49 protein-coding genes, 1 tRNA gene and 4 pseudogenes (1 of these 54 running past the window's edge) are annotated in these 57,671 nt (G+C 42.5%); 32 read left to right on the top strand and 22 right to left on the bottom strand.

Annotated features, from left to right (window positions below; all coding sequences use genetic code 11):
* The 3 genes from HXY43_RS11085 to HXY43_RS11075 form a co-directional block, all read left to right on the top strand.
* A protein-coding gene (locus HXY43_RS11085; RefSeq protein WP_290883238.1) for an adenylate/guanylate cyclase domain-containing protein crosses the window boundary here: on the top strand, positions 1-2,500 show its 3' portion. It extends 83 nt beyond the left edge of the window; only the last 2,500 of its 2,583 coding nucleotides appear in the window; the start codon falls outside the window, past its left edge; it ends in the stop codon at positions 2,498-2,500.
* A 323-nt stretch (positions 2,501-2,823) separates the two neighbouring features.
* Positions 2,824-2,988: a hypothetical protein gene (locus HXY43_RS11080; RefSeq protein ID WP_290883237.1), complete on the top strand. Its 165-nt coding sequence runs from the start codon at positions 2,824-2,826 to the stop codon at positions 2,986-2,988.
* A 275-nt stretch (positions 2,989-3,263) separates the two neighbouring features.
* Positions 3,264-4,412 carry a substrate-binding domain-containing protein gene (locus tag HXY43_RS11075; protein WP_290883236.1) on the top strand — a complete coding sequence of 383 codons (1,149 nt, stop codon included), beginning with the start codon at positions 3,264-3,266 and terminating at the stop codon, positions 4,410-4,412.
* 85 nt (positions 4,413-4,497) lie between these two features.
* Here the strand turns inward: HXY43_RS11075 and HXY43_RS11070 are convergent.
* Positions 4,498-4,832: pseudogene (locus tag HXY43_RS11070) on the bottom strand (DUF2808 domain-containing protein); the annotation flags it as partial.
* A gap of 28 nt (positions 4,833-4,860) precedes the next feature.
* Positions 4,861-5,100, bottom strand: coding sequence for a hypothetical protein (locus tag HXY43_RS11065; RefSeq protein ID WP_290883235.1), 240 nt, complete (start codon positions 5,098-5,100; stop codon positions 4,861-4,863).
* A gap of 240 nt (positions 5,101-5,340) precedes the next feature.
* Here HXY43_RS11065 and HXY43_RS11060 point away from each other — a divergent pair, with 240 nt between their 5' ends.
* Positions 5,341-5,463, top strand: a complete 123-nt coding sequence (locus HXY43_RS11060) for a hypothetical protein (RefSeq protein ID WP_290883234.1) — start codon at positions 5,341-5,343, stop codon at positions 5,461-5,463.
* Positions 5,464-5,495: 32 nt separating this feature from the next.
* Complete coding sequence (locus HXY43_RS11055) at positions 5,496-5,696, top strand: hypothetical protein (RefSeq protein ID WP_290883233.1); 201 nt, start codon at positions 5,496-5,498, stop codon at positions 5,694-5,696.
* A 150-nt stretch (positions 5,697-5,846) separates the two neighbouring features.
* On the opposite strand, the gene HXY43_RS11050 is transcribed toward HXY43_RS11055, so the two are convergent.
* A complete protein-coding gene (locus tag HXY43_RS11050; RefSeq protein WP_290883232.1) occupies positions 5,847-6,953 on the bottom strand; it encodes an alpha/beta fold hydrolase in 1,107 nt (368 codons plus the stop codon).
* Between the two features lie 157 nt (positions 6,954-7,110).
* Here HXY43_RS11050 and HXY43_RS11045 point away from each other — a divergent pair, with 157 nt between their 5' ends.
* The 9 genes and pseudogenes from HXY43_RS11045 to HXY43_RS11005 all read left to right on the top strand — a co-directional run bounded on the left by HXY43_RS11045 (position 7,111) and on the right by HXY43_RS11005 (position 15,698).
* Positions 7,111-7,854 (top strand): response regulator transcription factor, encoded by a 744-nt coding sequence (locus HXY43_RS11045; protein ID WP_026732244.1) that lies wholly within the window; start codon positions 7,111-7,113, stop codon positions 7,852-7,854.
* Positions 7,855-8,017: 163 nt separating this feature from the next.
* A pseudogene (locus tag HXY43_RS11040) lies at positions 8,018-8,669 on the top strand (transaldolase family protein); the annotation flags it as partial.
* 43 nt (positions 8,670-8,712) lie between these two features.
* Positions 8,713-9,351 carry a histidine phosphatase family protein gene (locus HXY43_RS11035; protein WP_290883231.1) on the top strand — a complete coding sequence of 213 codons (639 nt, stop codon included), beginning with the start codon at positions 8,713-8,715 and terminating at the stop codon, positions 9,349-9,351.
* A 135-nt stretch (positions 9,352-9,486) separates the two neighbouring features.
* Entirely contained in the window at positions 9,487-10,728 is a 1,242-nt protein-coding gene (locus HXY43_RS11030) for an acetate/propionate family kinase (protein WP_290883230.1), read from the top strand.
* A 304-nt stretch (positions 10,729-11,032) separates the two neighbouring features.
* Positions 11,033-11,551 carry a hypothetical protein gene (locus tag HXY43_RS11025; protein ID WP_290883229.1) on the top strand — a complete coding sequence of 173 codons (519 nt, stop codon included), beginning with the start codon at positions 11,033-11,035 and terminating at the stop codon, positions 11,549-11,551.
* A 41-nt stretch (positions 11,552-11,592) separates the two neighbouring features.
* On the top strand, positions 11,593-11,775 hold the full coding sequence (locus tag HXY43_RS11020; RefSeq protein ID WP_290883228.1) for a hypothetical protein: 183 nt from the start codon (positions 11,593-11,595) through the stop codon (positions 11,773-11,775).
* Between the two features lie 339 nt (positions 11,776-12,114).
* Complete coding sequence (locus HXY43_RS11015; protein ID WP_290883227.1) at positions 12,115-13,623, top strand: AAA-like domain-containing protein; 1,509 nt, start codon at positions 12,115-12,117, stop codon at positions 13,621-13,623.
* 424 nt (positions 13,624-14,047) lie between these two features.
* Entirely contained in the window at positions 14,048-15,181 is a 1,134-nt protein-coding gene (locus HXY43_RS11010) for an AAA-like domain-containing protein (protein ID WP_290883225.1), read from the top strand.
* 241 nt (positions 15,182-15,422) lie between these two features.
* Positions 15,423-15,698, top strand: coding sequence for a SemiSWEET family sugar transporter (locus HXY43_RS11005; protein ID WP_072032372.1), 276 nt, complete (start codon positions 15,423-15,425; stop codon positions 15,696-15,698).
* Here HXY43_RS11005 and HXY43_RS11000 read toward each other — a convergent pair.
* Positions 15,660-15,869, bottom strand: a complete 210-nt coding sequence (locus HXY43_RS11000) for a hypothetical protein (RefSeq protein WP_290883250.1) — start codon at positions 15,867-15,869, stop codon at positions 15,660-15,662. The genes HXY43_RS11005 and HXY43_RS11000 overlap by 39 nt on opposite strands.
* 446 nt (positions 15,870-16,315) lie before the next feature.
* Here HXY43_RS11000 and HXY43_RS10995 point away from each other — a divergent pair, with 446 nt between their 5' ends.
* Positions 16,316-17,419 (top strand): hypothetical protein, encoded by a 1,104-nt coding sequence (locus HXY43_RS10995; RefSeq protein ID WP_290883224.1) that lies wholly within the window; start codon positions 16,316-16,318, stop codon positions 17,417-17,419.
* A 637-nt stretch (positions 17,420-18,056) separates the two neighbouring features.
* Here the strand turns inward: HXY43_RS10995 and HXY43_RS10990 are convergent.
* Positions 18,057-18,761, bottom strand: coding sequence for a nucleoside phosphorylase (locus tag HXY43_RS10990; RefSeq protein ID WP_290883222.1), 705 nt, complete (start codon positions 18,759-18,761; stop codon positions 18,057-18,059).
* A gap of 86 nt (positions 18,762-18,847) precedes the next feature.
* Here HXY43_RS10990 and HXY43_RS10985 point away from each other — a divergent pair, with 86 nt between their 5' ends.
* Together HXY43_RS10985 and hpnA are read left to right on the top strand one after the other, a co-directional pair.
* The gene (locus tag HXY43_RS10985) at positions 18,848-21,571 is read left to right on the top strand and encodes an efflux RND transporter permease subunit (RefSeq protein ID WP_290883249.1); all 2,724 of its coding nucleotides are present in this window, start codon (positions 18,848-18,850) and stop codon (positions 21,569-21,571) included.
* A complete protein-coding gene (gene hpnA, locus HXY43_RS10980; protein ID WP_290883220.1) occupies positions 21,571-22,560 on the top strand; it encodes a hopanoid-associated sugar epimerase in 990 nt (329 codons plus the stop codon). The genes HXY43_RS10985 and hpnA overlap by 1 nt, the downstream gene beginning before the upstream one ends.
* Before the next feature lie 80 nt (positions 22,561-22,640).
* Here hpnA and HXY43_RS10975 read toward each other — a convergent pair whose 3' ends face one another.
* Entirely contained in the window at positions 22,641-23,108 is a 468-nt protein-coding gene (locus HXY43_RS10975) for a DUF1830 domain-containing protein (RefSeq protein WP_290883218.1), read from the bottom strand.
* A gap of 5 nt (positions 23,109-23,113) precedes the next feature.
* Here HXY43_RS10975 and HXY43_RS10970 point away from each other — a divergent pair.
* Positions 23,114-23,779 (top strand): annotated as a pseudogene (locus HXY43_RS10970) (sensor histidine kinase); the annotation flags it as partial.
* Between the two features lie 181 nt (positions 23,780-23,960).
* On the opposite strand, the gene HXY43_RS10965 reads toward HXY43_RS10970, so the two are convergent.
* From HXY43_RS10965 to HXY43_RS10955, 3 genes are all read right to left on the bottom strand, one after another.
* Positions 23,961-24,452: a hypothetical protein gene (locus HXY43_RS10965; protein WP_026732223.1), complete on the bottom strand. Its 492-nt coding sequence runs from the start codon at positions 24,450-24,452 to the stop codon at positions 23,961-23,963.
* 156 nt (positions 24,453-24,608) lie between these two features.
* A complete protein-coding gene (locus HXY43_RS10960; protein ID WP_290883215.1) occupies positions 24,609-26,780 on the bottom strand; it encodes a pentapeptide repeat-containing protein in 2,172 nt (723 codons plus the stop codon).
* 55 nt (positions 26,781-26,835) lie between these two features.
* Positions 26,836-27,180 (bottom strand): hypothetical protein, encoded by a 345-nt coding sequence (locus HXY43_RS10955; protein WP_026732221.1) that lies wholly within the window; start codon positions 27,178-27,180, stop codon positions 26,836-26,838.
* A 226-nt stretch (positions 27,181-27,406) separates the two neighbouring features.
* Between HXY43_RS10955 and HXY43_RS10950 the strand changes: the two genes are divergently transcribed.
* Together HXY43_RS10950 and HXY43_RS10945 are read left to right on the top strand one after the other, a co-directional pair.
* Positions 27,407-27,979 (top strand): hypothetical protein, encoded by a 573-nt coding sequence (locus HXY43_RS10950; RefSeq protein ID WP_290883213.1) that lies wholly within the window; start codon positions 27,407-27,409, stop codon positions 27,977-27,979.
* 150 nt (positions 27,980-28,129) lie between these two features.
* A complete protein-coding gene (locus HXY43_RS10945) occupies positions 28,130-28,897 on the top strand; it encodes an ATP-binding cassette domain-containing protein (protein ID WP_290883211.1) in 768 nt (255 codons plus the stop codon).
* Between the two features lie 148 nt (positions 28,898-29,045).
* On the opposite strand, the gene HXY43_RS10940 is transcribed toward HXY43_RS10945, so the two are convergent.
* Positions 29,046-29,813 carry a response regulator transcription factor gene (locus tag HXY43_RS10940; RefSeq protein WP_290883209.1) on the bottom strand — a complete coding sequence of 256 codons (768 nt, stop codon included), beginning with the start codon at positions 29,811-29,813 and terminating at the stop codon, positions 29,046-29,048.
* Between the two features lie 558 nt (positions 29,814-30,371).
* On the opposite strand from HXY43_RS10940, the gene HXY43_RS10935 reads away from it, so the two are divergent.
* On the top strand, positions 30,372-30,623 hold the full coding sequence (locus HXY43_RS10935) for a DUF6761 family protein (protein WP_026732217.1): 252 nt from the start codon (positions 30,372-30,374) through the stop codon (positions 30,621-30,623).
* Between the two features lie 303 nt (positions 30,624-30,926).
* Here HXY43_RS10935 and grxD read toward each other — a convergent pair whose 3' ends face one another.
* From grxD to HXY43_RS10920, 3 genes are all read right to left on the bottom strand, one after another.
* Positions 30,927-31,250, bottom strand: coding sequence for a Grx4 family monothiol glutaredoxin (gene grxD / locus HXY43_RS10930; protein WP_026732216.1), 324 nt, complete (start codon positions 31,248-31,250; stop codon positions 30,927-30,929).
* Positions 31,251-31,337: 87 nt separating this feature from the next.
* Positions 31,338-31,592, bottom strand: a complete 255-nt coding sequence (locus HXY43_RS10925) for a BolA family protein (protein WP_290883207.1) — start codon at positions 31,590-31,592, stop codon at positions 31,338-31,340.
* Between the two features lie 428 nt (positions 31,593-32,020).
* Positions 32,021-32,626 (bottom strand): hypothetical protein, encoded by a 606-nt coding sequence (locus HXY43_RS10920; protein WP_290883206.1) that lies wholly within the window; start codon positions 32,624-32,626, stop codon positions 32,021-32,023.
* Between the two features lie 169 nt (positions 32,627-32,795).
* Between HXY43_RS10920 and HXY43_RS10915 the strand changes: the two genes are divergently transcribed.
* Complete coding sequence (locus tag HXY43_RS10915) at positions 32,796-34,898, top strand: S8 family serine peptidase (protein WP_290883204.1); 2,103 nt, start codon at positions 32,796-32,798, stop codon at positions 34,896-34,898.
* A 64-nt stretch (positions 34,899-34,962) separates the two neighbouring features.
* On the opposite strand, the gene HXY43_RS10910 is transcribed toward HXY43_RS10915, so the two are convergent.
* Both HXY43_RS10910 and tadA read right to left on the bottom strand, forming a co-directional pair.
* Positions 34,963-35,733, bottom strand: coding sequence for a 1-acyl-sn-glycerol-3-phosphate acyltransferase (locus HXY43_RS10910; RefSeq protein WP_290883203.1), 771 nt, complete (start codon positions 35,731-35,733; stop codon positions 34,963-34,965).
* A 118-nt stretch (positions 35,734-35,851) separates the two neighbouring features.
* The gene (gene tadA, locus HXY43_RS10905) at positions 35,852-36,337 is read right to left on the bottom strand and encodes a tRNA adenosine(34) deaminase TadA (RefSeq protein ID WP_290883201.1); all 486 of its coding nucleotides are present in this window, start codon (positions 36,335-36,337) and stop codon (positions 35,852-35,854) included.
* Between the two features lie 344 nt (positions 36,338-36,681).
* On the opposite strand from tadA, the gene HXY43_RS10900 reads away from it, so the two are divergent.
* Entirely contained in the window at positions 36,682-39,540 is a 2,859-nt protein-coding gene (locus HXY43_RS10900) for an ATP-binding protein (protein WP_290883199.1), read from the top strand.
* Positions 39,541-39,738: 198 nt separating this feature from the next.
* Here HXY43_RS10900 and rsmH read toward each other — a convergent pair whose 3' ends face one another.
* Positions 39,739-40,641 (bottom strand): 16S rRNA (cytosine(1402)-N(4))-methyltransferase RsmH, encoded by a 903-nt coding sequence (gene rsmH, locus HXY43_RS10895; RefSeq protein ID WP_290883197.1) that lies wholly within the window; start codon positions 40,639-40,641, stop codon positions 39,739-39,741.
* A 532-nt stretch (positions 40,642-41,173) separates the two neighbouring features.
* Here rsmH and HXY43_RS10890 point away from each other — a divergent pair.
* The gene (locus HXY43_RS10890; RefSeq protein ID WP_290883196.1) at positions 41,174-42,358 is read left to right on the top strand and encodes an NAD(P)H-quinone oxidoreductase subunit H; all 1,185 of its coding nucleotides are present in this window, start codon (positions 41,174-41,176) and stop codon (positions 42,356-42,358) included.
* 516 nt (positions 42,359-42,874) lie between these two features.
* On the opposite strand, the gene HXY43_RS10885 is transcribed toward HXY43_RS10890, so the two are convergent.
* Complete coding sequence (locus HXY43_RS10885) at positions 42,875-45,403, bottom strand: mannose-1-phosphate guanyltransferase (RefSeq protein WP_290883195.1); 2,529 nt, start codon at positions 45,401-45,403, stop codon at positions 42,875-42,877.
* 412 nt (positions 45,404-45,815) lie between these two features.
* On the opposite strand from HXY43_RS10885, the gene HXY43_RS10880 reads away from it, so the two are divergent.
* A complete protein-coding gene (locus tag HXY43_RS10880) occupies positions 45,816-46,007 on the top strand; it encodes a hypothetical protein (RefSeq protein ID WP_026732205.1) in 192 nt (63 codons plus the stop codon).
* A 34-nt stretch (positions 46,008-46,041) separates the two neighbouring features.
* The gene (locus HXY43_RS10875) at positions 46,042-46,836 is read left to right on the top strand and encodes a cobalt-precorrin-6A reductase (RefSeq protein WP_290883192.1); all 795 of its coding nucleotides are present in this window, start codon (positions 46,042-46,044) and stop codon (positions 46,834-46,836) included.
* A 16-nt stretch (positions 46,837-46,852) separates the two neighbouring features.
* On the opposite strand, the gene HXY43_RS10870 is transcribed toward HXY43_RS10875, so the two are convergent.
* The 4 genes from HXY43_RS10870 to HXY43_RS10855 form a co-directional block, all read right to left on the bottom strand.
* The gene (locus tag HXY43_RS10870) at positions 46,853-47,269 is read right to left on the bottom strand and encodes a hypothetical protein (RefSeq protein WP_290883191.1); all 417 of its coding nucleotides are present in this window, start codon (positions 47,267-47,269) and stop codon (positions 46,853-46,855) included.
* Between the two features lie 317 nt (positions 47,270-47,586).
* A complete protein-coding gene (locus tag HXY43_RS10865) occupies positions 47,587-47,856 on the bottom strand; it encodes a YciI family protein (RefSeq protein ID WP_290883189.1) in 270 nt (89 codons plus the stop codon).
* A 133-nt stretch (positions 47,857-47,989) separates the two neighbouring features.
* Positions 47,990-50,425, bottom strand: coding sequence for a phenylalanine--tRNA ligase subunit beta (gene pheT / locus HXY43_RS10860; RefSeq protein WP_290883187.1), 2,436 nt, complete (start codon positions 50,423-50,425; stop codon positions 47,990-47,992).
* 313 nt (positions 50,426-50,738) lie between these two features.
* Positions 50,739-52,877: a WD40 repeat domain-containing protein gene (locus HXY43_RS10855; RefSeq protein ID WP_367161478.1), complete on the bottom strand. Its 2,139-nt coding sequence runs from the start codon at positions 52,875-52,877 to the stop codon at positions 50,739-50,741.
* A gap of 124 nt (positions 52,878-53,001) precedes the next feature.
* Between HXY43_RS10855 and HXY43_RS10850 the strand changes: the two genes are divergently transcribed.
* The 6 genes and pseudogenes from HXY43_RS10850 to HXY43_RS10825 all read left to right on the top strand — a co-directional run bounded on the left by HXY43_RS10850 (position 53,002) and on the right by HXY43_RS10825 (position 56,219).
* On the top strand, positions 53,002-53,157 hold the full coding sequence (locus HXY43_RS10850) for a hypothetical protein (protein ID WP_155960385.1): 156 nt from the start codon (positions 53,002-53,004) through the stop codon (positions 53,155-53,157).
* 147 nt (positions 53,158-53,304) lie between these two features.
* On the top strand, positions 53,305-54,402 hold the full coding sequence (locus tag HXY43_RS10845; RefSeq protein WP_290883185.1) for a tocopherol cyclase family protein: 1,098 nt from the start codon (positions 53,305-53,307) through the stop codon (positions 54,400-54,402).
* Positions 54,403-54,437: 35 nt separating this feature from the next.
* A tRNA-Arg gene (locus HXY43_RS10840) sits at positions 54,438-54,511 on the top strand.
* A 292-nt stretch (positions 54,512-54,803) separates the two neighbouring features.
* Positions 54,804-55,310, top strand: coding sequence for a YdcF family protein (locus HXY43_RS10835; protein ID WP_290883247.1), 507 nt, complete (start codon positions 54,804-54,806; stop codon positions 55,308-55,310).
* 80 nt (positions 55,311-55,390) lie between these two features.
* Positions 55,391-55,561, top strand: a pseudogene (locus HXY43_RS10830) (ATP-binding protein); the annotation flags it as partial.
* 448 nt (positions 55,562-56,009) lie between these two features.
* Entirely contained in the window at positions 56,010-56,219 is a 210-nt protein-coding gene (locus tag HXY43_RS10825) for a Nif11-like leader peptide family natural product precursor (protein WP_290883184.1), read from the top strand.
* 54 nt (positions 56,220-56,273) lie between these two features.
* Here HXY43_RS10825 and HXY43_RS10820 read toward each other — a convergent pair whose 3' ends face one another.
* Positions 56,274-57,446 carry a CapA family protein gene (locus HXY43_RS10820; protein ID WP_290883182.1) on the bottom strand — a complete coding sequence of 391 codons (1,173 nt, stop codon included), beginning with the start codon at positions 57,444-57,446 and terminating at the stop codon, positions 56,274-56,276.
* Positions 57,447-57,671: the final 225 nt, after the last annotated feature.

The raw sequence follows: 57,671 nt of genomic DNA, 5'->3' as shown, positions 1-57,671 counted from the left end.
GAGTGCTCCTGTGGGTACTCTTGCCAAAAGGCAAGGAACTATTTCTTCTTTTCTTGCTCCCCTCACCCAGGATACTTTTAAACAAGTCGTCAAAGAAGTAGAACAAAAATTGCAGATTGTCAATCAAACTCTGTCGATGTTGGATTCACAAGGGTTTGAAACAATCTTGCAAGAGATGTTACAATCTATAACTTTAAAAACAGGGGAATTACTGGGGGCAGATCGAACAACAATATTTTTATTAGATGAAGAAAAAAAAGAATTATGGTCAATTGTGGCTGAGGGAGAGGGCGATCGCTCTCTAGAAATCCGCATCCCATCTGATAAGGGCATTGCTGGTGAAGTTGCTACCCACAGACAGGTCATAAATATCCCCTTTGATTTTTACAACGATTCTCGCTCTCGTTTTGCCCAAGAACAAGAAAAAAGAACTGGCTACCGTACATATACAATGCTGGCTTTGCCACTGTTGAACGAACAAGGGCAATTAGTAGCAGTTGTGCAATTGTTGAATAAATTAAAATACCAAAACAATTTCCAAGCGCCACTATCAGAACGAATTGACATCAGAGGCTTTACTAGTGCTGATGAACAGCTATTTCAAGAATTTGCCCCCTCAATCCGGTTAATTTTAGAATCATCGCGCTCTTTTTATGTCGCAACCCAAAAACAAAGAGCCGCAGCAGCGCTGATGAAGGCGATCAAATCCCTGTCTCAAAGCAGTCTTGACTTGGAAGACACCCTCAAGCGGGTGATGGATGAAGCAAAAGAATTGATGAATGCCGATCGCAGTACTCTATGGCTAATAGATCGCGATCGCCATGAACTATGGACAAAAATCACCCAAAATAATGGTTCAACCAAGGAGTTACGTGTTCCAGTCGGCAAAGGTTTTGCTGGCATAGTTGCAGCATCCGGCAAAACGCTGAATATTCCCTTCGACCTGTATAACCATCCTGACTCGGACACAGCCAAGCAAATAGACCAGCAAACCAACTATCGTACCTGTAGCTTACTGTGTATGCCAGTGTTTAATGTCGATCGCGAATTGATCGGCGTTACCCAACTAGTCAATAAAAAGAAATCTGGTGATTTTCCTCCCTATAACCCCGCTTATTGGCCTCAAGCCCCTGAATGCTTCCAAGCAAGTTTTGACCGCAATGATGAAGAGTTCATGGAAGCTTTTAATATTCAAGCGGGCGTCGCCCTGCAAAACGCTAAGTTGTTTGCCACAGTCAAGCAACAGGAACAAATGCAGCGTGACATTCTTCGCAGTCTCTCTAATGGCGTGATTTCCACCGATCAAACCGGTCACATCATCGCCGCCAATGAAAGCGCCAAGCGCTTGTTGGGTATCGAAACAGAAGACAGACTCGAAGGTAAGTTAATTACAGATATCATCTCTATCAAGGAAGGTGACTTTAGAAAGTGGTGTCAGGGTGCTTTAAATGCAGCGGAAGTGAAATATCGCGAACAGTACTATCCCGATCGCACATTGCTGTCTGATGGAGAAGTGCAGCACAGCGTAAATTTATCGATTAACACCATTGCTGATGCTACCGATCATCGACAAGTGCGTGGGGCGCTAGTAGTTATGGATGACATCAGTGATGAAAAGCGCCTCAAAAGTACGATGTACCGCTACATGACCCAAGAATTAGCAGAAGAATTGCTGAAATTAGATGACGCTAAATTGGGAGGCGATCGCAAAGAAGTTTCAATTTTATTCTCTGATATTCGTGGCTATACCACTTTGACAGAAAGCCTAGAAGCAGAAGAAGTGGTAAGTATGCTCAATGAATATTTTGAATCAATGGTAGAAGCAGTGTTTAAGTTTAAAGGCACCCTAGATAAATACATTGGAGACGCCATCATGGCTGTGTATGGCTCCCCCCTACCTTTGCAAGAACACGCTTGGATGGCGGTGCAAACATCTCTAGAAATGCGTCACCGTTTACAAGAATTTAATGCCCGCCGTCACGCACGTAACAAACCGCGCATTAATATCGGTATTGGTATTAATTCTGATGTGGTGATCAGTGGAAATATAGGCTCTAGCAAGCGGATGGAATTCACGGCCATTGGCGATGGGGTTAACCTTGGTTCCCGTTTGGAAAGCGTCAGCAAACAGTATGGTAGCGACATTATTCTTAGTGATAAAACATACCAGCAATGCCAAGATTATGTGTGGGCTAGAGAACTAGATTACATTCGCGTTAAAGGTAGAAATGAACCTGTAGCTATATATGAACTGGTTGGTTTGCGTTCCGACAATATAAATAGTCAAAAGTTGCAGTTGATTGAACATTATCACAAAGGACGTTATTTTTATTTGAACCGCCAGTTTACTTTTGCTAGAGGCGAGTTCGCTAAAGTTTTAGATATTGACAACAACGATCAAGCTGCAATCATGCACCTCAAGCGTTGCCATTACTGGCTGCAAAAACCCCCATCAGATGCAGATTGGGATGAAGGTGTGTGGACACATAAGGAGAAATAAGAGGGGTAATGGGTAATGGGTAATGGGTAATGGGTAATTGGTAATTGGTGAAAATTATGAATGATGAATGCTGAAAATTTCATAATTCATAATTCATAATTCATAATTTTTATGCACCATGCCTCTTGCCCTCTGCCTTATTTTACTAGCGGAAATACACTTTTTATTAATGTTAAAAAGTTACATCAATAGGAATCCGGTTTGATGATTGAAAAAATCTAAGTACACGTATCCCCGTAGCTTATAAAATTTACCGTGCTGGCACTAACCAATTATACCCAAGCGAACAGCTACCGACCGTACAGGCTTTGGCTGGAGAAGTAGTGAGCGCAGACGATTTGGAAATTTATCGAGAAGGAAAAGCGATCGCTCTAGAGATGAGGGTTATTCCTGTATTTGATGACACCGGTGAAGTAGCTTATGCGAAGGACGCGATCGCATTGTTTGTATTTAGTCCGAAATTGAAGCAAATTTTCGTGAAGTACTAGAATACAACCAATAAAGTTGTTTTCCGATCGGAACTTGCATTCTGAAACTGCTGCTTTATTAAGTTCTAAGGTTAAAACAAGATTATTAAGTAATTAAATTTAATAATTATTTAATTTTATCCCTATTTTGTCACTTACCTTTAGAGAACATATACAAAGAAGGATTTTTTAACAAGGTATAGCCTTAGGCTTCAACCAAACAATAAATCCTATAAACCCTGATGCTTCAAGGTTTTGTTTTTTATCTCATCAGAGTAATATCAGAGGGATGAGGTATGATGAACAGTGCATCCAAAAATGTTTGCCATAATTGTGGAACCCTCAACCCCCGAACTAACAACAAGTGTAGCTACTGCGGTCACAGATTGCGGCGACGCGGCGGCATTTTTCCTGTAGTTTGGGTGAAGTTTGCGTGGGTTACATTGGTGGTTTTTGGTGGAGCCTATTTTATTTTTAAGCCCGAACCAAAAGCAGTATCTTCCAATAATCAAAATACATCTAGCAACACTCCTTTTCCTTCACCCACTCATGTTAAAGGTGTGACTGCAACTACCTACCACGCCATAGCCGATGTGCCTAACGTGCCAGAAGGAACATTCAACTACGGTGGATCTACAACCTTTGCTCCGTTGCGGAATATAGCTGTGCTTGTGGATATCCAACTAGCTCATCCTAAATTTCAGTTGCGCTATACCGAACCACAAACAGGAAAGCCTGGATCTGGTAAGGGTGTTGAAATGCTACTTGAAGGTCAGCTAAGTTTTTCCCTGTCTTCACGCCCTTTAAAAAACGAGGAGTTTGAAAAAGCACAAAAGCGAAATTTTATACTTGAACAAGTGCCTGTTGCTATTGATGGAATTGCCTTGTATGTCCATCCTGAATTGATTGCTCAGGGTTTGAAAGGTATCACCTTAGAGCAGGCGCGGCATATATTCACCGGAAAAATTAGGAACTGGAAGGAAGTAGGCGGTCCCAATGTCGCGATCGTTCCTTTCAGCCGTAACCTTAAGGATGGCGGTACGGTAGATTTCTTTTATGAACACGTTTTAGCAAAACAATCATTTGCTGCGTCTGTAAACGAGGTACGAGACACTACTGATTCTATCCGTAAAGTTGCTAGTACTCCTGGTGGTATTGGTTATGCAACAGCATCAGAAGTAATCAGTCAACACAAAATTCATGTTCTCCCTTTAGCTAAGGAAGCTAATTCGGTTTTTGTGTCTCCTTGTGCTAGTCTCATCTGCACAGCCACCAATGAAACTGCTTTTGCAGATGGCTCTTACCCTATAACCAGACGGCTGTTTGTAGTCATCAAACGAGATGGTAGACTTGACGAACAGGCGGGTGTTGCCTATGCAAATATGCTGTTGAGCGATGAGGGACAAAAATTTGTAGAACAGGCTGGGTTTGTGCCAATCCGCTAATTCCAAATAAAAAAATATCCGATCACTTGTAGACAAGGAGGACAAGGGGTTGGATAATTTATTTTTTAACGATAATTATAACAAATTAACGCCAGAAAAATGAGTCTATACTGGGGCTGTAAAATTGCAATCGCCCATAACCAAGAAATTGCCCATGAGCTTTTTTGCCCACCGGAAAAGCTTTGACTCCAAACAGATAAACACCGCTAACTATCGGGTTCTGCTTGGGTTCGAGAGCAACTGTGATAATTCTACCTGGTGATACTGGCGGGTCAAACGTCAGCGATACTGTTTTAGTTTTGCGATCGCTGCTCACATCTTTTAATTTCAGCTTTTGCCCTTTATCCTTACGCGTCCCTTCAAAAGCAACCGTATCTTCTAGTCAAACCGAATATAGTCTACTCCTTGGTACTAAGACACAAAGAATGACGGGCGTCTACATCTGTTGCTAGTCGGTTGCTAACGGTGGCTGAAGTACTTGTTTTGCCAAAGCTGGACAGTAATATCCAGCAATTTCTTTAGCGATCGCATCTGGCCGCGCTACTTGATCTAAATTGCAAAATAAAATCACGGTAATCTTGTCATCAATAAAGCGGATAATGTTGCTTGCGAATCCTAGAATCGAACCATTATGACCGACTACTCGGCGATCGCCGTAATTAATTACCCACCATCCCAAACCCACCACTTAATGGCGATCGCCCTGGATAATCCCTCGGTATTGTTTTCGTAACTTTTTTTGTTCAATTCAATACCACTTAAGCCGATTCGTTAGGATGTCATGTATGGGCGGCAAAAATCTTTTTACAGAAGCAACTAAACTCAGAATCAGTTTTTGAGTATAAGAGCAAATTATTCAATTAAGCCATTTTTGTCAGTCAGTTAAGAAAATCCAGATTGATGGGAATTTGGAAAAGCGCTTGTAATTATGCCAGTTCAATCAGAGAGAATAGATTATCAAGTTGTTCATGCGATCGCCGGACGGATTCGCATTAAAATTCCTCGTCTGCAAAGAGATCCCAAATATGCCGATTCTCAGGAGTCGGTGTAGGTTGTGTCTCGTTAGGAGTTGGCGTTGCTTCTGTGACGATCGGTGTAGGTTGTGTCTCGTTAGGAGTTGGTGTTGATTCTGTAACGATCGTTGTGGATTGTGTCTCGTTGGGAGTTGGTGTTGGTTGTGTGGCGATTGGTGTGGGTGACGATGTAGGTAATGAGATGTTACTGGGGATAGTGCAACTATTAAGAAGTGCTGTTGCACTCGAAGCAAGTAATGGGAGGAGGTAGATACTCCCTTTGACTGGTTGTGCCATGATGATTGCTTTGATTTTTCGATAGGTACACCGTTCGGGTGTGCCTAGTATCTATAGTTATATATTTATGTAATTTGGTAATTATGCTGTAGACAGAATTGTTTAACTATGATGGCAATCAAAGTCAAAGTGGGATTTCTTCAATCCACTGCAAAACTCGATTCCATGCCCACCAAACATCGGGGTCTTTTGCTTGCTGCTGACATTCTTTACTACTTATATAACCCACATGACCGCCGTAACGAGTAAGTAACAAATCCATCATTGGGTTATTAGCACAGGCAGCTTGTAAATCAGGTACGATCACCGGATCAAAAAGCGGATCGTCTTCAGCATAAATAATCAAAGTCGGTTTTTGCAGATTCGGCAGTAAAGGTAAAGCGCTGCTGGCGTCGTAATAAGCTTCTGGTGAAGAAAAACCTAAACGTTCAATCACTAGTTCTTCGTCAAAGCCCCAAATACTATTTGCTCGTTCAATTGCTGCTGGGTCAATACTACCAGGATGGGCATCATGAATTCGCCATGCCAGTTTTTTCAGTTGACGGGCGATCGCTTTCTCTATATATCTACCAAAAGGATGCTTGACTAAATAAGCAAGCGATCGCCGAGAATCCAAACTAGGACAAATTACCGCCGCACCGCCGATGTCGTCTGCTTCTAAGCCTAAAGTGGTGAATTGGTCATCGGGCATTGAGCATTGGAAATTACCATTGCTCTTTGCCCCTTGCCCCTTGCCCAAATCCTGTACCGCCTTCACTCCCCACAACGCCAACTGTCCCCCTAAAGAGTACCCTGTAAACCAAAATTTTCCCGGACACCCCATTGCTTTAGCAGCTGCTGCAATGCAGAGAAAATCTTCGCCTTCGTACAATCCATCGCTAGTCAATGTTGGCGATAACTGGGCTGTCTTGCCGTGGCCGCGCCAATCAAATAACACAACTGCATATCCTTGAGCGTAGGCTTTACGTCCCAGCAGTCTCAGAAGCCATTGATTTTCTAAATCACCTGTAATGCCGTAAGTACCCACAATCGTACCGCGAGCGCTTTTAGGAATGGCTACCCAACCAAAAATTGGCACGCCTTGCCCACCGATAAAAATTTGTTCTTGATAAGGCGGTTCTGAGTATTTAGTAGTTTTTTCCCAGTTACGCCCAGCCCAAAGCCCTGTGTAGACAGTCATTGTCACACCATTTTGCAAAAAGCGCGGTGGATTGTATGGCCAGTAACACATCGCATCTAGAATTTAGTCTAACTTGAACTTGTTTTTCAAATCTTTCATTTTTAATCTTTATGTTAGATTTAGAATATTTTTTATAATCGATTAAGCAATCTTTGTATCTACCAAAGGTTCTTATTTATCCTTAATAAGTAGTAATAAATTTTTAATAATGCCGAGGATTCTAGTCATAGACGATGACCCAGCAATTTCAGAATTAGTTGCCGTCAACTTAGAAATGGCTGGCTACGATGTCAGCCAAGCGGAAGATGGCATCAAAGGACAGGCACTAGCTTTACAGCTACAGCCAGACTTGATCATGCTCGATCTGATGTTGCCCAGAGTAGATGGATTTACAGTTTGTCAGCGCTTGCGGCGAGATGAACGCACAGCCGAGATTCCCGTATTGATGTTGACTGCTCTCTCGCAAACTCAAGATAAAGTCGAAGGCTTCAATGCAGGCGCAGATGATTACCTGACTAAACCATTTGAAGTTGAGGAAATGCTAGCACGAGTGCGGGCGCTATTGCGACGTACTGACCGCATTCCTCAAGCTGCCAAACACAGTGAAATTCTCAATTACGGGCCCTTAACTCTGGTTCCGGAACGATTTGAGGCGATATGGTTTGGTCAGACGGTGAAACTAACTCACTTGGAATTTGAGCTACTTCACTGTTTGTTGCAGCGACACGGTCAAACCGTTTCCCCCAGTGAAATTCTTAGGGAAGTCTGGGGATACGATCCAGATGATGATATTGAAACCATTCGAGTTCACATCCGCCACTTGCGAACAAAACTAGAGCCAGATCCCCGTCATCCCCGTTACATCAAGACGGTATATGGTGCCGGATACTGCTTAGAGTTACCCAGTACGCCCCAATCAAGTGAGAGTGTCTCCGTATCGCAAGTTGAGTAAAATAGCGTAAATGCTGTTAAATTAGCTGATAAAATTGGCACTCTAAGCTGTGATAACTTAGAGAGTGCCAACAGGGTTTTGCATGTTTTAAATCTAGTCCTGAAAAAACATGCTGCTAGTAGGGTGCCTTAACGGTAACACCATAACGCATAGCTGTAGATCCCAAGCGATCGCCTGTGCTGAAGCTGGTGTAACATTAGTCTCTATGCTGCTGGGACGAACTGTGAACTGGTTCAAGAAAGAAACAGGACGTAAATGTTACCCAGCAGCGAAAGATCCGGGTGTTTTATCGGTCAGACAAGTTTACAACTACTATAAAAAATTTGGCTATCAAACCCAAATTATGGTAAGAGGCTTTTGTAGTATTGATCAAATCGCAGAGTTGGCTGGCTGCGATATGCTCGCAATTTCACCTGTTCTTCTTCAAAAATTGCAATTAATCAAAGCAGAATTGCCTCGCAAGCTCGATCCAGCCCTTGCTGCCAAAGCACATATTAGAAAAATACACCTCGACAAACAGACTTTTTACCAGATCCACCAGGCAGATCGCATGGCATACCAAAAACTAGAAGAAAACATTGTTGGTAGGTCGAAGGCGGTAATTGCTCTAGAAAAACTTCTAGCAGAGCGATTGGAATACTTGATGAGTACCTCGAAGAATAGCTGCGTACCTGAAAATCTTTTTCGAGTATGTGACTTGAACGGTAATGGTTTTATTACCCGCACAGAGTGGGGCGGAACTGATGCAGTATTTTTATGCTCTAGATGCGAACAACGAAGCAATCATAACTCCTGAAGAAATAGCGGGGGATTGATAGCTGCATTCTGCTTGTCACAAGTTAAATTTGGAGAGATTTTATGGCTCTAAAACTCTATTTACTGCGGCATGGAGAAACGATTTACAGCCAGACAGGAGGATACTGCGGAGAACTAGATCCTGAACTTACACTAGAAGGGACGCTAATGGCCAAGGCATTCGCCGAAGCATATAGCTCTATACCCTGGACAGCGATTTATGCCAGTCCCAAGAAAAGAACCATTGCTACAGCAAAGCCTTTATGTGATGCCATCGGCATGGAAATGCAACTCCGGGATGGGCTGAAAGAAATCAATTATGGTCAGTGGGAAGGTCAAAATGTCGATTTTGTCAAGCAGCACTACCTAGAAGATTATCTGCATTGGCTGGCAGAACCCGCTTGGAACCCACCCACTGGTGGAGAAACAGCAGTTCAAATAGCCAGCCGCGCCTCGTTAGTGATTGCAGAAATCCGAGAAAAATATCCGGAGGGTAATGTTTTAGTGGTTTCCCACAAAGCAACCATCAGGATTATACTTTGCAACCTACTGGGCATCGATTTGGGACGCTACCGCGATCGCATTGACATGCCCGCCACTTCCATCAGCATTGTGAAGTTTGACATCCACGGGCCCTTGCTGCAAGTATTAGGCGATCGCAACTACATGACAGAAGAATTACGCTTGCGTCCAGGTACTTAGTAGATCGGGAGATGGGGAGGTGGAGAGATGGGGGGATGGGGAGAGTGGGGGAGTTTGGGAAGTAAGAAATAATGAAATCACCACCAACCACTAACCACTAACCACTAACTAATGACCAATGACAAATGATTAATTATGAAAATTTTAGTGATGAATGCTGGGTCAAGCAGCCAAAAAAGTTGCTTGTATGAGATAGTTGGCGAGCAATTACCAGAGCATTCCCCAAAGCCGCTTTGGGAAGCCAATGTAGACTGGACTCACTATCAAGGATTTGCCGAACTCAAAGTTAAAACCGCTCACAACGCAGTTCTCAAAGAAAAAATCAAAGCTGATTCTCATGCATCTGCAACCGAGCATGTGCTAAATACTCTGCTAGAGGGAAATACGCAGGTAATTAAGGAAACCAAGGAAATTGATGTAGTTGGCCATCGGGTGGTGCATGGCGGTCAGGAATACTACCAAGCAACTGTGGTTACAGAAGAGGTGAAAGCAGCCATCGATCGCTTATCGACTTTCGCCCCGATTCACAACCCAGCCAACTTAGAGGGAATAGAAGCAACTGAGAAAGTATTCCCTGAAGCTTTGCAAGTAGCAGTATTCGATACAGGCTTCCACAGCCAAATTCCTTTACCTGCTGCTGTTTACCCCGGCCCCTATGAATGGTACGAGCAGGGTATTCGTCGCTACGGATTCCACGGTATTAACCATCAATACTGCGCTCAACGTGCAGCGCAATTGCTAGGTCGAAATTTAAATTCTTTGCGTCTGATCACCTGTCACTTGGGTAATGGCTGCTCTTTAGCAGCAATCCGAGCAGGAAAAAGCATCGACACAACAATGGGATTTACGCCTTTAGAGGGGTTGATGATGGGGACTCGCTCAGGTTCCGTTGACCCTGGTATCCTGATTTACCTACTACGAAAAGGAATCGATGCCGATCAATTAGATGAAATTCTCAATCGTGGTTCTGGGTTGAAAGGGATTTCTGGCTTGTCCGCAGATATGCGTTCCATCCAAAGCGCCATAACTGAGGGAAATTCCCGCGCTCAGTTGGCTTTTGATATGTTTATCCACAGACTGCGATCGCACATCGGTTCTATGCTGGCTGTACTAGGAGGATTAGACGCTCTTATATTTACTGCTGGGATCGGAGAAAATCACGCGCTAACACGAACGGCTGCTTGTGAAGCGTTTGCATTTTTGGGACTAAAACTTGACGAAGCGAAAAATCAGGCTTCACCAAAAGATCAAGACATTGCAACGGCAGATTCTGCTATTCGCGTCCTAGTCATCCCAGCAGAAGAAGATTGGGCGATCGCCAAAGAATCCTGGCATTTGTTGCGTACGCACAACGCTACGCGCCAGGGAAAAGGTTAAAGCTTCACTGAGGAAAAGGAGAAAGGTTCAAGGGAAAAGGAAGGATTATTTCCTTTCTTTACTTTATCTTTTTACCTTTGACCTTCTTGATTTTCCCCTTACCCCTTCCCCTCTTGAACCAAAAAATGAACATAACTATAAGCACAATGAGGCTAATGGTGAAGACAACCGCGACGGAACCAACGACAACAACAGTTGGAACTGCGGAGTCGAGGGAGAAACAGACGATCCGGCAATAGAGGCGTTACGTCTGCGACAGATCAAGAACTTTTTTACAATTCTTCTGTGTTCCCAGGGAACACCAATGCTGCTCATGGGGGATGAAAACCGACGGACGCAACGAGGGAACAACAACGCTTACTGTCAGGATAATGAACTGAGTTGGGTTGACTGGAGTAAAGTTGAAAAACACTCAGATTTACTGCACTTTGTCAAGGCACTGATTCAATTTACCCAGTCGTTGCAAATATTCGAGCAAGAACGTGTCCTCAGCGTCACCTATGGCAGTCATGAACCACATCTGGTTTGGCATGGTGTGCAATTGGGACAACCAGATTGGTCGAACAATTCCCATAGCCTAGCATTCAGCTTGCGCCATCCAGAACGGGGTGAGCATTTGCATATTATTCTCAATGCCTATTGGGAACCGCTCCAATTTGAACTACCACTTCTCGGTAGTCAAGAACGCTGGTATCGAATTGTGGACACTGCTTTGCCCTCTCCTGATGATTTTTGCGAACCGAAGGTTGCATCAGTGGTAGAAAGTGATGCGTATCGAGCAGAGGGGCGATCGTCTGTTGTGCTGATGGCGATACAAAAATAGATAGAATTAGTGCCATCACATCAATGGTTGGCGTTGCATAAATGCGGGATGAATTGGCGGTTGAAACCATTGAAAATTCGTCCCAAATTGGGCGAAATCATCCCATGATTCAGCAACGCCCAATGGTTGTGTATGTTTGTTTGCAACGATCGCGATCGCCTGCATATATTTACTACCCTAACTGCATGACTGAAAAGAACGCTTGCAATCTTACTTCTTTTTAGGAGTATCTTTTCACTAAAATTTATCTGGCGATCGCCATCGTATTTTTAATTAATTTTATCGTCTTAATCGCTACAAAAGGTAATTGAATATTGCATTTAAATAGCTTAACTGACTGACTTATAGCGGTTTCCGACCTGGTGAGGTACGTTTTCAAAACTACTAACCTTGGTAAAAAAGATTTAGGTGTACCTCAGTTGCTTAATAAACGCTATGATATATTGTTTATTTTTAAAAAAGCGTTGCAACCCTCAGTTCCAGTTACAATAAGGTGTACGTATTCCTAATTGCCTAGATTTGCATATATCAATTGAAGTAGATAAACATCTATCTACAGGTATATGGAACATCAAAAATCAAAACGCATTCGTGGTGTAATTTTAACTGCCGCAGGTCTTAAACGATTGCAAGCAGCGATTGAATCAGCAGAAATACAGGAGAAAAATGGAGAACGTTTTACTCAAGAAGAACTCAGCGAGCGGATGAAAGTTTCTACCAAAACTATCAGCCGATTGTGGTCTCTTACTACTGGACTAGATCAACGTACTCTGAAATTTTGTTTTGGTGCCTTTAACCTCAATTTAAGAAAAGAGGATTACACATGCTCAGATAAAAGTAATGATTTAAACAAATCATTTGAATATATCCATGCGTTAGAAAACCAAGAAACTGTAGATATTTACTCATCCGAAGATTACATTGTTGAATCAGAACGACAAACACAAAAGTTAATCAAAAATTCAACTTGCTACCAACCTCTAGCAGCAGTTTTGAAATATCCCAGTGGACCAGTGCCATTGGACTCAATTTATTACATTCCTCGTCCCCCTATTGAAGAATTGGCTTATCGAGAAATTACCCAACCAGGATGTGTCATTCATATAAAAGCACCTAAAGAAATGGGAAAAACATCTCTCATGTTTAGGGTTTTGGCACGCTCAAAAGCTTTGGGTTATCGGATTGTGAGTTTGGATATCAATCAAGTTGATGTTGCTATTCTCAGCAACCTTGACAAATTCTTGCGGTGGTTATGCAAGAGTGCCTCTGTACAATTGAATCTGGAGCCGAATCTAGACGAATACTGGGATCGGGAAACTGGCAGCAAGGTGAGCTGTAGCTTATACTTCAAAAATTACCTACTGGAGTCTGTAGAAACTCCTGTTGTTCTGGCATTAAATGAAGTAAATCGGATTTTTAAATGCCCTGAATTAGCTCAAGAATTTTTATCCCTGCTGCGTTCTTGGCATGAGGAAGCTCAACAAGAGGAGACTTGGCAAAAACTACGCTTAGTCGTCACTTATTCTACAGAATCTTATATTCCCTTAAATCTCTATCAATCACCTTGCAATATAGGATTACCACTGCAATTACCAGAGTTTACCCATTCCCAAGTAGAGGAATTGGCAGAACGTCATGGACTTAATTGGCGACAGAACAATGAAGCTGAGCAACTAATGGCAATGGTTGGAGGACATCCGGCTTTGATACGGATTGCTCTTTATTACCTTTGCCGTCAAGAAGTGACGTTATCAGAACTGTTACAACAAGCGGCTACAGAAGTGGGTATTTATCGCACTCATTTGCGACGACTATTAGCAAATCTGCAAGAAAACCCGATTTTAACAGAAGCTCTTGAAGTTCTGCTCTCATCAGAAAGCAGTATATTCCTAGAACCAGTTGTTGCTCATCAATTAGAGAGCATGGGATTGGTGAAGTTTCACATGGATGGAATAACTATTAGTCGAGAATTGTATCGCATTTACTTTAGTAAGCATTTATATAACGGCAGACTCAGAGCTATCCATTCGTGTAATTCCACCTACAAAACTTTCATCTCTAGTTCGTCTTAGTTGCTTATTCTAAAAATAGGAATTAGGGGCTAGGCAACATACGTTTTCATCATGAATATTGGATCGTGTAATCATATAGGGGTGTGTTTTAGAAATGAGCTATAAACAAAGAGATAACGCGACTAGCTTGACTTTTGTTATAGAGATTTGCGAAAATAAAAACGATTATCACTTTTGTAAATAAAACTCCTCGGTTAGATAAAACTCCTCGGCTAGATCAAATAGAAAAGTAACCTACACTTTTGTTTCATTCAATTACTAATACTCTCTTTTCGATCCTTGAGCAGAGGCACAAGTGTAAGTACGTTCGCTGCAAAAATTCTGTATGATTTTTGCCGCACAGAGGAATGTTTGTGCATATTTCCTTAGTAAATTAAGGCGATCGCACAATTCATAAATTACTACATCACATCCATACAATGGGATGAGTAAATACTTCTATAAAGTTGGTGGCTGTTTAAGAACAGGTGACTCCAACTACGTGTTGCGTAGTGCTGACTTAGAGGTCTATCGCGTTCTTAAAGCTGGCCAATACTGCTACGTCTTCAATTCACGACAGATGGGCAAATCTTCGCTGCTTGTTCGTATGCGCCATAATCTGCAACAAGAAGGATATCACTGCGCCTTCATTGACATGACGCGAATTGCTAGTGACAACATTAATTCGCAGCAATGGTGCAAGGGAATAATCATTAGTCTCTGGAGCGGGCTAAAACTAGTTAAATGTGTAGATTTTAACACCTGGTGGCGTAAACATGAGGATCTCTCGATGCTGCAACGCTTGAGTCTGTTTATCGAAGAGATACTGCTTGTCAATATTCCTCAGGGTCAGATTGTGATCTTTTTTGATGAAATAGATAGCATCCTCGGTTTAAATTTCGCAGTTGATGATTTTTTTGCCTGGATTCGCTTTTGCTATGACCAAAGAGCTTTGAATTTGTCATACAATCGCCTTTGTTTTGCTTTATTTGGGGTAGCAAGACCTGACGATCTGATCCAAGATAAAACAAGAACACCCTTTAATATAGGTCAAGCAATCGATTTGCAAGAGTTTAAGCTAGAAGAAGCAGAAATTTTAGCCAAGGGATTTGAAACAAAAGTAAATAATTCCCAAGGTGTCTTAGCAGAAATTATGGCATGGACAGGAGGGCAACCTTTCCTGACACAAAAGCTTTGTCAGTTAGTCATCCGAACTATAGAAAAAATGCCAAATTCTAGTCTGATGATATCTCCAGGTACAGAAGCATCCTGGGTAGAAAATGTAGTGCGAGAGTCTATTATCGACCGATGGGAATTACAAGATGAGCCAGAACATCTGCGGACAATTCGCGATCGCATTCTTAGAAATGAGCAATGTGCGGGCAGAATGCTAAGTATCTATCAGCAAATATTGCAAAATGTAGAGGTGCCAGTTGATGATAGTCGCGAGCAAATCGAACTGCTGCTTAGTGGTTTAGTGGTAAAACAGCAAGGATATTTGCAAATCAAAAATCGTATTTACCAAGAAGTTTTTAATCTCCAATGGCTCGAAAAAAAATTAGCTTTTTTTCATCGTTAGTAATTCATTGCGGAGTAATTTCATCTGATGGGATTTGATACAAATCATACTTTTACCAGCCCATCATAAATTTTTGCAACACAACCAAAATTATCTCTTTCAAATCATGCTGAAAGCATTAGCTATAAAGATAGAGTAGCTTTTGTAATGACTTTAGCAACAATAATGTGGTAAGTTTTAACCAAAGGTTTCTGGTACTTGCATAGGATCAATTATCCAAAAAACCGGGGTATAAACAAAAATGGAAGTTAATTTTACAACCACTTTAGGAATAACAGCAGGAGTGCTGACTACTATTGCCTATATGCCTCAACTCATTAAAACTTGGAAGTCGAAATCAGCCCACGATCTTTCTTGGAGTATGCTGATTGTTCTATGTACAGGCATTATTTTATGGCTGATATATGGCTTTTCTGTTCACGATATTCCCATCATTTCCGCTAATATCGTGACCTTCCTTTTAGCTTCTATGATTTTGTTACTGAAGATTAGGTATAGGTACACCAAGCAAGAGTAGCTGCACTATCAGCGTAAACACCTCGGTGGTTCCGGTATGGTCTTCTGAAAGAGAATCCCACACTTCAATCTTACAATCTTCCATAAAAAGGACAAGAAGGATAAGGGAAGAAGGAATGGGGTGATGGGGAGAGTGCAGTTTCATATTCTTCCCAGTGCCCCTTATCCTCATAAGGTTCCCACCTCATCCTCTCCCTTGTCTGAGCCATAAAGACAATTTCTGAATACTGAATCGATACTCTAGCCTTAAAAAGACGGAATTTTTGCATAAAACTCCCTTCATACATCCTTTTAATTTCTCTTTATGATATGAGTATAAAATTCATTTTAAAAGTTCATAAATTGAGATATAAATTCACGCAAATTTTTCAAAAAATTATACCATTTTGAAAAAATAATGCGACAAATAGACATTGTAGAGACGCGCCATGGCGCGTCTCTACATCAAGATGTGTTGTAAACATTTATTAAATCGGTATTAGTAGTATCTCTAAACAAATATCGTTTCCTAATATCTGTCTGTAGATAGATTTTTATGTTTTCCTCTGGTGAGAGTATAAAATTTAAAATGATCATTTCTCGCTAGTTTTCAGTTAACCTGACAGTACAGATTAAAAAGTGACTCGCCATACAATTTTCAACCATGACATCATGGTCTGCACCAATGAGTCTGTGACAGGGAATCATCTTTATTGTGGTAGGGTGCTTGGTTTGACTGAACCAGAGGATATTATTCAGTTGAACCCAGATTTAAAATCACAATGGAATATTATTACCGAACACTATGGACGCATAGGTTTAAGCCATAGCAAAAATGCGATCTGGGATGTCTCACTGAGAATCTTGGAAGACTATCCTGACTATGATATTTCCCTTTTCTTTTTTGGCAACACTACAAGCAAAGTCGATTGTGACGAAGACTTGTTTCGCAAGCTAGATTGCGACTGGTTTAACGTAGTTAAGTTTATGAACTCCAAGAACAACTTTATACAGCTTGCACAACAGCTTGGAGTTAGCGTTCCTCGAACGTTTTGTTTTGAAAACAAAGCTGCGATTAAAGACTTATCTGATTTTCCCTATCCGTGTTATTTCAAAACTGCCATTTCTGTTAATGGCGTTGGGATTAGCCGATGTGAAAACCCACAACAGCTTTCCTTGATTCTAAAAACCTTTCCCAATGAAATACCTTTGCAAATCCAGGAGGAAGTAGTAGCTTGCTCTTTTTTAAATGTGCAATACTCTGTTGAGGCTTCAAAACTTCAACGTCTTGCCATAACTTCTCAAATACTTAATGATTGCACCCATATCGGCAATTGCTATCCCAGTGAGCATCAACCTTGGGAAACTGTTGAATCAATAGCCGAGTGGATGGCGCAACGTGGAATGAAACAGATATTTGCTTTTGATGTTGCTGTTGTGGAAGATGCAACACAAACACGTTATCTGCCAATTGAGTGCAATCCACGCTTTAATGGTGCATCATATCCCACAGGTATTGCTAACAAGCTTAATATCACTAATTGGAGGTGCGAAAACTTTAAGACGCGATATTGCTCACTCGAAAACCTTGATTTCAGTGATATTGAGTTTAATCCTCAAACTAATACAGGTGTTGTGATAGTCAACTGGGGTGCTATTCTGGTTGGAAAACTCGGTATTTTGCTTGCTGGAACTGACGAACAGCAGAATGAACTGAGAACTGTATTGAAACAGCGATTATGAGCAATTGATATACTCCCTGTACTTATAATATTGTGTTTGTTTGAATACTTGATACTGGCTCTACGCGTTCCCATATCAGCTCGAAGATCTTCGAGGTATTATTGCTCATCGTTGGTGGCGTTTTCAGCGTGATTCGAAAGTCTTGTTTTTTAGCTCTTTGACTTGCTTCTATGAGGAATGGGATTTCTGAGGGCGATCGCACTTACTCAAGACTACATAAAAGGGCGATCGCATATCTTAGGGAACTCCAAAAAATAAATCATCCAACCGCACAACTTATTCCCCCTTGTCCTTCTTATCTAAGTACAGTATTTCATTAATTCGTAGCGAATTATCCTTAGAAATACTCTGCGTTCCTCTGCGCTGTCTCTGCGCATCTCTGCGTTTAAAAACACTACGATTTTACGCAAAGCTGTACTAAAAACGATTGGATATTTTGGCGTTGCTGATTTTGAGTATGAATTTGATTTTGTCATGCTGAGTGTAGCGCAGCGAAACGTAGACGCGACAGCGGCTTCTCGCAGAGTAGCATCTATCGAGATTCTTCACTCCACTGCGTTGCGTTCAGAATGACAATTCATACCCTGATTCAGCAACGCCGATATTTTTTTATTTGAAAGTCCCAAAAATGCTCACCCTACTGAAACAGAAAAGTTGTAACTTGCTCCAATACTTGCAGTCCCCTCAAGCTACCTCGAATCAGCCTAGTAGCAGCAATGGGTTGTTTAAGCATAGCGATAGCAAAGGACAAAGGTTGAAGGGAACCATCATGGCTGAGTGCCAAGTTGAGGTTAGGTATATTGCCATCGCACCCGTCGCTAACTACCCGCACCATCGCCACCGTCACCCCAGTTGATTTGAAAAACTCTAGGACAGCAAATCCTTCCATGTCTACAACATCAGTATCTAACGTTTGACCAAGAAGGCGTTTTTCACTCTTCAACCAAATTATGCGATCGCTCGTCAATGCCCTGACAACAGAAATCTTGTCTTGGAGGTACTCTTGCAAAGATGCTGTGAAAGTGGCATCGCACTTTTGCACTAAGGTATTGCCAGTATTTTCTTGATAAACACAATCTTTGTACAGCACAACATCCCCTACTCGGTACTTGGGTTTGAGGCTGCCACATAAACCCATGACTAATACTCTTGGTTGTGGATGATTCAGGATCTTTTTTATATCTTGACTATTTGGCAAATATATGGAATTCGTTTTTGTGCCAACAGGTATCGGTATAACTGATGGTGTACAACCAGTAACACGGCTTAAGCCTCGACACACGGCTTTGTACTCTGCACCTTGGCAAACCAGAATAGCTTGGATGGATGTTTGATTAGACACTACTTAAATTGCTACTTTTAATTTAAATTGTTAAGGGAGTGTAATTAAAATTAAAATCGAAAAGAAGCGATAATCTCTCTGTCATGATGATAAAGCCTGATCGCTCTCAGTCTGTACGGGAGCGCTTCAATCTCTCTAAATTGGCGATTCAGCATCCTCGGCTGACAGTAGGTTTTTGGCTTGCCGTGATGATGGCGGGAATACTTGCTTTCAGTACCCTCAAGTATGCTTTATTTCCAGATATTACTTTTCCAGTAGTGGTGGTAAATGCTACAGCCCCACTGACAACAGCTTTGGATACAGAGGCAAAGCTCACCCAACCGATAGAGCAGCGTCTCAACTCTCTGGAAGGACTTGATAAAATCCGCTCCTCTACTTATCCTGGTCAAACAGTTGTTATTCTCTCCTTTTTTGTGGGCACAAACCTGGAGGAGTCTACACAAAAAGCAGAAACAGCGTTAAAACAAGCTTCTCTTCCAGAAGACTCGACTTTCAAAACCATTCCCATCCGACTGAACGAGTCAGCTGCCATTAGCTATGCAATCGAGAGTCCATCGCTAAATTTAACAGACTTAGCTAAGTTAGCTAAAGACAAAATTATACCTGCCTTAGCTCAACAACCAGGAGTGCTAAGAGTAGATCTTTTGGGTACTCCCGTTGCATCTTCTCCCCCACCAGCATCTAATCAAACTGCTGCTCTCACCCGAGAGGGCGCAACATTAGTGCGATTCAACGGCAAAGATGCTCTGGCTGTTCAGGTAATTAAACGCGGCGATGCCAACACTTTAGAAGTGGTTTCTGAGGTGGAGAACCAGGCGCAACAGCTACGCTCTGCCTTACCGAATGTTAAACTCACCCTGGCTGCCACTCAATCAGAGTATATCCGTAACGCTACCCGTGCCACTATTGATGCTTTGATTGAAGCCATAGTTTTAGCGGTATTAGTTATCTTTCCTTTTTTGTGGAATTGGCGGGCGACTGTGATTTCTGCCTTGGCGATACCCACATCTTTGTTAGCAACTTTTATCGTCATGGCCATATTTGGCTTCAACCTAGAGACAATCACATTATTGGCTTTAGCTTTAGTGATTGGCAGTATTGTTGACGACGCGATCGTAGATGTGGAAAATATCATGCGGCACGTCGAAGAGGGAGAACATCCCCGCCAAGCTGCCCTTTTAGGCACTCATGAAATTGGGCTAACAGTTACGGCAGCAACCTTTACAGCAGTAGCAGTGTTTCTACCGATAGGTTTGATGGGTGGGGTAATTGGTCAATTTTTCCAACCCTTTGGTATTACTGTCTCAGCTGCAATGCTAGCTTCCATGCTCATTGCCCGGACTTTGTCGCCTGTTTTGGCTATTTATTGGTTAAAACCTCCATCCTCGCGTTCCCAACGCAAAGAACGAAAAACATGGTCGAATTTTGCCCAATCTTACCGAAACTTACTGAGTTGGTCACTGAGTCACCGCAGCATAGTCATAGGTTTAGCCGTGCTAAGTTTTGTAGCAGGCATAGCTTTAATTCCACTTGTTCCTAAGGGGTTTATTCCTAAACTAGACCGTGGTGAATTCAATATAGTTTTTACTACTCCCTTACCGAATTTATCAGAACCAGGGCAAGGAACAACAGATAATTTAACTAATGATTTATTCACAAGTCCCATAGAAAGCGAGTCTTTCGGTTCCCTGTATTCAATTTCCAATCCTTTAAATAATTCTTTTGATGCAGCCAAAAAAATAGAAGAGGTAGTTAGAAAATCACCAGAAGTAGAAACTGTTTTTACAATTGTGGGTTCTCGCGAGGGAGAAATAAATAAAGGCAAGCTCTATGTTAAATTAAAAAGCGATCGCACAATCACAACCTCGGAACTACAAGACCAGTTCCGTTCCTCTTTACCCCAACTTCCAGGTGTTAACATTAGCGTTGAAGATATTCAATTCGTCGATTCTGGCGCTCAAAAACCCCTAGAAGTAGCTTTGCGGGGCAATGATATCAATACTTTGAGTAAAGCCGCCGAGACAATTAAACAGCGCATTCAAAAATTGCCTGGATTTGTTGATGTCACTGTTACAGGTGCCACAAATCCACAACAAACAGTTTTTCAAATCGAACGCTTGAATAATAAACGAGTAGTTTATATTCGTGCCAACCTGGGTCAGAATTTGCCTTTAGGTGATGCTACGGATAAATTAGTAGCCGAAGCTAAAGCTGTATTGCCTGCCGATATTTCTTTGGATCTAGGAGGATACTCTGAACGGAGTAGCGAAGTTTTTGCTAGTTTCGGCACTACTCTGACTCTATCGGCATTATGTATTGTCGTCGTATTGATCTCCCTGTTCCGAAGTTGGATAGACCCCATAGTAATCGCCATTTCTTTGCCTTTGGCAATAGTAGGGGCGATGTTAGCATTAGTCATCACCAAGAGTGACTTTGGCATGATCTCGCTGATCGGCTTTGTCTTTTTGCTGGGGTTAGCTACCAAAAATGCCATCTTGATAGTAGATTGCATAAATCAGTTGCGTCAGTCGGGATTAAACCGTACAGAGGCAATTCTCAAAGCCGGGCCAGTGCGTCTGCGACCAATTTTAATGACAACAGCCTCGACAATTTTAGGAATGCTACCGATCGCCTTGGGCTTGGGTGCAGGTTCGGAATTGCGATCGCCAATGGCTGTGGCTATTGCTGGCGGGTTGGTTAGTTCCACTGTGCTGAGTTTGATTGTTGTGCCAGTGGTGTACACCTATTTGGATGACTGGTTTCCCCGCTTTCAGAAGAAGGGGAGATGGGGTGATGGGGGGGTAAATTAATGTGTGTATTTGTTACGGGTGGAACTGGTTTTGTTGGTGCTAACTTGGTGCGGTTGCTCTTGCAAGAAGGATACACCGTCAGAGCCTTGGTACGTGCTTCTAGCCGACTAGACAACCTGCAAAATTTAGATGTGGAGTTAGTCAACGGCGATCTAAATGACCCAGAATTATGGCAACAGATGCTTGGTTGCCAATACGTGTTTCATGTCGCCGCCCACTATTCCCTTTGGCAAAAAGACCGGGAAGCGCTTTACCAAAATAATGTGCTAGGTACGCGCAACGTACTGACATCTGCTCAAAAGGCTGGGATTGAAAAGACTGTCTACACCAGTTCTGTTGCTGCGATTGGAGTGGGTGCGGCTGGTACAGCTGTAGATGAAACTTATCAAAGTCCTTTAGAGAAACTTGTCGGTCATTATAAAAAGTCTAAGTTTCTCGCTGAGCAAGAAGCTATGCAAGCAGCTCGTAATGGTCAGGATGTAGTTGTGGTTAATCCTGCCAGTCCAATTGGGGCTTGGGATATTAAACCGACGCCAACAGGAGATATAATTCTGCGGTTTTTGCGACGGCAAATGCCTTTTTATATGCAGACAGGACTGAATTTTATTGATGTGCGTGATGTGGCTTGGGGACATTTGTTGGCTTTGCAACGAGGAAGATCTGGGGAAAGATATATCCTGGGAAACCAAAACCTTAGCTTGAAACAACTACTTGATGAACTTGCCCTAATAACAGGTTTGGATGCCCCCAAAAATGGTATACCTGCTTGGTTGCCCCTTAGCGTTGCCTGGTTTGATGAAAAAATCCTTGCCCAGCTTGGCAAACCGCCATCCGTTCCCTTAGATGGTGTGCGTATGGCAACGCAAACTATGTACTATGATGCCTCAAAAGCTGTACGAGAATTGGGTTTACCCCAATCTTCCTTAACTGTGGCTCTCCAGAATGCTGTAGATTGGTTTTTATCACAGGGGATGTGCAGCTCTTCCTGAACCGCGATAGTACGTAGATGCGACTTCTTCAGTTGCTTGACAATCGAACGAATTTAGGATTTGATTGAGGATATTTTTCATTATCCGCATACCTGTAGATTGGAGCAAAGAATTTTATTTGCTAATATTCCACCTGTTGTGCTCTCCATATGGATTTCTAGTTCAGCCTCGGGAACAGCTTCAAATAACATTTTTTCTCCGGGAAAGACAATTTGCTCGAAACAATATTTGCCCATGTTTGAGATTCGAGCGATTTGAATCTGACTAGTCGTGTTTTTGTAAAAACACAGAATTCGGCTGTCCATTTGCAATGTTGAAGAGTTTTGCATTTGAGTTCTACTGGCTTGTTTAACAAAGTCGAAAATAGAAGTTTCCAAAGCCGCATATTCATTGGGGCTAAGATCACACGGCTGGTAAGATTGGTTGAGAAAATGGATGAGCGCCAGACTAACAGTTTCCAAATCTGCCCGTTTCTTAGCTGCTGTGAAAGCTTGAGCGAAGGTGGGATAAATTTTGCGATCGCTGAATCCAGTCTTCTCATCTGGCATCCAACATTTTTTCAATGATTTCTCATGAATTTCGTACACCTTTGAGTGTGATTTTACTTTCATCTCAACTACTAAAAGAAATTCTTCAGGAATTGGTTGATTCTACTCAATTAAAAAATCTATATAGAATTCAATCTTCCGCTAAGTTAATGAATCAACTAATAACAGACTTATTGACTTTAACTAGAGCAGAAGCAGGGAAATTAGATTTCAATCCTCAATTTATTAATATAGAAAGTTTTTGCTTGAATCTACTAGAAGATTTACAGCTTTTTCATATAAAACTACCTGCAATAAAATTTATCAAAAATGGTCGGTTTTTTCGTACACAAATAGATGAAAAGCTGTTATATTCAATCCTCAGCAACTTGCTATTAAATGCGATTAAATATTCACCTCAAGGAGGCAACATATACTTAATTGTAAATTGTGAACAAGAGGCTACTATTTTCCAAGTTAAAGATGAAGGAATAGGTATTCCACAACAAGAGCAGCAAAATATTTATGAGCCATTCTATCGATGCCAAAATGTGGAAAATATAGTTGGTACTGGTCTGGGATTAGCAGTTGTCAAGAAATGCGTGGAACTCCACCAAGGAGAAATTTCTGTAGAAAGTGAAGTAGGGTTTGGAACAATATTTACTGTTAAAATTCCTCACAATCGAAAATAGGAAATTAAGAATACAATTTTCCTTATGTCTTGAAAATAGGGATTGGGGATCGGGGATCGGAGAATAGGAAACGGAGAATAGTGAACTCTTAACAGGGAAGAATTAGAGTCTCTGGCTCTTATTAAAAAATCCCATGCTTCCAAGACATGGGAGTGAGATGATAATATATTCAACTTACTTATTAAAATCTCAAACCAACACCACCTTGCAAAGAAAAAGTAGTGCCGCCATCACGCAAGGCGTCAAAGCCAATAATCGCGTTGCCAAAAAGAACGGCATTGCTGTGAGGTACAACATAATCAATGCCTGGTTGTAAGGCAAAGCCGATTTTGTTGCCAACAGGAGAAGGTGTATCCCCGCCAGCAAAAATAAACCCAGCTCCCAAGTAAGTGTCAGTTTGCCAGTTGAGGGGGAAGTCGTAGGAAACCGTTGGCACAAGCGCTATATTATTACCGAAGAAGGCTTGACCACGGAAAGAAATTGGTGATTCTAGAAGTTTGTAACGAAAGGCAACAACGCCTCCGAGTTGACCACCATCAGCAAAACCAATTGCTGGGCCAATACCAACATAGCTACCATATGCTGCTTGAGCATCTGCTGGTTGGGTAAATTGGGTCAAACTCAAAAGTGAACTAGCCAAAAGTACTGAGACTAAATACTTTAGACGCTTCATTCCTGACTCTCCTCACACCATAATTTTGTTGGTTGTTGGTTGTTGGTTGTTGGTTGTTGGTTAGTAGTTAGTGGTTAGTAGTTAGTGGTTAGTAGTTGATGGTAGTTATTCTTCCACTCTCCCCCTCTCCCACTCTCCCCATCTCCCCACTCAATCTTAGGGACAACGGGGATGGATACCACCTTGAGTACAAATGTAAGCCAATTGTTTGGCATCTAAATTTTTCGTTTGGCTAAAATCAGCTCCTTTGACTACAGCAGATTGTGAACCTAGTGTTGGTGTTTGGACAAATTGATCGGCAGGATCTTGTTTGGCGGGGAAGAAAATAGTCCCTTGAAAATCAGTGCCTGTCAAATTTGCTCCCCGTAAATCTGCAAGGCTGAGGTCGGCATTACGGAAGTTCGCACCCTCCAAATTGGCAGAGTTCAAATTCGCATTTGTCATGCGAGTTGCACTCAGGTTAGCATTGCTTAGATCTGCACGAGCTAAATTTGCTCCTGATAGGTCTGCCCCTTGCCAATCAGTTTTGCTTAAGTTGGCAAAGGACAATTGGGTGGCGATCGCAATTACGCGTCCTAAGCGAGCAGCATACAAGTTAGCATCGTTAAATATAGCTTCACTTAAATCTGCCCCAGTCAAGCTAGCATTTTCTAAGATGGCACCGCGCACATCGGTTCCCATTAACTGAGCGCTGCTGAGGTTAGCATTAACCAGACGTGCATTGGCTAAGTTGGCCCCTTTGAGGGTAGCGCGGCTCAAGTCTGTGCGAACCATTAAAACGCGACTGAGATTAGTATCGTTGAGATTGGCTTGTTTGATCTGAGCGCCGCTCAAATCTGCTATCTGATCGTCAAAGGTATCCCACCGTCCATCTTCACCGACTCCCCGGAAACTGCTACCCTTAAAACTAGCAAAGGATAGATTCGCGCCTTTAAAATTGACTCCCGATAAATCAACTTTTTCTAATACTAAGTTGAATAAAGGACGTTCTTTGGAAACGCTTTGAGACAATTGGACGCGGCTGAGATCAAAATTGTTGAGTTTACCACTATTGACCTCAATAATCTTATTAATTACCCGTTGGTTATTTTGCAACCGCTTTTGTCGCAATTCCCTCTCTGGAGATGGGTTAGTGCCTATAGACTCCAAATCGCCAGCCAGAGACTGATTCATACTTTTTAAATCGGGTAGGGCTGGGAGACCGATATTTGCTAAAGCCTGCTCAATTGTACCTACTAAGCTGGGGTCAGTTTCTTTAGCCAGCAGATCCACAAGATATTGAGTTGCCTGTGGATCGTTGAGAGTACCCATAGCCAAAATGGCACTGCGGCGTTCTTCATTGCTAGCGCCAGAGTTGGGACTTAATTGTTGGACGAGTGTGAGGAATTGTTGGCTGTTACGCTGCTCTAATGCCCGTCGATTTTGCTGAGTTTGAATGTAGACTTGAGTACCGACTAAAGTTATTAATACACCAGCCATACTCAACAGTGCTAACCCAAGCAGCGCCATACTTGGATTTAGCGGCAATCGCCTCCACAGATTTGAAGGTGGTTGAGTGGTTTGTGATGGTGTGATCACAACAGATGCGATCGCTGCATCTTCATCTCCTTCTTCGTTCCACTGCGATTGTTCCGGCTTTTTTTCTCGCAGTTGTGAAGGTTTAAACGGTTTAGTCGCATCTATGGCGTAAGTACCTGCCAAACGGTCATGCAAGGCCCGTCGCCCTTTTGGTGATGAAAAGCCCGTCCCTTCTGTCAGTATCATCAAACCAGCCAAGACTGTCAAAACACCCAAGTTAGGAAAGGCTGGGCTGTAGCGCCAGAGTGTGTAAGCCACAGACAAGGGCAAAGTCCAACGACCAATTACTTCTCGCATCAAAACTGCTCCCAAACCAGGCGGCTGGCCTTGAGAGTTGACAACCCGAACCCCAAACCAGCGTTTGGGAAAGGTGCTACCTGTTTTGGCGAGTAGAAGCAATTGCCAACCAGAGAGTGTCAGAGGCGCTAGTATGGCTACTGTCCATAAAAAATTTGTCGGCCATGCGACGTTTCGAGTGCCATAGCTAACAGGTAGAGCTAAGGGGCGGGCGATTTCTCTTTCTGTTACTATTAATACGGGGTTTAATGGTACTCGGTTCAAATCACTTCTAGTATTCAGATACGTGCCAAGACTGTAAGGAATCAACCCACTGACAACTACCAGTGTCATTTCTGTTGCCCAAGCAGCAATACGCCTAGTTACTAGAGGCAGTGAGTTGAGTTTTCCCGGTTCATTTGACTGACTGGAACTAGGTTGATCGCTACTTCTCCTCACAATTGGGGTTGCCATCGCATATTTCCCTTGAACTTTAATATATTCGCCTGTGCCGACGTGTTAAGATATGCTATCGCTTGCGTTGTGAAGCTCTAGATAAAATAAATTTGTATCCAAAGTACACTAGTCCTGCCAAGAATGCCAAACTAATCGCAGAAGCTACTAGTCTGAACACTGCTTGCAACACAGCAAAGCTTAATAAAACTCCTACACTTACAAACACCAGCTTTCCCGTTCCAGACAGGGTGTTGAACCAACCTAAAAATCGCTGTAGTTGCGGATTTGTACTTGGAAAACCAGACTGAGAGGGTTGCTCTATTCGTTGTGATTGGGGTGTTTTCCCAGAAGAGGAATTAATTTCTGCCTCTAGTTTTCGGAGGCGTTGCTGTAAGTCTTCTTCAGGTTGAGGATTCATCAATTTTTACCTCAGCTAGCAAACTTGGTCAACAACAGACCAACTAAATGTAATAGTTGGCGGTTGTTTTAGTGATTTTAGCAAGATCGGCTCTTGAGCTTACGGTGCAAGAGTGTATCTTTAATAGAATGATAAGAGTGCGATCGCCAATTAAAAATCCAGAATATTTCTACTGTCACTGGACGAGAGCTTTAATATAGTTAGAGTTAAGAATTATGGTAAAGCTGTGACCACCAACTCAGTCAATACCTCACCTTCTATTTCTATTTTTCGCCTATCTCCTTTAATTCGGCTCACACTTTTGAGTCTATATGTAGCACTCACAGTACCTTTACCTTTTTTAGTTAAAGTAACAAATGCACCCATACCACCAACACTATTTTGGCTAGGAATTGGTATTGGTTTAGTTGCCCTGTATGCAGCGTTAACAGAACGTGTAATTGTAGACGATCAAGGAATTCAGGTAGCTTATCCCAACTGGGTACCGCGTTTTTTTCGTAAAGGTTGGTCGTTACCTTGGTCAGATGTGAAACACTTAAAACCTCGTACCACTGGACAAGGAGGATTAGTTTACTATTTTCTGACTCACGAGGGAAAAGCTTATTTATTGCCGATGCGTGTTGCGGGTTTTTCCCGGTTGGTAAAATTGGTGCAAGAAAAGACTGGCATTGATACTAGCGATGTCTATCCTTTAGCTCAACCTTGGATGTATTTAATTTTACTTTGTTTTACGCTGTTGCTGTTGTTGGTGGATGGCTGGACAATTGCCACAGCCTTAACGCAGGGTAATTTGAGTTAAAGCTTCACCTAAAAGTGATGTAGAGAAGCAAAATTTCGTAGCTCTGGAGTATTATATGCCTGTAGGGTAGGCATCTTGCCGTGCCTAAAATTTAGTAATTTATGCCTGATGTGAATTAAAAAGCTTAATCGGAATTTACTAAAGGTTAATTTGGAAACTTCCCCGCAACCAAAACTCAGACTAGAAAAAGTTAGTCTATATACAAGTTTGCAAGGAAACCTGCAAGGGTACCCGATATTACAGGGTATTTCTTTTGAGGTATTTGAGGGCGATCGCCTTGCCGTTGTCGGCCCGTCGGGTGCTGGAAAAACTTACTTACTACGCCTCCTCAACCGTTTGAGTGAACCCACTAGCGGCAAAATTTATCTGGAAAATCAGGAGTACAGTCAAATCCCTGTTTTGCAGTTACGCGCCTGTGTCACACTCGTTCCCCAAGAGTCGAAATTATTGGGAATGACAGTAAAAGATGCTTTGGCATACCCTCTAGTTTTGCGTAGTTTGCCCAAACAAACTATTCAGCAAAGAATTAGTAATTGGATAGAACAGCTACACATACCCGATGATTGGTTGGGAAGAACGGAAGTGCAACTTTCTCTTGGACAGCGCCAATTAGTGGCGATCGCACGTGCATTAGTCATCCAACCATCGATTTTATTATTAGACGAACCAACCTCTGCCCTTGATGCTGGTACTGCTTCCCATGTTATGGCAGTCATTACTCAGTTGGCTCAAAGTCATCAGACTACGATTCTAATGGTAAATCACCAGCTAGACATAGCTGAAATGTATTGCACGCGACTGTTGCACTTGCAACAAGGACGCCTGCTGGCAAATCAAAAAGCCTCTGACGTAGATTGGCTTAAATTAAAAGAAAGCTTGGTGCAAGCAGAAGCACAAACTGCTGAAGAATGGATTTAGTTAGTAGTTAGTAGTTAGTAGTTAGTAGTTAGTAGTTAGTAGTTAGTAGTTAGTAGTTAGTAGTTAGTAGTTAGTAGTTAGTAGTTAGTAGTTAGTAGTTGATTTTTTACCACTATCCACTATCTACTATCCACTATCCAGTAACTATCTATCTTTGAGTACTAATCGTTGAACGTTGATTGTTGAATCTTTCTGTCGTTAATTTTGCTGGTGACTGTGCCAAATTAGAATTCAAAATTTCCATATTAAACCGATATCCCACGTTACGAATTGTTTGAATTAAGCTAGGTTGTCGCGGATCGAGTTCTACTTTCTTTCGCAGCGATAAAACGTGAGTATCAATGGTGCGAGGGTTATCAATCGCATCGGGCCAAGCACGACGTAGTAATTCCGATCTAGTTAAAGGTACTCCTCCTGCTTGTGCTAAAACATACAGCAAACTGAATTCTTGGGGCGTTAAGTCAATAAACTCTCCTTGAAAGCGGACACGGCGCTGCACTAAATCAATTTGCAAGGTTCCATAATCCAAATAAGCTGGGGCAACGGGTGTACGGTTACGCCGAATTAGCGCCTCTACCCGCGCTAAAAACTCCTGCATCCCAAATGGTTTACAGAGGTAGTCATCCGCCCCCGCTTTCAAACCAGCAACAATATCAGCTTCATTACTGCGAGCAGATAGCATTAAAATTAATGGCTGCTGTTGGCGATGCAACCATCGGCAAAATTCAATGCCATCTCCATCAGGCAAGTCTGCATCTAAGATTACTAGTGTTGGCTGGTGGCTTAAAAAAACTTCCCTTGCCTGGTAAATACTTGCAGCTTGATGCACCCGATAGTCCAGTTGTTGCAAGTGCCAGCCAAGCAACGACCTCAGATGGGGATTTCCCTCTACGATTTCAATACAAACCGAACCCACGGTGGCAAGACCCCTTAGCGTGCATGACTTTCAAAGTAACAAAGCCTCTATCCTAGGTTTTGTAACCCTTGTTACTTCAATTGCCATTAATTTTTAATTTTCTCATGCAAAACCTAACAAGTCATTTAACCCAAAGTCTTATCCAAAGCCGAATTAGTACTATTTTTAAATTTTTGTTATAATTACTGAAACTTTTTCTAGTTAAGTCTTTTGCTTCCACAAGGGTGTCTTTTACCAAAAAACAATCACTACGGCAATTTTTTACTGCCAAGGGCATACTTTGTCCGCATAGTGAAAGCAGATACTATTCCCCAAAAAAATCTGATAGGCACATTAGTACAGTGCAGAGGTGCTGTTTGCAGACCTAAATATAACAATAACTTACCGACTCATCAAATTCCTGCTTTTCTGGAATAGGATCGAATCAGACTGTAGCTGCTAGCGGGTATTCCCCACAGCAGAAGATAGGGATTTTAAATTGGTGTCAAACTGAAATGTACTTCACATTTCAGCTTGGATAATTTACAATTCTCATTCCAAAGAGATTTTTACAGCAGTATGCTCCAAGACACGCAAACCATCCGCTATTACCAAAGACTAACCGACGCCTTCGTCGAGTTGTGGAATCGCGGTTATCGCACTGATGATATGCGGATGTATTTGGATGGTTATCTAGCCGCGCTGCGACATGGTAACGCCATTGAGCCATATTTGATTCATCGCTTAGAGGAGGAAGCTACCCGCTACTTGTACGATGTATCGAATTTCACAATGACACAAACCGAGCCGGAGCCAGATTATTATAGATGACTATGAAATAGTCACTGATGCTCACGCCTGATCGACGCAGATAATTATAGCACGTTATCCACCCGAGTCAATCACGGCAGCGGCGTGAAATTTGTAAATTACTAAAAAACATCCCCTCTGTGACGTTTGGACATTTCGGCAGAGGGGATTTTTGGTTATTTTGTCATTAGTCATTGGTTGTTAGTAGGGGCAGGTTTGACTCACAATACTTACGAATATCATGGCTAAACTGCCCGTACAGTGGTTGATTGGAACAAACAACAAACAACGAACAACCAAGGACAAATGACAAAGGACAAAGGGCTAAGAAGCTAGGGCAACTTCTACCATTTGCTGCAATTCGCCTTTTTGATAAAGTTCAATCATGATGTCTGAACCGCCAACGAATTGCCCATTGATATACACTTGGGGAATTGTCGGCCAGTTAGAATACTCTTTAATTCCCTGACGGAGTTCTGAGTCATCCAGAATATTAACTGTCTCGAAGGGAACTCCCAATGTATTCAAAATCTGCACTACATTATTGGAGAAGCCACACATGGGCATTAATTTGGTTCCCTTCATAAAAACCAAAATCTTGTTTGTGTTGACTAAATTATCAATTCGCTCTTTGAGTTCTGGTGTCATAGTTTTTGTGTTTCCTACTCTTTAAATTTAGTCAAGGGTCAAGGGTCAAGGGTCAAGAGTTTTGGACTTTTGACTCTTGACTCTTGACTATAGACTATTATTAGCAAAAGCTTCGGGTGTATAGGTTTTTAGTGCCAAGGCATGGATAGCTTCGCTGGACATCGCTTGCTGCAAAGCACCGTAGATTAACTGGTGTTGTTGCACCAGTCCTTTGCCTGCGAACTGCGATGAAACTACTGTCACTTGATAGTGGTCGCCGCCACCAGTCAAGTCTTGCACCTGAACTTGCGCGTCTGGCAGTTCCGCCTTGATCATCTCCTCAATCTGTTGCGGACTAATCATCGCAATTCCTACAAAACTTCTTTTCTATTATTATCAATAATTACGCAATTATAAATTACATTGGTCAACTTGCAGGTTCAGCAAGATTGAGTATAAATGCACTTTTTATATCGTATCCGTTTAATCAGTTTATGTTTCACTGCTCGATGCGGCTAGTAGGTTTTCTTCCCATTACCAATTACCCATTACCGACCTCAACGGATAATATAAGTGTTCAAGGTGGAAAGTAATTGTGGCGTTGCATAAATGCGGGATGAATTGGCGGTTGAAACCATTGAAAATTCGTCCCAAATTGGGGCGAAATCATCCCATGATTCAGCAACGCCATAATTGTGTATAGTCCCATCCTATCATTAGACACTCAAAAGCCCGCTCACCTGCTGGCGGCGGTCTATTGAAGAAATTGATAATAGATATAGTTTTTTTAATTATTTCTGGGATGAAGAAGAGTTACTATTTCCCCCTGTGGGATTGGGGGCATTGACAAAGCCCAGTTCTTGTAATTGTTGGTAAGCTTTCTGACCTAGCGGTCGCGTTGGGTTTTGACTTTTAATAATTTGAACTAGCAACGGCACTGCTAATTCTGGTTTATTTTGGGCTCGATGTACAAGTGCTAGCTGATAAGTGGCTTCATCCCGCATTTGAGCAGTTTCTAGTGCCATTTTGCGCTGGGAATCGGCAACTCTATTATCAATTCCAGAAAAGCTAGAATTCAGTTCTTGATAAAAATTAGATAGCTGATTAAAAACCTGTCTTGCTTCTTGGAGTTTTTTCGCAGCTACCTCATAGTTTTGGGAATTGACAGCTTGGCCTGCCTCCGTCATTAAACGCTTACCGCCATCAACGCTTAAAAGACTGTTATTTTGAACTGTTGGACGCAAGTTGTTGGGGTTGTTGGGATCAATAGGTTGTGCTTGGTTGGGACTATTGAATATCTGTGGTTGTTGAGCATGAACTGGTGATAGCAAGCTCAGGGTTGCTATGACTGATAAGAATGTGAAGCGAATCAAGGGAACATTGGCTACTGACTTCATGGGATAAATTTATGCAACAACTCAATAAAAAAGAATGGAAACTTCGGGTATCTTAACTCTGTTTAGGACTTTGACAAAACAAAGCCACATACTTAGTTTCTCCGATCTAGACTGATAATCGGTGAAATCATGTTCCCATCGCTTCCTTACAGTAGCTTAAATCACTGCTATGAACGATCGCCTAAATTCCTCTGATTTTCCTGCCACGGGTATATCAGCAAACAGCCAAGGACTAATTTTACAACGCGGTGGTGAAGAGTTGATCTTGGAAAAAGTGAGCGATCGCTTCACCGTCCGTCCCACTGATGACCTTTCACCCCAACAATTATCCCAAGTGAACTGGGGCAGTTGGCGTCGCAGTATTCCCAACGCCCAACTAGCATTATTCACTGTTGCACCTACGCAGCTGGAGTCAGCCATGACTGAGGCACGGGACTCTAACAATGTGGCATTTGCCAGTCACGTTTACCAAATCAAAGATAGTCCTGCCACGAGAGTTTATCTTAGCGACCAAATTACAATTCAATTTGCATCCTGGGTAGACGCTGCCAAAATTAACTCCATTGCCGCCACCTTTGGCTTAGTGCTATCTAAACCAATTCCCAGCCTCCCCAACACTTTTGTTTTCCTAGTCAGTGAACAAGCACAAGCAAACCCAATTAAGATCGCTAACCAGTTGATTTCATTCCCAGAGATTGTAGTTGCCGAACCAAACATCGTTGTGCATCAACAACCCTATTACCAACCCCGTGACCCCCTTTATCCCCAGCAATGGTATCTCAACCACAACGGCGGCAATCAATTAGCTAATGGTTCTCATATTGCGGCCGAACAGGCTTGGAATATCACTCGCGGCGTTCGTTCTGTTGTGGTAGCGGTAGTAGATGATTCCTTTGATTTAAATCATCCAGATTTTCAAGGTAGCGGCAAAATTGTTGCCCCCAGAGATTTAAAAGAAAATGATTTTTTGCCCTTACCTAACGAAAAAGAAGCCAGCCACGGTACAGCTTGTGCGGGAATAGCCGTAGCAGAAGAAAATGGTACGGGAATTGCTGGGGTTGCTCCTGGTTGTGCTTTAATGCCGATTCGTAGCACGGGATTTTTAGATGATGAATCAATAGAAGAGATTTTCAACTGGGCGATCGAAAAGGGAGCGAGTATAATTTCATGCAGTTGGGGAGCATCGGCAATTTACTTCCCTCTTTCCTTGCGCCAACGCGCCGCCATCACTCGCGCTGCTACTAAAGGACGTAATGGCAAAGGTTGCATTATCCTGTTTGCCGCAGGCAATGCTAACCGTCCGGTGAGCGGTAGCGTGAATGAACAGGGATGGCAGAAAAACTTAGTAAAAGGCGATACTAAATGGCTAAGTGGTTTTGCTGTTCACCCAGATGCGATCGCGGTTGCTGCTTCCACCAGTTTGAATAAAAAAGCTGCCTACAGCAATTGGGGAGCGAACATTTCTGTTTGTGCGCCTAGTAACAATGCCCCACCGGGAATGTGGTTCCAACAGGAGGGTTATGTATATACCCAACCAGCGATCGCCACAGCCCTATCTGGACGAGGCATGTTTACCACCGACCAAGTAGGGGCTGCTGGCTACGAACCAGGCGATTTTACCAGTAACTTTGGTGGGACTTCTAGTGCTACTCCTGTAGTTGCAGGCGTAGCAGCACTAGTTTTGTCGGTGAATCCCGATTTAACAGCAAAACAAGTCAAACGCATCTTAGAAGAAACTGCTGATAAGATTGTTGACCTTGAACCCGACCTCCAATTGGGTAGGCGTTATGGTACTTATGATGAGAATGGCCATTCCCAGTGGTTTGGTTATGGGAAAGTGAATGCCCTGCGGGCAGTACAAGCAGCCCAAAAGCTGCGTCCTAGCACACTTTCTACAAATGGGCAAATAGGAGGAGGGAACAATAGCAAAACATCAATACCAGATAATGACCCACAAGGCATAAAAAGCGCGATCGCCATATCTGAATCTAGCCTAGTCAAAGATATTCAGGTGAGTGTCAACATTACCCATGAATTTTTAGGTGATTTAGAAATTTATTTAATTGCCCCTAACAATCACCTAGTTTTATTGCAGAGTCGCATCTTAGGTCGTCGCAGCGAATTACAAGCAACTTACACAGTGCGATCGCATCCAGTACTGGCGCAGTTATTATCTTTACCAGCCAAAGGACGTTGGCAGTTATGGGTTATTGACTACGCACCACAAGATATAGGGAAAATAAATAGCTGGGAATTAACTTTAGGAATTTAGTTATTGGTTAGTGGATAGTGGTTAGTGGTAAAAAACCAACTACTAACTACTAACTACTAACAAATTACGAATTTGGCATTTCTGCAAATGTGTGAGTCGTAATTGTCGATTCATCATAACAGCTTAAATTTTGAAGTGCTTTTGCTAAATCAGCTGTCAAGCATTTGGCATCTTGTTTCACATTACCATGAGCATAATCTGCAACCTTGATAGCAGAGCCGATGTGAATGCTAACATCACTACCCCAATGCGGATAAGGATCGCTGTAATTAATACCAATAGGCAGAATTTTCACTCCCAGTCCTGGATAGCTAGATTCAGCAGTCAAAGCTAAACGAGCAATTCCTGGCTTGAGAGTGTGAACTTCACGATCGCGAAAAATGCCACCTTCAGGATAAATGACTAACATTTCTCCACGCTGAAGTAATTCAACTGTATGGCGGAGAGTGGATATTGATGGGCGTTGGGGATCTACAGGAAACCCTCCTAAGCGTCGAACAAACCAACCTTGCAAACCTTGGCATTCAGTAATTGTTACCATAAATCGCAAGTCTCGGCCCGTGATGCCACGACCAGTAGCGTAGGGTAGGAGCAATGAATCCCAACGCGCCCGATGGGTAGGCGCAAGGAGAACAGGGCCAGTTGTGGGGATATTTTCTTGTCCGACGATCTTAATCTGCCCAAAAAATGACGTTAAAAGATGGCGTCCTAAGAAATACGCCACAGGAGTCAACCAGGGAGAAATCCATGAGGTAGTAGAAACCAACTTCGGATTGGCTGGAATTTCGGTCAGTGTTGGGTGGCAGGTCTGGTTAGAAGATTGAACTTCGATCATGACGGTGGCTGCTGACTGTTGGCTAAACAAGTAATGTAATGAAAACAAGGATTAGATACACCGTAGATTTTCTTCCTAGAATTGTGTTGCACTAATTGGACAGTTTCACCTCTGTCCGTTAATGAGGGCGATGTCGCCGATGAGCAAACCAGGCTTGTAACTGCTGACGGCAAGCGGATTCAAGAATGCCTCCAATGACACGCAGGCGATGATTAGAAGCCGCACTATCGGGGATATTAGCAACAGTACGAATTGCGCCAGTTTTGGGATCATCCACGCCATAGACCAGAAGTCCAATACGGGCTTGGACAATTGCACCCGCGCACATCGGACAAGGTTCAAGAGTGACGTAGAGAGTACATTGGTTGAGACGCCAAGTTTGTAACTTGTTAGCAGCTGCCCTGAGCGCTAAAATCTCCGCATGAGCAGTTGGATCTTGGTCGCGTTCTTTGCGATTTTCACCTTCTGCAATCAAATTCCCAAATGAATCAATAATAACAGCGCCTACGGGAACGTCACCCCCATCACCCGCCATTTGTGATAGTTCTAGAGCTTGATGCATCCAGTAACGGTGTATAATATATTCTGGGTATTCAACTAGCACGTTTTTATCCCCACAAAGGCGTAAAAAACTAGTCCTAAGGCTAGAAAACTGGAGCTAAACTAGCAAAATTCACCTAATTTTGGTGTGAGAAGCATAATATCAGGAATTAAAAAATTATGAATTATGAATTATGAATTATGAAATTTTCAGCATTCATCATTCTCCCCAGTACCCAATCCCCAATTACCAATACCCAGTGTGAAGTTTTAAGAGTGCGATCGCTGCCAGATAAATTTAAACAAAAAAACTAAAAAAATTATTCAAAAATTTATTCAACGCGGGAATTACAGAAGCTGTTAGTAATTATCGTTGTTTATATTTGCATCTAAAAATATAACCTCGCGATGAACCCGCGAAAAAAGCATAAAAGCCAGGAAGAGATTCTCAAGCAACAGCAGCAGTCAAATTTTGTAGGGCGAGAAAAACAAATCACCTTATTTCGCCGCAATTTAGAATTACTACTTCAAGATGAACGTCGTCGCTTTATATTTAATGTCTGGGGTCAAGGTGGAGTTGGCAAAACTACTCTGCTGCGGCAGTTTCGTACAATTGCAGAAGAGGCAAAAGCGATCGCTGCTTACACAGACGAAGGAGAAAAAAGCGTACCAGAAGTAATGGCTAGTTTAGCCAAGCAGTTAGAACAGCAAGGTCACAAACTAGAAAAATTTAGTGAATGTTACAAAATTTACCGCCAGAAGCAGCAAGAATTAGAAAGCGATCCGGAAGTTCCTCTTGGTTTGTCGGCTTTTTTAGGGCAAACTGTAGCCCAAGGCGGAGTGCATTTAGTACGGCAAGTTCCTGGTACTGGTGTTGTATTTAAATTTGTAGAACAAGCGTGGGAATGGTCAGCCTTTGTAACTAAAAAATTGACCAATAAGGACGAAGTGCGCCTATTACTGGAACCACAAGCAGTGCTAACGCCTTTGTTTTTAGAAGAGATTGGGAAATTAGCAGATAATTATCACATCGCTTTATTTTTCGATACTTACGAGCGCACAGAAGAATTTTTAGATCGCTGGCTAAAAGAGATTTTGGACGGTCATTATGGTGAAGTACCGCTCAATATAATACTGATTATTGCAGGTCGCCAGGAGTTGGACAAAAACCATTGGGCATTTTACGAAGGATCAATAGCGTGTTTGCCCTTGGAACCTTTTACTAAAGAGGAAGCCCAAGAATATTTAACGCGAAAAGGCATTACAAACAGTCACGTCATTGATACAATTATCAGCCTTTCTGGATGTTTACCACTGTTAGTAGCTACCTTAGCAGCTGAAGTTCCTCATCACTCTAGTCAGGTTGGCGATCCCAGGGGCACAGCAATAGAACATTTCTTGAAATGGGTGGAAGATCCAACACGGCGACAAGCAGTGGTGAATGCTGCCATTCCTCAGTGTTTAAATCGGGATATTCTCGCTAAGTTGCGAGAAAAACAAGAGGCAGATGGACTATTTAACTGGCTGAAAGAAATGCCCTTTGTCAAAGAGCGTCCCAATGGCTGGGTGTATCATGATGTCATCAAAACGCAAATTTTACACTACAAGCGTCTTTCATCACCACAAAGTTGGGTACAGTTGCATGGTAAGTTGGCAGACTACTACGACACTCTACGCAATGACCTGCAATTGGATGAACAAAAGAAATGGCGTGACCAAACCTGGCAAAGCCATACACTGAACCTTATATATCATCGTTTGTGTCAATCACCACTCAAGTATTTACCTTTAGCTCTGAATGGATTCCTAGCTGCTCTTAAAAATCAACGCAGCTTTGCTCACATCTGGGCAGAAACAATGGTGCAGGCTGGTAAAGATGCAGATACAGATGAAGTTCAGCACTGGGGTGAAAAGCTAGTTGAGGGATTAAAAGCTAATAATGAAAATCGCTACGATGTTGTTGTGGACATGTTCACAGCTTTGTTGAGCCATGCCAATCTTGATGCACAATGGCGTTTAGTAGCTTTAGACTGGCGTGGATATATCTATTCTCAAACTAACAAATACTCGAAAGCTTTGGAAGATATGACTGAGGCTATTAATTTAGCTCCCTATCAAGCTGAGTATTTAGCGGTTCGAGGCAAAACTTATTACTCAATACAGCGTTATCAGGAAGCACTCCAGGACTTTAACCGTGCCATTGAACTCAACCCTAACTTAGACTGGGTACTGGCAATTCGGGGTCTAACTTATCGCTCAATACAGCATTATCAGGAAGCACTCCAGGACTTTAACCGCGCCATTGAACTCAACCCTAACTTAGACTGGGTAATGGCAATTCGGGGTGACACTTATCGCTTAACACAGTGTTATGAAGAAGCACTCCAGGATTTTAATCGCACTATTGAACTTGACTTCAACCTCGACTTAGCGCTAGCAAGTCGAGGTGAAACTTACCGCTTAATGCAGCGTTACCAAGAAGCACTCCTAGACTTTGACCGTGCCATTGAAATTAACCCTAACTTCGACTGGGCGCTAGCTAGTCGGGGTCAAACTTATCAATCAATGCAGCGTTACGAGCAAGCACTCAAAGACCTTGACCGCGCCATTAGGCTTAACCCCAATAACCCTTGGGCGCTGGCTAGTCGGGGTCAAAATTATTGCTTGATGCAGCGTTACGAGCAAGCACTTAAAAACTTTGATCGTGCGATTAAACTTAACCCTAATAACGCTTGGGCGCTGGCAGGTCGAGGGGAAACTTACCGCCTAATGCAGCGCTATGAAGAAGCACTTAAAGACTTTGACCGCGCGATTATACTTAACCCTAGCTATGCTTGGGCATTGGTCAGTCGGGGGGAAATTTATCTCATGCTGAAACGATACAATGATACTCTGATAGATTTTAAAAACGCTCTAGAGTTGGAATCTAATAATAATTGGTGTTTGTATGTTCGAGCTTTAACTTACCAAGCTCTTAACAAACCAGACAAAGCACAGGCTGATTTTGCTCTAGCAATTCAACTTGCTAAACAGCATTTTGAACAACATGCTCAAGACTGGCGCAATACCTTTAACCTCGCCCTTTACTTTTTGGCTGTTCAGTACATCCCAATAGCGAAGCAGTTATACCAGTATGCTTTATCTAAAGGTGCTTCTTTAGAGCACATTCACGAAGCTATTCGCGATCTGGATGATTTTTTGACTGTCTTTCCTGAGCATGTGCAAGCTAAAGATATACAAAAGTTTTTACGGTCTGCTTTGATCTAATTAAGTCACGCCTGATGTGAATTAAGCAAGCTGGTTTCATACAACGAAATAAAAATCACCAATTCCTACCAACTTCTTAAACTCTTTGTGTCCTTTGTGTCCTTTGTGGTAGCCTGCGGCAAGCCGCTGCGCGTCTACGTTAACATAAATATCTCTGAGTATGAAGAAATTAATTAAATTTTTTCTCTATGAGCTATTTTAGGATGCAGCAACTCTCTGGGCGATTCTCAGTTTGGCAGAACGAGCGCGGGGATTATTAACAATTTCTTCTTCTTGTGCGGTAATTGGCTTTTTTGTCAAAACCTGCAATAAGGATGAATTTCTAAAACTGTGCTTCACTAAGCGGTCTTCTAGGCTATGAAAACTGATAATCGCGATTCTACCACTTGGTATGAGTGCCTGTGGTGCTTTAGCAAGAAAGGTTTCTAAAGACTTTAACTCGTCATTGACCACAATTCGCAGCGCTTGAAAAACACGGGTGGCGGGGTGAATTCTGCCATAACGATATTTAGGAGGGACGGAGGAGGCGATCGCCTGTGCTAGCTCAGTGGTAGTGTGAAATGGACGCTGTTCAACAATGCGTTTGGCAATGCGCCGCGAAAGTCTCTCTTCGCCGTACGTAAAGAAAATATTAGCTAACTCCGCTTCATCCCATTCATTCACGACATCAGCCGCAGTAAGAGATTGGCTTGTGTCCATCCGCATATCTAATTCTGCTTCATGGCGAAAGCTAAAGCCCCGTTCTGGCCTATCCAAATGGTAAGAACTCACGCCTAAATCAGCAAGAATACCGTCAAAAGTATTAGATGGGTACTTATAGGCAGCAAAATTACTGTGAATAAAAGTGATTTTCTCCCCAAACTCAGCCAACTCCTTTCTCGCCGCCGCCAAAGCATCTTCATCCTGGTCAATGGCGGTGACTCGCACATCTGGTGCAGCTTCTAAAATCAAGCGAGTGTGACCACCTCCTCCTACCGTTGCATCTAAATAATGCCCACCAGGACGTACCACCAAGCCTTCAATGACTTCCTGAGGTAAGACAGGAATATGGGAAAAAGTCGGTTCTTCGATATCTAGTGGTTGAGAGGAATGAGAATTCATATGGGCTGGCGCAGAAATGAACAATTAACGATAAATAAATACAGTAGGTGTGTTAAATAGCCCTGACTGTCTAATTGATATGTTCAAATAGAAGCTCAATTATCTATTTATTTGTCAATATACAAAGTGACACTATTTGAAGTGACACATATAAAAATCTTCCCTTTCATCATCCTTGCACCTTTCCTTTTTCCCTTTCTTATTTAACGAATGGATATATCAAACTGCTCTTGATTTAAAGTCATACTTATGCATGTTGGTGCGTTCAAACACCAATATAACCTATCGCTATCTTCTGGAATGCTTATAGATAGTTCTGTGAGTGAGAATCGGCTTACCCACACCCATCTCAATATAATTAAATTAGTTAAATGCAAGCCAAACGCATGAATTCCGCAGCCCTAACCTGTTGAATTTATGCGTATTAGTAGCAAATGTATATTCAAAAAGCCACCCGAAATCAGAACGTCAAACACATTTCCAAGTAGGGGTTACTGGCTTCATCGTTCACAAACGGGAGAACACTGAATCTATGGCAAGAATAGAAACCCGCACTGAACCTATGGTGCTGAACATGGGGCCCCATCACCCCTCAATGCACGGGGTTCTGCGGTTAATTGTCACCTTAGATGGCGAGGATGTCGTTGATTGTGAACCGGTAATTGGCTACCTGCACCGGGGAATGGAAAAAATCGCGGAAAACCGCACCAATCTCCAGTATGTTCCCTACGTGAGCCGCTGGGACTACGCAGCGGGTATGTTTAACGAAGCCGTTACTGTTAACGCCCCAGAAAAGTTAGCAGGTATTACCGTCCCCAAACGCGCCAGCTACATCCGCGTCATCATGCTGGAGTTGAACCGCATCGCCAACCACTTACTGTGGTTTGGCCCCTTTCTTGCTGATGTGGGCGCTCAAACTCCCTTTTTCTATCAGTTCCGCGAACGGGAAATGATTTACGATCTGTGGGAAGCAGCCACAGGTTATCGCATGGTCAACAACAATTACTTCCGGATTGGGGGAGTAGCAGTTGACTTACCTTACGGTTGGGTTGACAAGTGCTTAGACTTTTGCGACGACTTATTGCCGAAAGTAGACGAGTATGAGCGCTTGGTTACTAATAACCCCATTTTCCGCCGTCGCGTCGAAGGTGTCGGTACTATCACGCGCGAAGAAGCAATTAACTGGGGGCTTTCCGGCCCGATGTTACGGGCATCTGGCGTGAAGTGGGATTTACGGAAAGTAGACCATTACGAATGTTATGACGACTTCGACTGGGAAGTACACTGGGAAACAGCCGGAGATTGTCTAGCCCGTTACTTGGTGCGGATGCGGGAAATGCGCGAATCCGTGAAGATTATTAGACAAGCCATCAAAGGACTTCCAGGCGGCCCTTACGAGAATCTGGAAGCCAAACGGATGCAGGCAGGTAAAAAATCCGAGTGGGATGACTTTGATTACCAGTACATTGCTAAAAAAGTCGCTCCCACCTTTAAGATTCCCAAAGGAGAAATTTATAGTCGTGTAGAAAGCGGCAAAGGTGAATTGGGAATTTACTTGATAGGCGATGATAACGTTTTCCCTTGGCGATGGAAGATCCGTCCGGCGGATTACAATAACCTACAAATTCTGCCTCATTTGCTAAGAGGCGTGAAGGTAGCAGATATTGTGGTGATTCTGGGCAGCATTGACGTAATTATGGGATCGGTAGACCGTTAATTACTCTTTAGGGTGGGCATTGCCCACCTTATACCAATTCTGTATAAAGATGCGCCCTCCGTGTCAGAAATAAAAACGTAGACGCGTAGCGGCTTCCCGTAGGGTACCACAAAGAACACAAAGAGAGGAGATATGGAGAGAATTTGGCGCAGCTTCACAAAGAAACGATATTACTAAAAAATCCTTATAGTAATCCTAAATAATTCGTAAAAATCCCTTTTTATGTCTTTTCTTCCTGTACTTTGTGTACTTTGTGGTTCGTTTGAAAAGAAAGTCTTACTACTCTAATATGATGATTATATTTAACAAATTAATATTAATAAATTATGGTTCAAACTCTCTCAAAAGAAAACATTGCACTTGAGCAATTAAAAGATTTACAACGTATACTCAGACGCATTTGCTAATAGACAGGAAATAACAAACAAATTTAAAAATGCCTAGAAGACAGGACTAAATAAACAAAGCCCGCGTATGCGGGCTATACAATAAGGCGTTTACAAATCAGATTTGCTGCTACACTTCTGCCACAACTTGTTCCTGTTCTTTTTCTACAAACGTCTGCACGCGGGCGCGGTAATGTCTTAAAGTCTCATCTACCCAATCGCGATCGTTACTATTGGCATACAAATGTACTAGTGGTTCGCTGGCATCGGGTAAAACTAACACCCAACTATCATCGTAGGGGTGGCAAATTTTTACCCCATCGATTAATTCCAGATTTTGTGCTGGGTGAGTTTCTACCAGGTGACGCATTAGTGCTCCTTTGGCAGTCCAGGGACAACGAATCACATGAGATTTATGTACCACGCGCGGCAATTCTGACCGGACGGCGGCAAGCGATCGCTCTTGGATTGTCAGCATCTCAATTAATTTAGCAATGCAGAACATGGCATCAAAACCCGGATGCAATTGCGGGAAAATAAAGCCTGTGTCTGCACTACCTCCCAACACTACATTCGGATTCTTGTAACTTGCCTCCATCAACGCCGTGGGATTGGCTTTGGTGCGAATGACTTTACCATCGTGGCGACGGGCAATTTGTTCTACCGCACTGGATGCATGTACTGGTACGACAACTGTTCCTCTAGGATTGGAGGTTAACATCATGTCTACCATCAGTGCTGTTAACATTTCCCCACGAATAGCTATGCCAGATTCATCAACCAAAATTAGCTGTTCGCCATTCGCCGATACCTGGACGCCAAAGTTCGCTTTTAACGCCTCTACTACATGACCCAACTGCGTCAGTAGTGTTTCACGGTCAGTAGCAGACATGGCAGTTTTATTCAAACTGGCATTCAGCACTACCGCATCCACCGCATACTTGTCTAACATTTGCGGCAACACTGCACCGGATACGGCATAAACGTAGTCAATTACTACTTTTGCCCGACTATTGCGAATTGTGTCAATGTGTAACAGCTTTTCAAAGGCTGTGCAGTATTCGTCAGCCACTTCACTGGGATAGGCAACATCGCCAATTTCGTGAATGAGCGATCGCCGCATATCTTCTTTGAAGTAAGCGCCTTCAATTTTCTTTTCTTTAGCTTTGGAAATATTAATGCCCTTGGCGTCGAGGAATTCAATCAAGATATAATCTGGGCGATCTGGATGTACGCGTACGTGGATACCGCCAGCTACACCCATTGTTGGTATCACAGTACGCGCGATCGGGATAGCTGTCGCGTCTAGGTTCTGAATATTCACACCAACGGACATGAGACCGGCGATTAACGAGCGAGTGACCATGCGCGAGATATTGCGTTGGTCGCGGGAAACCGTTACCTTTGAACCGGGTTTCAAAGTAGAACCATAAGCAGCACCCAATTTCACTGCAAATTCAGGGGTAATATCAATATTTGCCAATCCTTGTACGCCCCGTTGCCCAAACAAGTTGCGCTGGGCGGTATTCCCCCAAATCAGGTTAATATTCAAAATCGCCCCTGACTCAATCTTTTTACTGGGCCAAACCCGCACGCCAGGGCTAATTTGGGCTTCTTCTCCCACCGTTGAAAGTGAACCGACTACGGCAGCTTCTAATACATGAGCGCGGCGGTCTACACGAGTACCACGGGAAATTACGCAAGCGGATAGGTGCGCTTCCTCACCAATAATTGCACCATTCCAAAGAATCGGGCGCTTGAGGTTGGCATCAGCACCAATGGTGACATTATCCCCAATCACTGTTCCTGCTTCGATCTGAACTCTGGCCCCGATGCGGCAATTGTCACCAATAATGGCAGGGGCCTCAATTTCAGCTGTGGGGTCAATGTAAGTGTTTTGACCTACCCATAAACCAGGAGATTGCTCTTTATAAGGAAAGTCAAGCTTAACTTTACGATCTAATGCATCATACTGAGCTTCACGATAGGCATCTAAATGACCGACATCGCACCAGTAGCCTTTAGCGATGTAACCAAACATTGGTTCGCCTTCTTCCAGCAGCAAAGGAAATAAATCTTTAGAAAAGTCCGATTCCTGGTTAGCTGGCAAATATTCCAAAACCTCTGGCTCCAAAATGTAAGCACCAGTGTTAACAGTATCGGAAAAAATTTCACTAGTAGAAGGTTTTTCTAAAAATCGTTTAATTCGGCCTTCTTCATTAGTAATTACTACTCCAAACTCTATTGGGTTGGGAACACGAGTCAAAATCAAAGTTGCTTTCGATTTTTTTTGTTTGTGAAATTCAATTGCTGCTGACAGATCAAAATCTGTGATACTATCACCGCTAATTACTAAAAAGGTTTCATCTAGAAGTTCAGCAATGTTTTTCACACAGCCTGCTGTACCCAAGGGCTGGTCTTCTTCCACTGAGTAAGTAATCTGTACACCAAAATCGCTGCCATCTTGAAAGTAATCTCGCAAGGCATCAGGTAAATAATGCAGTGTGGCAACTACTTCTGTGATGTCATGCCGTTTGAGAAGATTAATTATATGTTCGGCAATTGGTCGATTTAGGATGGGTACCATAGGTTTAGGCAGGTCGCATGTTAACGGACGAAGTCGCGTTCCCGATCCTCCTGCCATCAGTACTGCTCTCATAGATCCTCCTTAGGCTATTTGCACCACTTGCTGCATCAAGGTTAAATCAGATGAAGTTCTGTCTCCTTTCTTTAGTGTCCTATGGATATTGAAATTTGAGGAACTTCCGCAAGATGCATCTAGCTAAGCATAAGTACATCTACTCATCACACTAGCTTGTTTGTCGATACAAAATCAAGCCGCTACGCGGAGTCATTAGTCTTTTGTCCTTTGTCTTTACTAATGACTAATCAACAAGAAAAAATATAAATATTTTTGTTTTTGTTTTTAGTTTTGCTTTTTGACTTGATTTTCACCGAGTTTTGGATTGCTTTGTTGATGAACTATAACTGGATGCTATGAGGAAGGCTACTTTAAACTGGAATATAAGGATTTTTATAGATACTGTCTTGTGCTTGTGGAGTAGATTGGAATGGGTGAATTGATTGGTTTTGTACTTTTAGTAGGTTACGTAGGTGGTGCATGGAAGTTTTGGAGTGGATTTAGAAATACGAACTTCACTCGCAGCTTGGGCAATCGCCTGATGTTATCTTTGCTTTGGCCAGCTTTGTATATTGCAAATAAGTCTTATCGTCAAAACTTTAGAAAGGCGCTCAAGGGTTAAAGATTACTGTTAAATTTCCAATCATGAGAATTCGGTGGTGGGACGAATCTGGTTAATTGGTGGGACTGCTGAAAGCGTTTTTTTAGCAGAAGCACTCGCCCACTCCCAAATTTCTTGCGTCGTTTCTGTCACCACAGAAGCAGCGCGATCGCTTTACCCAAATGCATCGACGTTGTTGGTTTGGGTAGGAAATTTAAATTTTGTAAACTTAGATAAATTTTTGCAACAACAGCAAATTGCTGCTGTTTTAGATGCATCTCACCCTTACGCAGTGGAAATTTCCAAAAATGCGATCGCAGTGTGTCAAAAGTTGCAAATTCCTTACCTGCGCTATGAACGCCCCGTTATTGAAGAGAGGGGGGGAAGGGGAGAGGAGGGGAAGGGGAGAATAGTTTATATAGATAGTTTTAATACAGCAATTTGCGGAAATTACTTAACTAAGGAACGGGTGCTTTTGACTGTGGGATATAGACCATTGCACCTATTTTTACCTTGGCAAGAGCGAGCTACTTTGTTTGCTAGGCTACTTCCTTCACAAATAGCTTTAGAGGCTGCATCAAAGGCAGGATTTACACCAGATAGAATTATTTGCTTACGTCCTCCCATCTCAGCTGATTTAGAAAAGGCGCTATGGCGTCACTGGGATATTTCCTTAGTTATCACCAAGGCATCAGGTACAGCAGGAGGAGAGGACGTTAAGCGAAGGGTTGCAGCGGAGTTGGGCGTAAAGCTAGTAATAATTACTCGCCCAGAGGTTGTCTATCCGCAGCAAACAAGTGATGTATCAGAGGCGTTGGAGTTTTGCTGTCAGCACGTAGTTAGTGCTTGAACTGGTAATTTCCGAATTACCTTCTTCTTCCATTGGTAAGGATGTTGATAGCTGCACCTGCGGCTGCGCCATCAATTGCATCGCCAGCGGCATTTCTGGTGTTGCCACGAAGAATTGTGCCAGTTGCTGCACCAGCAGCCGCACCGACGCCGACATCTTGACCGATGTTACGGTATACACGGTTTTGCGGTTGCTTTCTAGTACCGTGAACGGCATTGACAGCAGCACCAGCAGCAGCACCCTTAACAGCGTTGTTTAATACAGAACCACGTCCTCTGATCGCACCAGATAGGATGCCAGCACCTGCTCCGATCGCGGTATCTTGGAGGATGTATTCATCAGCAGACGCAGGTTGAGCAGGAACCAAGCTAGCTCCAGCTACACTTGCAGCCATTAAGCTGGGTAAAAATGCACGTTTCAATATTTTGTTCATAGAAGTACCTTCTCAACAGATTTAATTTAATGATTGAATTTGTTTGACTCTACTTTCAGTCTAGGCAACAGTAATTTTTCTTGCATGAAAATTCTTTCATGATACCCGTAAAAAAGTATGTTCGGCTGCCAGTTTTTTTATTGGCATATGGTAGTTAGGGTTGTCCATATTCATTAGTTATTGCTTTGCGTAAAATAGTAGGGTTTTTTAACGCAGAGGTACGCAGAGGAAACGCGGAGGTACGCAGAGTTTTTGCGAGTTTTATTCGCTAGGAATTAAAGTGCTGTGTGTAAGAGAGCAGCTTAGCTTGATGTGAATCAAAATGCCTGAATCCATTCTTTGATAAAGTATTCTGTCCAAATACCGTTTTGCCAGTAGGGATCGTTTTCTACTAACTGGCGTACTGTTTCTTCATCTGGCGCTTCATAAATTCCAAACACTTTGGTCACATCTTTAGTAGGGCCAATAGTAATTAACACGCCAGATTCTTTCTGTTTTGCCAGTCCATCTAAATGCGCTTGTCGGTAAGGAGCGCGTTTTTCGAGGACATCTTCGCAGTAAGTTCCCCACATTACATATTTGGGCATAGGTAATCAATTCTCAAAATTCAAAAGGATGGTTAGTAGATAGTAGATAGTTGTTAGTAGATAGTAGATAGCTGTTAGTTGTTGGTTTTTTACCACTAACCACTAACCACTAACCACTAACCATTAAGTACTATTAACTTCTCAAGGCAACACCAAATTTTTCGACTAGTGTATCGCGAACTTTTTGATGTACTGGTTCAACTTCTGCATCGGTAAGAGTGCGATCGCTAGCCCGATAAATTAAGCGGAATGCCAAACTCCGCTGTCCTGGTGGTACATGTTCGCCGCGATATTCGTCAAACAATTCCACAGACTCTAGCAAATCTTTGCCTGCGTTGTTAATTGCTTTTTCGATTTCGGCAACTGTCACCTTTACGGGTGCGAAAAAGGCAATGTCTCTGTCAGTAGCTGGATAGGTGGAATAAGGTTTAAATGTCGGTACGATGATTTCATCTTGATCCAGTGCGTCCAACAGTACATCCAGATGCATTTGAAACAGGTAAACTGCTTCTGGTAAACCTCTTTCGTGCCGTAGTTGGGGATGCAGTTGCCCAAAGATGCCCAGTCTGTTTCCTCCGATCCACAATGAAGCAGTGCGTCCTGGATGCAAGCGTTCATCACGGCAATCGGGTTGATATTCTACTTGCAAACCCATTTGCTGAAATACGCTTTCGAGTACGCCTTTGGCTTCAAACCAAGTCATGGGTTGTTCGCGTCCGCTTCTTGTCCACTTGCTGGAGGTGCGATCGCCCCCCATAATTCCGGCTATGGCATCCGCTTCTTGCAAGCCGTTTTCTTCCTGCCAGAAAATTCGCCCAATTTCAAAACCGTTGAGGGGGCCGTTACCTTGTTCTAAGTTGTACACAAAAGCGTCTATTAACCCGGATATCAAATCAGTTCGCAGGGCTGAATATTCTACAAATAACGGATTTGCTAGCGCTATCTGTCTGTCTCCCCCAGGCTTGACTAGGGAGTAGTGCATTAATTCTGTCAAACCTTCTGCCCGGAAGGCAGTTCGCAGTTTCCGGAGCATTTCCACATCAAAAGGTAGATAACCTGCTCCTGACTTTTCGGGTAGAGTGTCGCAGAAATGATCGTAGCCGTAGAGACGGGCAATTTCTTCAACTAAATCTATTTCCCGTTCTAAGTCGCGGTAACGGTAGGGCGGTACTGTCACCATCCACTTGCCTTCGTCTAAAGAAGTAAGCTGACATCCTAATGCCGTTAAGATGCGTTCTACATCTTCAGCTTGCAGTTCTCCGGTTTTTTCTCCCAAATCAACAGGCCCCAACACTTGATTAACTCGCTCTAAACGTAGTTCTATCGAACGTGTCCAAGTGGATGGATCGGGACGAGTATCGCTAATTTCCTGAGTGACAAGATTTCCCTGAGCGAGTTCGGTAATTAAGTTTAAGGCGCGGCGTGTGGCTATTTCCAACCCAGCGCTGTTTATACCGCGTTCGTAGCGAGCAGAAGACTCACTTCTTAACCCCACACTCCGAGAAGAACGGCGAATGGCAACGGAATCAAATAATGCTGCTTCTAATACAAGGTTTTGCGTACCTTCATGGACTTCGGTTTCTTCGCCTCCCATCACTCCTGCGAGAGCAACGGGTTTATCGTTGGCGGTGATGAGTAGGTTTTGGATAGAGAGAGTGCGAGTTTGTCCGTCTAGGGTTTTCAGGGTTTCTCCCGCGTTGGCAAAGCGAACACCAATGTTTAATTTGTCACCAGCTGCTACTGTTTTGAGGCGATCGCGATCGAAGGCGTGTAGCGGCTGTCCCCATTCCAACAATACATAGTTAGTAATGTCTACTACATTATTTATTGGTCGCACTCCTGCGGCTCGCAAGCGCTGTTGCAACCAATCAGGAGAGGGTGCAATTTTTACTTGTTCAATTACCGTACCAATATAAGCAGGGCAAGCTTGTGTATCAGCTACTTTAATCGCTAAATTTCCCGCCCCTTGGGGAACCGACACCTCATCAGGTTCGGGAATAGTTAGTTTTGCGCCTGTCAGGGCTGCTACTTCCCGGGCTATACCTACCATACTCAAGGCATCAGCGCGGTTAGCAGTCGCAGTCACATCTAAAATTACATCATCTAAACCCAACAGCGATCGCACATCGCTACCCAGTTGGAGATTTTCCTGGGTAAAGATATGAATCCCGTCTACATCGCTAGGCAAACCCAGTTCTTTTAGAGAACAAATCATGCCGTTCGACGGGACACCGCGCAGTTTTGCAGGTTTAATCTTTAAATTGATATTTGGTAAGTAAGTACCTACTGTTGCAACTGGCACATAAATATCAGCGCGGACATTGGCAGCACCGCAAACGATATTGAGAGTTTCTCCTGTACCGATATCAACTTGACAAACACTTAATTTATCAGCATTGGGGTGGGGTTGCCGCTCAAGCACTCTCCCAATCACAACACCATCTGCCCAAGTGCGGCGATCTTCAATATCTTCTACTTCAAACCCCGCCATCGTCAGGGTTTCTGCTAAATCTTCCGGGCTAAGTTTGACCTCGACTAGTTCCCGCAGCCATTTAAGAGAAATACGCATGGAATGTGTGTGCTTGTGCGAAATTTCAGAACTGAAATTAGAATGCAATGACTATTTTAGAATTAATCGACAAAGTTCCTCATCCATTGCAAAAAGCAATTTCATTTCACAAGGTTGATTTAAGGTTAAATATGTTACTCAAATTTTGGGATACTACTAAGGTAACTCCAAAAAATCAATTATCCAATTCCTGCATCCTACACGATTTATTCCCCTTTCCTTGTCCTCCTTGTCTAAGTACGATATTGCAAAAATTGTAACTAATTAAACCTGTAAAGACTCTGCGCCCCTCTGCGTTTAAAAAAGCTACGATTTAAAGTCGGGGAAGTGTTAACAGTATGACTGTCTTATCTCCATTTCCACTAGCCAAGATCTTCCCGTCCTGACTAAAGGCAATACTGTAAATCGCACCCTCACCAACGGTAATATTATTTAATTCTTTGCTCGTATCTACCTGCCATAACTTAATCGTTTGATCGTAACTACCACTAGCTAAAATTTTGCCATCCGGGCTAAAAGCAAGAGAATAAACCTCATCAGAGTGTCCTGTCAGAGTACTCAGTTCTTGACCACTTTCTACATGCCATAACTTAATTGTTTTGTCTTGATGACCACTGGCTAAAATTTTGCCATCTGGGCTAAAAGCAACAGCATAAATTCTTCCCATGAAACCAGATTTGCTTTTGAGAGTAAGAAATTTATTTTGTGATAAATACCAAATTTTAATAGTTTGATCGCGATCGCCACTACCACTAGCTAGCATTTTGCCATCTGGGCTAAAAGCAATGCATAATACTTCATCGATATGTCCTGTAAGTGTCTGTATTTCTTTCTGGTTATCTAAAGACCAAAGTTTAATAGTTTGATCTTGACTACCGCTAGCGAGAATATTGTTATTGGGGCTAAAAGCAACAGAGTAAACTTTATCTTTATGCCCTGTCAATGTACAAATTTCTTGTTCCGTAACCACATTCCACAATTGAATATTTTTATTATCACTACCACAGGCTAAGGTTTTCCCATCAGCACTCCAAGCAACTGAATTCACTTTTCCTGAGGCTGTGAAGGTACGGTGTTGCTGACTATCTAAATGCCAAATTTTAACGGTTTTGTCATGACTGCCACTTGCTAAGATTGTCTGCGAGGAGTTAAGGGGAAGCGGACAGAAAGCAACAGATACCACCCGTTCAGAGTGTCCTTGGAGAGGTGGTAGAGATTTGATGTTTTGTGTTTGTGTTGAGTGTGATGTTGGTGCAGCCACTGGTGCTAAAACTTCTGCTGTTTTAGGTTTTAGCTGAGGCTGCAAGTCTTTTTGTTCCTCAACTGGAGATGGATTTTGCAAAATTCTGATTTGCTCTTGAGGTGTTACTAATGTTGGTAGCGTGATATTTATTTGCGCTTGTTGTTTAGTGAGGGACTGTGTTAATGTTTGCATTTCAGTCTGGTATAGAGCGATCGCATGCCTGAATTCTTCTATTTGTTTTTGAGTACTTGCACTTAAATTTTGTATATAAGCATTTAGTTGAGTTAGGTACTGTCTAATCGGCTGAATTTGTTGTTGGGTATTTGTATTTAACTGTTTTGTAAAAGTCTCGATTTGTGCCAGCCGCTGGTTGAAAGCGTCAATATTAAGTGCTTGCTGCAACTGTTGGAGTTGATCCATGTGCTGCTGAGCATTTGTATTTATTTGTTGTGTAAAGGTATCAATTTGTCCCAAGTGCTGTCTTAAAAACTCAAATTGCTTCTGAGTACTTGTATTTAAATGTTGGGTGAAGGTATTGAGTTGGGCAAGCTGTTGTTTAAGTGGCTCTATTTGTTGTTGAGTAGTTGTATTCAATTGTTGGGTGAAGGTATCAAGTTGGGCAAGTTGTTGTTTGAGTGGCTCTATTTGTTGTTGAGTAGTTGTATCTAACTGTTGGGTGAAGGTATCAAGTTGGGCAAGTTGCTGTTTGAGTGGCTCTATTTGTTGTTGAGTAGTTGTATTTAACTGTTGGGTGAAGGTATCAAGTTGGGCAAGTTGTTGTTTGAGTGGCTCTATTTGTTGTTCAGTCGTTCTACCCAATTGCTGTCTTAATGTATCTAGTTGCACCAAATGTTGTTGAACAGAGTCAGTACTTTGCTCCTGTTGGTTTCGCTGTAATTCTTCTATCTGTTTTTGAGTTGATTGACTCAACCTATGGGTATAGTTATCAAAGTTTTCTAGGCGTTGTCTAAAAGGATCGATGAGTTGATCGAATTGGGCGATCGCATTTTGCTGATGCTGTTCGTTTAAACGCTTTAATCGATCTCGATTAACTGCATTCAAACCAAGAACTATAGTTAAAGGGGCTGCTGCGTAGACAACCTGTTGAGTTACTGTTGCCACCAAGGTTCCAATTGCGGAGGCACACAGGGAAATATACTCAGTAACTTCTAGCCAGTGGAGTTTGGTCATAATCAAGTAGACTGCCATGCTTGCGGTTGGGAGAAAAAACAGCTAGAACGCGCAAAGTGGTTTTAGGGCTTATCCTTATCTTTAATTTTCTGCCAACAAAGTTTTCCAATCTGTGCTGAGAATTCCCCATTACCTGTAGGAGATGAACAAAGGTAATGCTAGCGAGTGTCAGCCCCAAGATAGATTAGCTTTGTTTTTGTTTAAAAATGTTAAGGCGATCGCGCATACTAAAAAAGGGTGTCAGGGTGGTTTGGGTGTGAGAGGTAATACCATTTTGAAAAAAGAATGCGACAAATAGACAACATTGTAGAGACGCGCTGTTTGAAGCGTCTCTACATCTCAAATGGTTTAAAGGCATTATTAACAAAAACAAACCAAATTCCTCAAGTGCAGTTCCCTCACACCCCTATCCTCTTACACCCTTACACCTCTGTGAACAGAACTCATGCTTGATCTTGTTAAGAATCCTTTTGACACCACCCAAACTCCTCATAGTGGCTATCACTGGGATGGCAGTAACCGTCGCTTCTTTGAAGGTTGGTATTACCGCGTCACGTTGCCTTGGGAAGGGCAATCTTTTGCCTTTATGTACTCTATCGAAGACCCCATCGGCGGTAAACCCCACAGTGGTGGTGCAGCACAAATCTTGGGGCCAGATGATGAATATTTATGTCGTACTTTTCCTGAAGTTAGCAAATTTTGGGCAAGGCAGGATGTGCTAGCTTTGGGTCATTGGGGCAAAACAGACCTAAACATCCAACCCCGCTACCTTCAACCAGCAGAGTTTGAGCTTCATGTCAAACAAGGCTATCAAGCGACAGCTACTCTGAATCAAGGGGAAATTAGCGATCCCGGTACTGGCAAATATTGCCGTTGGCAATATCAAATTCAGCCCGTATACGGTTGGGGGAACCAAAATAGCGTACAGCAATCAACCGCTGGCTGGCTGTCATTTTTGCAGATTTTTGAACCTGGGTGGCAAATATTGATGGCGCATGGGTTAGCTAGCGGTTGGATAGATTGGAATGGTAAACGCTACGAATTTACCAACGCCCCTGCTTACAGTGAGAAAAATTGGGGTGGTGCTTTTCCCAAGAAATGGTTTTGGGCAAATTGTAATAGTTTTTTAGACGAACCCGACCTAGCTCTAACTGCTGGTGGTGGAAAGCGCGGAGTATTATGGTGGATGGAATCTGTGGCTATGGTTGGCTTACACTACCAGGGCAAGTTTTATGAATTCGTTCCTTGGAACTCGCAAGTTAGGTGGAATATCGAGCCTTGGGGACGATGGCAAATGCAAGCAAGAAATTCACACTACGAGGTTGAGTTGCTTGGAACTACCCATTTACCAGGTACTCCTCTGCGTGCGCCCACGGAAAATGGCTTAATGTTTTGCTGCCGTGATACCCTCCAAGGACAGTTAAATTTAGAACTACGAGAATTAAGTAATGGTCAAGGAAAAATTATCCTGAAAGCACACAGTTATGTGTGTGGATTAGAAATAGGCGGCGGAGCTTGGAATAACTGCTGGCAATCTGGCTAAAAGTGATATCATGTAAAGTGATATCTATTTTATTTGGGGCTGTAGCTCAGCTGGATAGAGCGAGCGCCTCCTAAGCGCTAGGTCGCCGGTTCGAATCTGGCCAGTCCCGTTGTCTAAAAACAGTTAAATAAAATACCAGGAATACTTTGCATCTGCGTCAATAGTAGATACAATCAAGCATCGAGCCAGAAAGTGCCTGTTGCTGTAAGTCACCTATGACCGTTTCCAAACTAGGAAAATCACCTAGATATTAATCTGGGCATATTTTTCCTATTTCCGTTAATCTACATTATTATTCTTTTTCAAGCAAAATCTGTTGAAGCAGCCGAAGTGATAGAACCTTGAAAAAGCTACTATTAAAAGGTATTTCTTCTCATTTAACGATCCTAGCCCTACCATTGATGTTGTTGTGGGGTTATAAGGAGATCCAAGGACAATTAGTACAACCGCAAGCGATTTTAGTCTTGGGTGGTTCTACAAGGAAATTAGAAAGAGAAAAGTTTACAGCAGATTTTGCCCGTAAGCATTCCAATCTACCGATTTGGATTTCTGGTGGTAGTCCTCCTAGGGTGACAAGAGAAGTATTTGCCAAAGCCGGAATTAATACTCAGCGGTTGCACTTGGATTATCGGGCAAACAATACAGTAGAAAACTTTACAACGCTGGTGGATGATTTAGAAAAAAGTGGGGTTAAAAGTGTCTACTTGGTAACTTCCGATTACCATATGCGACGCGCTACCGTCATCGGTGAAATTGTCTTAGGTAGTCGGGGAATTAGTTTTAAACCAGTTTCAGTACCTTCCAACAATTCCCCTGAACCAATTGCAAAATCTATCCGTGATGGAGTTAGATCCTTGGTATGGGTAGCCACTGGTTATACAGGTGGAAATGAAGATCGAGATAAGTAAGTAGAAGGAAGAAAACAATAAGTAGCTAGTAGGGTGCGTTAGCGCTAGCGTAACGCACCCTATATCTTACGGGGACAGGTTTAGGATTATCTATTACTCGTCAAATTGTTGTGGAAAAACATGGCGGAACTATCGAGGTTAATTCAAAATTAGGACAAGGAACAGAATTTGCGATCGCTATTCCTATTGGAGTACTTTATGAATATTTGTTAAATAATATTCCCAAACGATCAAAATCGCGTATAAGGTGATTTAAATCACATAAAATCAATAGTGCAACTATTACTGAAGCTGAGGGTTTAAAAGTTATATTTTTGACTTAATTATTATTGTCATATCAGTAATATTAGAGCTAAATCCTAATGGATAATAGATTCAGCCTAGGCTAAATTAAAGAGACTTCAAATAAATTTGAAATTTTTATAGTAATAATTATAAAAAAAGTTGAGAACTGTATCAGCAAATTGACGTAGAAGCCCGCGATCGCTAAACTGTTGTAAATGTGACAGTAAACTGTACGGATACGTGATATTTGATAATCCATATAGTCAAGAACAAAACCTCTCACCGACTTAGAGATGAAATGCTGAGTGTGAGATGGGGAGAAATAAACCAATAACTCTTACACAGACGTGATTAATCGCGTCTGTATTGACTCTTCACCAATGGCTAAATTTATGAAATTCTCGGAGAAAAACTATGTCACAACAGGAAGTAATCAGGCTATTTAGAGCAGCTCAAACCGATCCCAATTTGCGAGAAACACTCAACTCAGCTCCTGATTTAGAAATCTTTGTGCAAATGGCACAAGCGCATGGCTATAACTTCACTTTTGAGGAATGGCAAAAAGCTACTGGTTTAGCAGTGGAAGAGTTAGATTGTCAGTTGTCTGAGATACAAGGAATTTAAGATAAAGTTATTTTTTTATGAAAAAATATTATTTATAATTGTAATTGCCTAATCTTAATTAGTTAATAATATTTCTCCCTTTTTGTTAACCTTTATCGAAGTATTAGGAAAATCGCTGGCAATCAGATAACGCACAAGTCCTACAGTTCGGAAACGCTTATCAATGCGGGGTATTCCTTGCCTATCCATATGTACGGGAATAATTCTACCCCCCACTAAATCTCCCTTTGAATTCAGTTTAACTTCTAAAATCATTGAGTAAGCCGTTTGAGATCGTGTAGATAGAGTCCGGTATCCAAGAAAATTTCCCAAGGAATAAGCAATGAGTTTTCCTTTATAAAGTTCCATTGCTCTGGGAACGTGCGGGCCATGTCCAAGGATTAAATCTGCTCCTGCATCAATCATTTTGCGGGCAAACTTGACTGAATTACCCCGGTTTTCCCCATAAAAAGTCTCCGTCCGATTTTTAACTCGTAATGCACCCGTTCCTTCTGCTCCTGCGTGCATTGATATAATCACAATCTCTGCTCGGGTTTTGGCTTTTTTTACGAGAGCTTGGGCTGTTTCTAAATCGTGAATCGAATTATAAAATTCGTAGGGTGCAAACCCAATCATTGCGATCGCAATATTTTTAACTTCTAGCAAAAGAATTTGATTTTTCTGACCTAAGGTTTCAATCCCAACAGCAGCGAGATTCTTAATAGTGTCACGGAACCCCACCGTACCAAAATCTAAGGCATGATTGTTGGCTATATTGAACACATCAAAGCCAGCATCAGCAAATAACTGAGCATAGGAGGGAGGAGAGCGAAAGGCAAAAACCTGCCCACGAGTGATATCTTTAGCAGTATAAGGATGGTTAGTTAAGCTGGTTTCAAAGTTGCCAAAAAGTATATCTGCTCTTTGCAAGTATGTCCTAACTGATGTTGGTAGCAGTTGGTTGCGATCGCGCGGTAGTCTTTTGTTAGGAAAATTTGTACCGGGAATAACATCTCCTACTGCTTGGATAGTGATGGAGTCTGTATAACTTGGCTCATCTACAAACGGGGGTGAGTTAAAATCTGGGGAATAATTCGGGTCTGGTACAATTTCACTGGGTAGGTTATTCGTATCCGTTGCTTGCGATCGCTTAAAACGGATACTCAATCCGATACTAATGCCTAAACAAAAACATACGCTTACAAAAGCTAACGAGACTAATTTTCCCCCTGGTCGTGGATTAGCCATATTTGCATTCCTCACACCATGAGATTAGTCTATCCCACAAATTAATCCGATTAGTCTTGCTTCTGGCGTTATTTGAGTAAAATTTGCTGAAGTTATTTACTTTATCCGGCGTTGCTGAATTTGGTCATGAATTATGTGTGCATACATTTTTGTAGTTCGATGCCAAATCATTGTAGAGACGTAGCAATGCTACGTCTCTACATACCCGTGAATTGTAAATTCATA

This window comes from Fischerella sp., assembly GCF_013388695.1.
Taxonomy (GTDB): Bacteria; Cyanobacteriota; Cyanobacteriia; order Cyanobacteriales; family Nostocaceae; genus PCC9605.
Note: the sequence above shows the minus strand (reverse complement) of the source record. Positions and strands in the feature narration are given on the sequence as shown.

Bases quoted from the DNA above. Each gene is read 5' to 3' on its own strand.
- HXY43_RS10910 (WP_290883203.1), bottom strand. From the start codon at position 35,733: ATGATCGAAGTTCAATCTTCTAACCAGACCTGCCACCCAACACTGACC.
- HXY43_RS11020 (WP_290883228.1), top strand. From the start codon at position 11,593: ATGCGGGATGAATTGGCGGTTGAAACCATTGAAAATTCGTCCCAAATT.
- HXY43_RS10935 (WP_026732217.1), top strand. From the start codon at position 30,372: ATGCTCCAAGACACGCAAACCATCCGCTATTACCAAAGACTAACCGAC.
- rsmH (WP_290883197.1), bottom strand. From the start codon at position 40,641: ATGAATTCTCATTCCTCTCAACCACTAGATATCGAAGAACCGACTTTT.
- HXY43_RS10925 (WP_290883207.1), bottom strand. From the start codon at position 31,592: ATGATTAGTCCGCAACAGATTGAGGAGATGATCAAGGCGGAACTGCCA.
- HXY43_RS11000 (WP_290883250.1), bottom strand. From the start codon at position 15,869: ATGAGGATAAGGGGCACTGGGAAGAATATGAAACTGCACTCTCCCCAT.
- hpnA (WP_290883220.1), top strand. From the start codon at position 21,571: ATGTGTGTATTTGTTACGGGTGGAACTGGTTTTGTTGGTGCTAACTTG.
- HXY43_RS10960 (WP_290883215.1), bottom strand. From the start codon at position 26,780: ATGGCAACCCCAATTGTGAGGAGAAGTAGCGATCAACCTAGTTCCAGT.
- HXY43_RS10825 (WP_290883184.1), top strand. From the start codon at position 56,010: ATGTCACAACAGGAAGTAATCAGGCTATTTAGAGCAGCTCAAACCGAT.
- HXY43_RS11030 (WP_290883230.1), top strand. From the start codon at position 9,487: ATGAAAATTTTAGTGATGAATGCTGGGTCAAGCAGCCAAAAAAGTTGC.
- HXY43_RS10900 (WP_290883199.1), top strand. From the start codon at position 36,682: ATGAACCCGCGAAAAAAGCATAAAAGCCAGGAAGAGATTCTCAAGCAA.
- HXY43_RS10865 (WP_290883189.1), bottom strand. From the start codon at position 47,856: ATGCCCAAATATGTAATGTGGGGAACTTACTGCGAAGATGTCCTCGAA.
- HXY43_RS10855 (WP_367161478.1), bottom strand. From the start codon at position 52,877: ATGGCAGTCTACTTGATTATGACCAAACTCCACTGGCTAGAAGTTACT.
- HXY43_RS10835 (WP_290883247.1), top strand. From the start codon at position 54,804: ATGTTGTTGTGGGGTTATAAGGAGATCCAAGGACAATTAGTACAACCG.
- HXY43_RS10880 (WP_026732205.1), top strand. From the start codon at position 45,816: ATGGGTGAATTGATTGGTTTTGTACTTTTAGTAGGTTACGTAGGTGGT.
- HXY43_RS11075 (WP_290883236.1), top strand. From the start codon at position 3,264: ATGATGAACAGTGCATCCAAAAATGTTTGCCATAATTGTGGAACCCTC.
- HXY43_RS10975 (WP_290883218.1), bottom strand. From the start codon at position 23,108: ATGCCAGATGAGAAGACTGGATTCAGCGATCGCAAAATTTATCCCACC.
- HXY43_RS10965 (WP_026732223.1), bottom strand. From the start codon at position 24,452: ATGAAGCGTCTAAAGTATTTAGTCTCAGTACTTTTGGCTAGTTCACTT.
- HXY43_RS11010 (WP_290883225.1), top strand. From the start codon at position 14,048: ATGAGTAAATACTTCTATAAAGTTGGTGGCTGTTTAAGAACAGGTGAC.
- HXY43_RS11035 (WP_290883231.1), top strand. From the start codon at position 8,713: ATGGCTCTAAAACTCTATTTACTGCGGCATGGAGAAACGATTTACAGC.
- HXY43_RS11005 (WP_072032372.1), top strand. From the start codon at position 15,423: ATGGAAGTTAATTTTACAACCACTTTAGGAATAACAGCAGGAGTGCTG.
- HXY43_RS10885 (WP_290883195.1), bottom strand. From the start codon at position 45,403: ATGAGAGCAGTACTGATGGCAGGAGGATCGGGAACGCGACTTCGTCCG.
- grxD (WP_026732216.1), bottom strand. From the start codon at position 31,250: ATGACACCAGAACTCAAAGAGCGAATTGATAATTTAGTCAACACAAAC.
- HXY43_RS10850 (WP_155960385.1), top strand. From the start codon at position 53,002: ATGAACAAAGGTAATGCTAGCGAGTGTCAGCCCCAAGATAGATTAGCT.
- HXY43_RS11045 (WP_026732244.1), top strand. From the start codon at position 7,111: ATGCCGAGGATTCTAGTCATAGACGATGACCCAGCAATTTCAGAATTA.
- pheT (WP_290883187.1), bottom strand. From the start codon at position 50,425: ATGCGTATTTCTCTTAAATGGCTGCGGGAACTAGTCGAGGTCAAACTT.
- HXY43_RS10985 (WP_290883249.1), top strand. From the start codon at position 18,848: ATGATAAAGCCTGATCGCTCTCAGTCTGTACGGGAGCGCTTCAATCTC.
- HXY43_RS10915 (WP_290883204.1), top strand. From the start codon at position 32,796: ATGAACGATCGCCTAAATTCCTCTGATTTTCCTGCCACGGGTATATCA.
- HXY43_RS10870 (WP_290883191.1), bottom strand. From the start codon at position 47,269: ATGAACAAAATATTGAAACGTGCATTTTTACCCAGCTTAATGGCTGCA.
- HXY43_RS10820 (WP_290883182.1), bottom strand. From the start codon at position 57,446: ATGGCTAATCCACGACCAGGGGGAAAATTAGTCTCGTTAGCTTTTGTA.
- HXY43_RS11050 (WP_290883232.1), bottom strand. From the start codon at position 6,953: ATGTGTTACTGGCCATACAATCCACCGCGCTTTTTGCAAAATGGTGTG.
- HXY43_RS10890 (WP_290883196.1), top strand. From the start codon at position 41,174: ATGGCAAGAATAGAAACCCGCACTGAACCTATGGTGCTGAACATGGGG.
- HXY43_RS10955 (WP_026732221.1), bottom strand. From the start codon at position 27,180: ATGAATCCTCAACCTGAAGAAGACTTACAGCAACGCCTCCGAAAACTA.
- HXY43_RS10920 (WP_290883206.1), bottom strand. From the start codon at position 32,626: ATGAAGTCAGTAGCCAATGTTCCCTTGATTCGCTTCACATTCTTATCA.
- HXY43_RS11060 (WP_290883234.1), top strand. From the start codon at position 5,341: ATGCCAGTTCAATCAGAGAGAATAGATTATCAAGTTGTTCATGCGATC.
- HXY43_RS10845 (WP_290883185.1), top strand. From the start codon at position 53,305: ATGCTTGATCTTGTTAAGAATCCTTTTGACACCACCCAAACTCCTCAT.
- HXY43_RS11015 (WP_290883227.1), top strand. From the start codon at position 12,115: ATGGAACATCAAAAATCAAAACGCATTCGTGGTGTAATTTTAACTGCC.
- HXY43_RS11025 (WP_290883229.1), top strand. From the start codon at position 11,033: ATGCTGCTCATGGGGGATGAAAACCGACGGACGCAACGAGGGAACAAC.